This is a genomic window from Virgibacillus salexigens, from assembly GCF_014905415.1.
Lineage (GTDB): Bacteria > Bacillota > Bacilli > Bacillales > Amphibacillaceae > Virgibacillus > Virgibacillus salexigens.
The window spans coordinates 173,014-230,684 of the sequence record NZ_BNEO01000001.1 but is presented as its reverse complement, the minus strand read 5'-3'; the positions used below and the strand labels follow the sequence as shown (position 1 = coordinate 230,684).

The 57,671-nt window shown below is 36.9% G+C and carries 57 protein-coding genes and 1 tRNA gene (1 of these 58 running past the window's edge); 55 read left to right on the top strand and 3 right to left on the bottom strand.

Annotated elements, in window-relative coordinates; genetic code table 11:
- Positions 1-33: 33 nt before the first annotated feature.
- The 42 genes from ftsE (at position 34) to JKP73_RS00970 (ending at position 45,521) form a co-directional block, all read left to right on the top strand.
- Positions 34-720 (top strand): cell division ATP-binding protein FtsE, encoded by a 687-nt coding sequence (ftsE, locus tag JKP73_RS01175; RefSeq protein WP_021289095.1) that lies wholly within the window; start codon positions 34-36, stop codon positions 718-720.
- A complete protein-coding gene (gene ftsX / locus JKP73_RS01170; protein ID WP_021289094.1) occupies positions 710-1,603 on the top strand; it encodes a permease-like cell division protein FtsX in 894 nt (297 codons plus the stop codon). The genes ftsE and ftsX overlap by 11 nt, the downstream gene beginning before the upstream one ends.
- 49 nt (positions 1,604-1,652) lie before the next feature.
- Positions 1,653-3,020: a murein hydrolase activator EnvC family protein gene (locus JKP73_RS01165; protein ID WP_021289093.1), complete on the top strand. Its 1,368-nt coding sequence runs from the start codon at positions 1,653-1,655 to the stop codon at positions 3,018-3,020.
- 166 nt (positions 3,021-3,186) lie between these two features.
- Entirely contained in the window at positions 3,187-4,650 is a 1,464-nt protein-coding gene (locus JKP73_RS01160; protein WP_021289092.1) for a S41 family peptidase, read from the top strand.
- A gap of 205 nt (positions 4,651-4,855) precedes the next feature.
- A complete protein-coding gene (locus JKP73_RS01155; RefSeq protein ID WP_234447033.1) occupies positions 4,856-6,100 on the top strand; it encodes a PDZ domain-containing protein in 1,245 nt (414 codons plus the stop codon).
- A gap of 166 nt (positions 6,101-6,266) precedes the next feature.
- Positions 6,267-8,000 carry a cache domain-containing sensor histidine kinase gene (locus tag JKP73_RS01150; RefSeq protein WP_021289090.1) on the top strand — a complete coding sequence of 578 codons (1,734 nt, stop codon included), beginning with the start codon at positions 6,267-6,269 and terminating at the stop codon, positions 7,998-8,000.
- A 3-nt stretch (positions 8,001-8,003) separates the two neighbouring features.
- Entirely contained in the window at positions 8,004-9,491 is a 1,488-nt protein-coding gene (locus JKP73_RS01145) for a response regulator transcription factor (RefSeq protein ID WP_021289089.1), read from the top strand.
- A 126-nt stretch (positions 9,492-9,617) separates the two neighbouring features.
- Positions 9,618-10,916, top strand: coding sequence for an extracellular solute-binding protein (locus JKP73_RS01140; protein ID WP_038242961.1), 1,299 nt, complete (start codon positions 9,618-9,620; stop codon positions 10,914-10,916).
- Between the two features lie 29 nt (positions 10,917-10,945).
- Positions 10,946-11,821: a carbohydrate ABC transporter permease gene (locus tag JKP73_RS01135; RefSeq protein WP_038242968.1), complete on the top strand. Its 876-nt coding sequence runs from the start codon at positions 10,946-10,948 to the stop codon at positions 11,819-11,821.
- A 72-nt stretch (positions 11,822-11,893) separates the two neighbouring features.
- The gene (locus JKP73_RS01130; RefSeq protein ID WP_081674659.1) at positions 11,894-12,661 is read left to right on the top strand and encodes a carbohydrate ABC transporter permease; all 768 of its coding nucleotides are present in this window, start codon (positions 11,894-11,896) and stop codon (positions 12,659-12,661) included.
- A 23-nt stretch (positions 12,662-12,684) separates the two neighbouring features.
- The gene (locus JKP73_RS01125) at positions 12,685-13,272 is read left to right on the top strand and encodes a DUF624 domain-containing protein (RefSeq protein ID WP_021289085.1); all 588 of its coding nucleotides are present in this window, start codon (positions 12,685-12,687) and stop codon (positions 13,270-13,272) included.
- A gap of 342 nt (positions 13,273-13,614) precedes the next feature.
- Complete coding sequence (locus JKP73_RS01120) at positions 13,615-14,715, top strand: amidohydrolase/deacetylase family metallohydrolase (protein WP_021289084.1); 1,101 nt, start codon at positions 13,615-13,617, stop codon at positions 14,713-14,715.
- The gene (locus tag JKP73_RS01115) at positions 14,693-15,796 is read left to right on the top strand and encodes a DgaE family pyridoxal phosphate-dependent ammonia lyase (RefSeq protein ID WP_200410809.1); all 1,104 of its coding nucleotides are present in this window, start codon (positions 14,693-14,695) and stop codon (positions 15,794-15,796) included. The genes JKP73_RS01120 and JKP73_RS01115 overlap by 23 nt, the downstream gene beginning before the upstream one ends.
- A 2-nt stretch (positions 15,797-15,798) precedes the next feature.
- Positions 15,799-16,554, top strand: a complete 756-nt coding sequence (gene dagF, locus JKP73_RS01110; RefSeq protein ID WP_038242976.1) for a 2-dehydro-3-deoxy-phosphogluconate aldolase — start codon at positions 15,799-15,801, stop codon at positions 16,552-16,554.
- The gene (locus tag JKP73_RS01105; protein WP_031334979.1) at positions 16,547-17,563 is read left to right on the top strand and encodes a sugar kinase; all 1,017 of its coding nucleotides are present in this window, start codon (positions 16,547-16,549) and stop codon (positions 17,561-17,563) included. Before dagF ends, JKP73_RS01105 begins: the two co-directional genes overlap by 8 nt.
- A gap of 89 nt (positions 17,564-17,652) precedes the next feature.
- A complete protein-coding gene (locus JKP73_RS01100; RefSeq protein WP_021289080.1) occupies positions 17,653-18,978 on the top strand; it encodes a GntT/GntP/DsdX family permease in 1,326 nt (441 codons plus the stop codon).
- Between the two features lie 155 nt (positions 18,979-19,133).
- Positions 19,134-19,844 (top strand): GntR family transcriptional regulator, encoded by a 711-nt coding sequence (locus JKP73_RS01095; RefSeq protein ID WP_021289079.1) that lies wholly within the window; start codon positions 19,134-19,136, stop codon positions 19,842-19,844.
- A gap of 137 nt (positions 19,845-19,981) precedes the next feature.
- Positions 19,982-21,451, top strand: a complete 1,470-nt coding sequence (locus JKP73_RS01090; protein WP_200410808.1) for an alkaline phosphatase family protein — start codon at positions 19,982-19,984, stop codon at positions 21,449-21,451.
- 91 nt (positions 21,452-21,542) lie between these two features.
- Positions 21,543-22,094 carry a YkoP family protein gene (locus JKP73_RS01085; protein WP_021289077.1) on the top strand — a complete coding sequence of 184 codons (552 nt, stop codon included), beginning with the start codon at positions 21,543-21,545 and terminating at the stop codon, positions 22,092-22,094.
- Between the two features lie 24 nt (positions 22,095-22,118).
- Entirely contained in the window at positions 22,119-23,222 is a 1,104-nt protein-coding gene (locus JKP73_RS01080) for an MGDG synthase family glycosyltransferase (RefSeq protein ID WP_021289076.1), read from the top strand.
- Between the two features lie 182 nt (positions 23,223-23,404).
- Positions 23,405-25,390 carry an excinuclease ABC subunit UvrB gene (gene uvrB / locus JKP73_RS01075; protein ID WP_188943187.1) on the top strand — a complete coding sequence of 662 codons (1,986 nt, stop codon included), beginning with the start codon at positions 23,405-23,407 and terminating at the stop codon, positions 25,388-25,390.
- A 4-nt stretch (positions 25,391-25,394) separates the two neighbouring features.
- Complete coding sequence (uvrA, locus tag JKP73_RS01070; protein ID WP_200410807.1) at positions 25,395-28,271, top strand: excinuclease ABC subunit UvrA; 2,877 nt, start codon at positions 25,395-25,397, stop codon at positions 28,269-28,271.
- A gap of 167 nt (positions 28,272-28,438) precedes the next feature.
- Complete coding sequence (locus tag JKP73_RS01065; RefSeq protein ID WP_021289073.1) at positions 28,439-28,792, top strand: YojF family protein; 354 nt, start codon at positions 28,439-28,441, stop codon at positions 28,790-28,792.
- Between the two features lie 30 nt (positions 28,793-28,822).
- Complete coding sequence (gene bshB2, locus JKP73_RS01060; protein WP_031334975.1) at positions 28,823-29,494, top strand: bacillithiol biosynthesis deacetylase BshB2; 672 nt, start codon at positions 28,823-28,825, stop codon at positions 29,492-29,494.
- Between the two features lie 114 nt (positions 29,495-29,608).
- On the top strand, positions 29,609-29,803 hold the full coding sequence (locus JKP73_RS01055) for a PspC domain-containing protein (protein ID WP_021289071.1): 195 nt from the start codon (positions 29,609-29,611) through the stop codon (positions 29,801-29,803).
- A 2-nt stretch (positions 29,804-29,805) separates the two neighbouring features.
- Positions 29,806-30,159, top strand: a complete 354-nt coding sequence (locus tag JKP73_RS01050; protein ID WP_200410806.1) for a phage holin family protein — start codon at positions 29,806-29,808, stop codon at positions 30,157-30,159.
- A gap of 207 nt (positions 30,160-30,366) precedes the next feature.
- A complete protein-coding gene (gene hprK / locus JKP73_RS01045; protein ID WP_021289069.1) occupies positions 30,367-31,302 on the top strand; it encodes an HPr(Ser) kinase/phosphatase in 936 nt (311 codons plus the stop codon).
- 12 nt (positions 31,303-31,314) lie between these two features.
- Positions 31,315-32,190 (top strand): prolipoprotein diacylglyceryl transferase, encoded by an 876-nt coding sequence (gene lgt / locus JKP73_RS01040; RefSeq protein WP_021289068.1) that lies wholly within the window; start codon positions 31,315-31,317, stop codon positions 32,188-32,190.
- A gap of 51 nt (positions 32,191-32,241) precedes the next feature.
- Positions 32,242-33,204, top strand: coding sequence for a nucleoside recognition domain-containing protein (locus JKP73_RS01035; protein WP_021289067.1), 963 nt, complete (start codon positions 32,242-32,244; stop codon positions 33,202-33,204).
- Positions 33,179-33,814 carry a pyrophosphatase PpaX gene (gene ppaX, locus JKP73_RS01030; protein WP_021289066.1) on the top strand — a complete coding sequence of 212 codons (636 nt, stop codon included), beginning with the start codon at positions 33,179-33,181 and terminating at the stop codon, positions 33,812-33,814. The genes JKP73_RS01035 and ppaX overlap by 26 nt, the downstream gene beginning before the upstream one ends.
- A gap of 4 nt (positions 33,815-33,818) precedes the next feature.
- Positions 33,819-34,334 (top strand): acyltransferase, encoded by a 516-nt coding sequence (locus JKP73_RS01025; RefSeq protein WP_021289065.1) that lies wholly within the window; start codon positions 33,819-33,821, stop codon positions 34,332-34,334.
- Between the two features lie 14 nt (positions 34,335-34,348).
- On the top strand, positions 34,349-34,897 hold the full coding sequence (locus JKP73_RS01020; RefSeq protein ID WP_038242978.1) for a glycerol-3-phosphate responsive antiterminator: 549 nt from the start codon (positions 34,349-34,351) through the stop codon (positions 34,895-34,897).
- A 143-nt stretch (positions 34,898-35,040) separates the two neighbouring features.
- Positions 35,041-35,838: an MIP/aquaporin family protein gene (locus tag JKP73_RS01015; RefSeq protein ID WP_200410805.1), complete on the top strand. Its 798-nt coding sequence runs from the start codon at positions 35,041-35,043 to the stop codon at positions 35,836-35,838.
- Between the two features lie 40 nt (positions 35,839-35,878).
- On the top strand, positions 35,879-37,369 hold the full coding sequence (gene glpK, locus JKP73_RS01010; protein WP_038242984.1) for a glycerol kinase GlpK: 1,491 nt from the start codon (positions 35,879-35,881) through the stop codon (positions 37,367-37,369).
- Positions 37,370-37,611: 242 nt separating this feature from the next.
- Positions 37,612-39,279 (top strand): glycerol-3-phosphate dehydrogenase/oxidase, encoded by a 1,668-nt coding sequence (locus JKP73_RS01005; RefSeq protein ID WP_021289061.1) that lies wholly within the window; start codon positions 37,612-37,614, stop codon positions 39,277-39,279.
- Positions 39,280-39,441: 162 nt separating this feature from the next.
- Positions 39,442-40,443 carry a tetratricopeptide repeat protein gene (locus JKP73_RS01000; RefSeq protein ID WP_021289060.1) on the top strand — a complete coding sequence of 334 codons (1,002 nt, stop codon included), beginning with the start codon at positions 39,442-39,444 and terminating at the stop codon, positions 40,441-40,443.
- Between the two features lie 77 nt (positions 40,444-40,520).
- A complete protein-coding gene (gene trxB / locus JKP73_RS00995) occupies positions 40,521-41,474 on the top strand; it encodes a thioredoxin-disulfide reductase (protein WP_021289059.1) in 954 nt (317 codons plus the stop codon).
- 289 nt (positions 41,475-41,763) lie between these two features.
- On the top strand, positions 41,764-42,222 hold the full coding sequence (locus tag JKP73_RS00990) for an NUDIX domain-containing protein (RefSeq protein ID WP_021289058.1): 459 nt from the start codon (positions 41,764-41,766) through the stop codon (positions 42,220-42,222).
- A gap of 24 nt (positions 42,223-42,246) precedes the next feature.
- Positions 42,247-43,131 carry an RNase adapter RapZ gene (gene rapZ, locus JKP73_RS00985; protein WP_021289057.1) on the top strand — a complete coding sequence of 295 codons (885 nt, stop codon included), beginning with the start codon at positions 42,247-42,249 and terminating at the stop codon, positions 43,129-43,131.
- Between the two features lie 2 nt (positions 43,132-43,133).
- Entirely contained in the window at positions 43,134-44,105 is a 972-nt protein-coding gene (mgfK, locus tag JKP73_RS00980) for a gluconeogenesis morphogenetic factor MgfK (RefSeq protein WP_021289056.1), read from the top strand.
- A 26-nt stretch (positions 44,106-44,131) separates the two neighbouring features.
- Positions 44,132-45,076: a DNA-binding protein WhiA gene (whiA, locus tag JKP73_RS00975; protein ID WP_021289055.1), complete on the top strand. Its 945-nt coding sequence runs from the start codon at positions 44,132-44,134 to the stop codon at positions 45,074-45,076.
- 190 nt (positions 45,077-45,266) lie between these two features.
- A complete protein-coding gene (locus JKP73_RS00970; RefSeq protein ID WP_021289054.1) occupies positions 45,267-45,521 on the top strand; it encodes an HPr family phosphocarrier protein in 255 nt (84 codons plus the stop codon).
- Positions 45,522-45,562: 41 nt separating this feature from the next.
- On the opposite strand, the gene clpP is transcribed toward JKP73_RS00970, so the two are convergent.
- Positions 45,563-46,150, bottom strand: a complete 588-nt coding sequence (gene clpP / locus JKP73_RS00965) for an ATP-dependent Clp endopeptidase proteolytic subunit ClpP (protein WP_021289053.1) — start codon at positions 46,148-46,150, stop codon at positions 45,563-45,565.
- A 226-nt stretch (positions 46,151-46,376) separates the two neighbouring features.
- Between clpP and JKP73_RS00960 the strand changes: the two genes are divergently transcribed.
- The 5 genes from JKP73_RS00960 (at position 46,377) to JKP73_RS23600 (ending at position 48,296) form a co-directional block, all read left to right on the top strand.
- Positions 46,377-46,449: transfer RNA gene (locus JKP73_RS00960), tRNA-Arg, on the top strand.
- Between the two features lie 263 nt (positions 46,450-46,712).
- Positions 46,713-46,946 carry a phage holin gene (locus tag JKP73_RS00955; protein WP_021289052.1) on the top strand — a complete coding sequence of 78 codons (234 nt, stop codon included), beginning with the start codon at positions 46,713-46,715 and terminating at the stop codon, positions 46,944-46,946.
- Positions 46,947-47,193: 247 nt separating this feature from the next.
- Positions 47,194-47,460: a hypothetical protein gene (locus JKP73_RS00950; RefSeq protein WP_021289051.1), complete on the top strand. Its 267-nt coding sequence runs from the start codon at positions 47,194-47,196 to the stop codon at positions 47,458-47,460.
- Positions 47,461-47,768: 308 nt separating this feature from the next.
- Positions 47,769-48,083, top strand: a complete 315-nt coding sequence (locus JKP73_RS00945) for a YolD-like family protein (protein ID WP_021289049.1) — start codon at positions 47,769-47,771, stop codon at positions 48,081-48,083.
- Between the two features lie 129 nt (positions 48,084-48,212).
- The gene (locus tag JKP73_RS23600; RefSeq protein ID WP_220096165.1) at positions 48,213-48,296 is read left to right on the top strand and encodes a putative holin-like toxin; all 84 of its coding nucleotides are present in this window, start codon (positions 48,213-48,215) and stop codon (positions 48,294-48,296) included.
- Positions 48,297-48,496: 200 nt separating this feature from the next.
- Here JKP73_RS23600 and JKP73_RS00935 read toward each other — a convergent pair whose 3' ends face one another.
- A complete protein-coding gene (locus JKP73_RS00935) occupies positions 48,497-49,054 on the bottom strand; it encodes a shikimate kinase (RefSeq protein ID WP_160806606.1) in 558 nt (185 codons plus the stop codon).
- Between the two features lie 150 nt (positions 49,055-49,204).
- Here JKP73_RS00935 and aroD point away from each other — a divergent pair, with 150 nt between their 5' ends.
- The 7 genes from aroD to JKP73_RS00900 all read left to right on the top strand — a co-directional run bounded on the left by aroD (position 49,205) and on the right by JKP73_RS00900 (position 56,455).
- The gene (gene aroD, locus JKP73_RS00930; RefSeq protein ID WP_160806605.1) at positions 49,205-49,972 is read left to right on the top strand and encodes a type I 3-dehydroquinate dehydratase; all 768 of its coding nucleotides are present in this window, start codon (positions 49,205-49,207) and stop codon (positions 49,970-49,972) included.
- Positions 49,973-50,124: 152 nt separating this feature from the next.
- A complete protein-coding gene (locus JKP73_RS00925) occupies positions 50,125-51,492 on the top strand; it encodes a sigma-54 interaction domain-containing protein (protein ID WP_200410804.1) in 1,368 nt (455 codons plus the stop codon).
- Positions 51,493-51,750: 258 nt separating this feature from the next.
- Positions 51,751-52,446, top strand: a complete 696-nt coding sequence (locus tag JKP73_RS00920; RefSeq protein ID WP_021289045.1) for a CoA transferase subunit A — start codon at positions 51,751-51,753, stop codon at positions 52,444-52,446.
- A gap of 19 nt (positions 52,447-52,465) precedes the next feature.
- Positions 52,466-53,140: a 3-oxoacid CoA-transferase subunit B gene (locus JKP73_RS00915; protein WP_038243036.1), complete on the top strand. Its 675-nt coding sequence runs from the start codon at positions 52,466-52,468 to the stop codon at positions 53,138-53,140.
- Positions 53,141-53,159: 19 nt separating this feature from the next.
- Positions 53,160-53,936 (top strand): 3-hydroxybutyrate dehydrogenase, encoded by a 777-nt coding sequence (locus JKP73_RS00910; RefSeq protein WP_038243037.1) that lies wholly within the window; start codon positions 53,160-53,162, stop codon positions 53,934-53,936.
- A 20-nt stretch (positions 53,937-53,956) separates the two neighbouring features.
- Complete coding sequence (locus JKP73_RS00905; RefSeq protein WP_038243039.1) at positions 53,957-55,135, top strand: thiolase family protein; 1,179 nt, start codon at positions 53,957-53,959, stop codon at positions 55,133-55,135.
- Between the two features lie 36 nt (positions 55,136-55,171).
- Positions 55,172-56,455, top strand: coding sequence for a GntP family permease (locus JKP73_RS00900; protein WP_038243040.1), 1,284 nt, complete (start codon positions 55,172-55,174; stop codon positions 56,453-56,455).
- Between the two features lie 84 nt (positions 56,456-56,539).
- Here the strand turns inward: JKP73_RS00900 and JKP73_RS00895 are convergent, their stop codons facing one another.
- The gene (locus JKP73_RS00895; RefSeq protein ID WP_021289040.1) at positions 56,540-57,187 is read right to left on the bottom strand and encodes a hypothetical protein; all 648 of its coding nucleotides are present in this window, start codon (positions 57,185-57,187) and stop codon (positions 56,540-56,542) included.
- A 153-nt stretch (positions 57,188-57,340) separates the two neighbouring features.
- Between JKP73_RS00895 and JKP73_RS00890 the strand changes: the two genes are divergently transcribed.
- A protein-coding gene (locus JKP73_RS00890; RefSeq protein ID WP_021289039.1) for a fumarylacetoacetate hydrolase family protein crosses the window boundary here: on the top strand, positions 57,341-57,671 show its 5' end (the start). It continues 596 nt past the right edge of the window; 331 of the gene's 927 nt are visible here — the first part of the coding sequence; its start codon is at positions 57,341-57,343; its stop codon lies off the right edge, out of view.

The following is a 57,671-nucleotide window of genomic DNA, read 5'->3' as shown; positions in this document are numbered from 1 at the left end:
GATAAACAACTAAAAGATAAAGGTGAGTTTTATATGATATTGATGAAGGATGTTCATAAAACATATGCCAATGGTGTCGTTGCATTAAGCGGTATAAATGTCGATATAAAACAAGGTGAATTTGTATACATAGTTGGACCAAGTGGTGCAGGGAAATCGACATTTATTCGATTAATGTTTAGAGAAGTAAAACCATCAAATGGTACCATTCGCATAAATGATATAAATGTCAATGATTTAAAGGAAAGAAAAGTACCATATTTAAGGCGGAATATAGGTGTTGTTTATCAAGATTTTAAACTGCTTCCCAAACTATCAGTCTATGAAAATGTAGCTTTTGCATTGGAAGTAATTGAAGAGTCACCTGCTGTCATTCGTAAACGAGTGATGGAAGTATTAGACCTTGTCGGTTTGAAAAACAAAGCACGATTTTTACCGGATGAATTATCTGGTGGTGAACAGCAGCGTGTTTCTATCGCACGAGCAATTGTTAATCATCCTAAGATTGTAATTGCCGATGAACCGACTGGTAACCTTGATCCAGAAACTTCACGAGAAATAATGAAAATATTTGAAGAGATTAATGATCGAGGCACAACGATTCTAATGGCAACACACAGTAAAGAGATTGTTAATACATTTCGAAAACGTGTAATTGCTATTGAAGACGGATTAATTGTTAGAGATGAACACCGAGGTGATTACGGCTATGAAAGTTAGGACATTAATGCGTCATATACGCGAAGGATTTAAGAACATTGGGCGTAATGGTTGGATGACGATTGCTTCAGTTGGTGCCGTTACGACTACATTAATCTTAGTAGGAGCTTTTCTAGCGTTAATGCTCAATCTGAATGAAATGGCGGATAATATTGAAGACGATGTACAAATTGATGCCATGATTGAACAGACTGCTGATGAAGAACAGATACAAAATCTAGGAAATGAAATCGAAAAAATAAATGGCGTACAATCGGCTGTTTTTTCTTCGAAAGATGACCAATTAAATAGTTTAATTGATAGCATGGGAGAAAACGGACAAGCCTGGCAAATGTTTGAGCAGGACAACCCATTGAATCATGTGTTTGTTGTCAAAACTGCAGATCCACAGGATACCGCTCCAGTTGCTAAACAAATCAATGAGTTACAAGGAATACAATCTGTAAACTACGGTCAAGGCGTGGTCGAAAAGCTATTCGAATTTAATAGTTATGCAAGGACTATCGGGTTGGTACTCATTCTAGGATTGGTATTTACAGCGATCTTCCTCATATCCAACACTATTAAAATTACAATAATGGCCAGAAGTAAGGAAATTGGCATTATGAAACTAGTTGGTGCCACTAATGGATTTATTCGTTGGCCATTCTTTATAGAAGGATTGTTGTTAGGTGTATTAGGTTCTATTATACCAGTAGCAATTATTCTTACAGGCTACTATTACTTGGTAAATAACATTAGCCAGCATATCAATTACAGTTTTATTGAAATCTTACCGTTCAACCCATTTGCATTTCAGCTTGCACTAATTATCGTTGCTATAGGTGCTCTAATTGGCGTATGGGGCAGTGTGATGAGTGTACGTAAATTCTTAAAAGTGTAACTGGCTTAAATAAGTTTGATTTTTTACGAGGGAAGGGGAAAAAGGAGCAATGAAAAAGGTAATTCCATCTTTATTAACCGTTTTGTTAGTATCGACATCGGCCACTTTTTATGCTGGGCCGGTGTCAGCTCAATCAACAGATGAACTGGAAAAAAAGATTAATGATTTGGAACAGGAACAAAAAGAACTTGAACAGCAACAGGATAGTTTAGGTGAAGATTCTGCTGAAACAGATAAGAAAATGAATGAAAATCTTGATCAACAAGATTCCGTGGAAAGTGAAATTACTTCATTAAACGAAGACCTGCAAGGGACCATGGAACAAATTAAAACCAAGGAAAATGAAATTACGGAAACAAATACTAAAATTAACGATTTAGAAACGCAAATCGAAGAACTAAAGAACGAAATAGTCATGCTTCAAGAGCGTATTAAAAAGCGTGAAGAGTTATTAAAAGATCGTTTACGTAATCTTCAACTAAATGGTGGAGAAATGAAATACATAGAAGTGATTTTCGGATCACAAAGCTTCGGAGATTTTATCAGCCGATCTACAGCTGTAAATACCATTATGGATCAAGATAAATCGATAATGGAACAACATACTGCTGACAAGATTGCATTAGAAAAAAATAAGGCAGACGTAGAAAGCAAGAAAAGCGAAGTAGAAGATAGAAAACTAGCATTACAGGATCAAAAGGATGATCTAGTTGCACTTAAAGGACAACTTGATGATCAAATGGCAGAAAAAGAAACACTCATGGCTTCTTTAGAAGAAGAACAGCATGAATTAGAAGAACATAAAGTAAGTATTGAAAAAGAACAGGAAATTCTAGCTAATCAAGCTGCCGCAGCTGAGAAGGCTAAGAAACTTGCACAATCTGAAAAAAGCGAGTTAGAACAATTAGCGAAACAGAAAGAACAGCAAAAAGAAAAACAGAGTTCGAATTCATCTTCAAACTCGACTGCAAGTCCAAGCTCTCAAGGGGGCTCCCAATCTAGTGGAAGTGGTATTTTAAGTTATCCAGTTTCTTACGGAGTTACTTCTGGTTATGGACATCGATGGGGCAAATTGCATGCTGGAATTGACTTTGGAACTCCTGTAGGAACAGCAGTAAAAACAGCTGCACCTGGGGTTGTTGTACAAACAAACACAGAAGCAGATGGCGGCATGAGTGGTTATGGTAATGTCGTTTTAGTTGCTCATAACGTTGGTGGTGTATCCTATACAACGCTTTATGCACATCTGAGTAGTATTTCGGTTTCATCTGGGCAAACGATTAGTTCTGGACAAGTTATCGGAAATTCTGGAAACTCTGGTCATTCCACAGGACCACATTTACACTTCGAGGTTCATCGTGGCGGTTGGAATGCTGCTAAGAGTAATTCAATAGATCCAATGGATGTATTAGAATAAAGAAAAACTATAAACAAAGACATCGACCTTATTGGTTTGATGTCTTTTTCTGCTATTACGTGTATAATTACATAAATAGGGAGTTAAAACCATAGTAATAAGAAGAAGTTAGTGATATGCTTTGTTTACTAGGTTCAATGATGATAAAAAGTGTTGGGGTGAAATTATGAAATTAAGAAAGTTACATATTGTATTGCTTTTAGTTGCTGCATTAGTAATTGGACTTGCTGGCGGTTATGCTGGTGTAGAACTAGCAAAGTCTGATGATCCTACAGCAATGGATAATGCAGGAGTAAATCAAGGGGATCAAGATACGAATTCGTCAGGTTCAGGTACCCCACAAAACATGGAAAAGGTAGATCAAGCATTTAAATTAATAAAAGAAAATTATTTAGAGGAAATTGATGATAAGCAGTTAGTAGAAGGTGCAATAGAGGGTATGCTATCTTCATTAGATGATCCCTACAGTTCTTACATGGATGTAGAGACGATGGAGCAATTTAATGAACAAATCGAATCATCTTTTGAAGGAATTGGTGCAGAAGTTAGTATGGTAAATGATACAGTTACCATTGTTGCTCCTATTAAGGATTCACCTGCAGAGCAAGCTGGATTACGACCAAATGATCAAGTGCTGCAAGTAGACGGTGAGAGTTTAGAAGGTTTAAACCTGAATGAGGCTGTAGCTAAGATTCGTGGTGAAAAAGGATCGGAAGTGGAATTGAAAATACAGCGAGCAGGAGTTTCAGATCCTTTTAATGTTACCATAGAAAGAGATACCATACCTGTTGAAACAGTTTATAGTAAAACCGAAGAAGTGGATGGGAAAAAGACGGGTGTCTTGGAAATAACCAATTTCTCTGAACGAACAGCAGATGAATTTAAAAACCAACTTCAAGAATTGGAAGATAATGGAATAGAAGGGTTAGTAATTGATGTTCGTGGAAATCCAGGTGGTTTATTAAATGTTGTAGAGGATGTTCTAAAAGAATTTGTCCCTGAAGATATGCCGTACTTACAAGTAGAAGATCAAAACGGAAAGAAAACACCTTATTACTCTGAGTTAACGGAAAAGAAAGAGTATCCAATAAGTGTCGTTATTGATGAGGGAAGTGCTTCAGCTTCAGAAATTTTAGCAGTTGCTATGAAAGAGATGGGATATGATGTAGTCGGACAAACAAGTTTCGGAAAAGGTACTGTTCAACAGGCGGTTCCATTAGGAGATGAAAGTACAATAAAATTAACATTCTATAAATGGCTATCTCCAGAGGGAAATTGGATTCATGAAAAAGGTGTAAAACCTACTATTGATGTGAAACAACCTGATTATTACTATACGAATCCAGTTCAGATTGAAGAACCTTTAACGAAGGATCAGACTGGAGATCAAGTTAAAAACGTGCAAATTATGTTAAAAGGATTGGGATATGACCCAAGTAGAACCGATGGTTATTTTAATGAACAAACAGAAAAAGCAATAACACAATTCCAATCTGATAATGATTTAAAAGCAACAGGAGAAGTCAATGAACAAACATCTGCTTTAATCGAAACACAAATAGTAGATCAAATCCGTAATGACAAAGATGATCAACAGATGGAAAAAGCATTAAATGAAATATATAAATAATTTGCAAGTGCTGTCTCATGAGGACGTTTAATTTTATCAACTAGTTATAGAATATACGTGGTACTTCCTCTTATTGCCAGAAGTAGCGCTTATCTGGGCAATTTCCATATCGTGTATATTCTTATTATGTTGATAGTGAGCTGACTTTTGAGACAGCTCTTTTTACACTATATAGCAGGAAGTTTTTCATTTCGTGTCGAATTAAATGATGGCATACGAATTTAGCAAAACATCACTGCACAAAGAAGGTGATCGATATATGTTAGAGGCATGGTTCACCGAAATGGTGAAAGGTATAGGGAAATTATTTTTAAATCCACTCTTATACTGGGCAATTTTCTTAATCGTTTTAGCAGGTATGCAAAGAATTAAACGAGAAAGGAAAGACTTCGGTATTAAACTATTCGATGTCTTTTCCGAATGGAAATATACATGGGCTACCTCGATTATTTTAGGTGTTATTATATCTGCGCTTACCATTGGGTTGGGTATTGTTTTTTCTTATTCAACCGTATTATTGCTTTGCCTGGTAACAATTCTTGTTAGTATAACAGGTAAATTTTCCTTTTTATCGGCCAGTTATACCTTTGGAATTACTTATGTATTGTTACTTTTTCTACCATTTTTATTAGAGAAACAAGATTTTATCCCGAATGACTTGTTTTCCTCTGTGGATTATTCTGGATTTACCGTATTATTAGCAATGTTGCTATTTGCTGAAAGTATGTTACTGCTGCAAGCTAGAAAAGGTCCTACATATCCGGAACTTACCTCAGGAAATAGAGGTGGCTGGGTGGGTCAGCATCATATTAGAAAGATGTCGATTATCCCTTTCTTTATTCTTATTCCATCGGGTTCGATAGCTCCATTCGCTGCTTATTGGCCGTACTTTACTGTAGGGGGAGAATCCTATAGTTTATTGCTTGTCCCTTTTATTGTTGGATTTAATCACCTTGTAAGAGGAAGTGACCCGGTACGTGCAGCTGGTAAATTAGCAAATACTACCTTAGCTTTAAGCATAGTTATATGGATTTGTGCGTTTATTAGTATTTATTATCCTTGGTTTTCTGCCGTTGGGATTATTTCTGCAATTGTTGGTAGAGAATTTATAAATTATCGACATCGATCCATGGATCAGCAAAAAACTGGATTCTTCCAAACGTCTGATAAAGGTTTGAAAGTTCTAGCTGTTCTTCCTGGTTCACCTGCCGATCGGCTTGAAATTGTGGCGGGGGAGACCATAACCAAAGTAAATGGAAATAAAATATATAGTTTAACTGCTTTCTATGAAGCGTTACAAGAGAGCGGCGCTTATTTTAAATTAGAGCTTCTTGATAAAGCTGGTGAAAACCGTTTTTTACAAGGAGCGTTGTATGAAGGGGATCATCATGAGCTAGGTATTATTTTTACATCGAACCCACATCGCAAGAAAGAAAAAGAAATTGTATAAGAAAGCACCAGCATCTGCATGAATGAATCATTCTATGCAGATTTTTTTTGCTCCTAGTGAGATCCCATTTGTAGAAAGGAAATGAAGGTGATATAGTAAAAATACGGTTAATTCAGAAAATTTAAATATAGAATTTGGTATTCTTTGATAAAGGATGCAATGCGAAATGAAAAAATGGTTTCATCGTTCACTAAAAAATCAACTCATTGCCTTTATTCTAATCGTGGTTCTTATTCCTATCATCATTTTAGGGCTGATTTCGTATTATTCTACGGTTCAACTATCTAAGGATCGTGCGGAAATTTCTGGTGAAAGTTTTCTAGAACAAATACAAGATTCCATATCATTTATTATCAATGATGTGGAAAATATGTCCGTGTTCTTAATAGGTAATCAGGCAGTTCAAGAATATTTACAGGTGGAGGGAGATCCCATTTATCCTCAACGTGAGATATATGGGTTTTTATCAAATCTAGCTTTTTCCAAACAATATATTGATGATATTATTATTTACCCATCAAACGGGAATTCGCCAATTTCCACGAATTTAGTTATGGATACAGAAGAAATGGGAATTTTTGACCGAATTCCTTCCAACAAATGGTGGTCTTATCGAAAAGAAAATGAGACAGTGGATGGACGACAGGAGAGAATTAGTTTAACCAGACCCATTCGTAGTACAAGTGACTTTGAGCAAATCGGTTATTTAACAATTAACTTAAATGTAAAAGTCATTGAAGCGTATTTAAATGCAGGGGAATTAGAGTGGGATGGTTCTGTATTCATCCTCAATAATGGAAAATTACTATCAGGTAATCAAACAGTCAGTCAACAAGTCGATAGCAGCGAATTACAACAAATTATTGATCAAACAAAGCAGGACCGTTTCACCTATGAATTAGGAGCAGAAAAATTCACGATCTTTACTAAAGAAATCGAAACAGTGGGTTGGGATTTAGTAAGTGTCATACCTTTTCAAGAATATAGCTCGCAGAATAAATATATCTTATGGCTTACCGTTTATTCTGTTATTCTCGCTGGGGTATTAATAACTGCACTGGTTATTTTCTTTATTTCTAAAGTATTGCGCCCACTAATTAAATTAACGGACACGATTCGAACAGCAAATCCAGGGGATAAGTTAAGCGCAGTTGATAGTTTTTCCTATAATGAAATTGGCGATTTGATAAGTAGTTATAATCAGTTGAATGAACGTATTTCGGTGTTAATGCGCCAAGTTCAAAAGAACGAAGCTATCAAAAGGCAAGCAGATTTGCAAGCGCTTCAATCCCAAATAAATCCACATTTTTTATATAACACATTAGCATCCGTTCATTGGATTGCATTACAATCGCAAGCGTATGATATTTCTAGAGTCGTATCTTCTTTAAGTACATTTTTACAGTTTAGTCTGAATAAAGGTAATGAATATTGTACGATTGAACAAGAAGTTGGCCATGTTCGCCATTATGTTGACATTAAAGAAATACGTTTTCCAGACACATTTTCTTTACAACTCGATATTCCAGAAGAGATCAAGCAGGATTGTATACTAAAGCTTATTTTACAGCCGTTAGTTGAGAATAGTATTAAACATGGCTTCTTTTCCCTCCAACAACATTATGGAAGGATTAAGATAACCGCAGAAAAAAAGGATAACCGAATTCATTTTGCAGTGATGGATAATGGTGCTGGGATGTCGGAAGCGAAAAGGAAAGAATTACAATCTCAATTTTTGGAAGATCCATTGTCTAGTGGTGTTATTGGTACAAATTATGGCCTTCGTAATGTCAATTTACGTTTGTGTTTACATTTTGGACAAGCTAGTGGGTTACGAATTTTTAGTGAAAAATTAGCCGGTACGACAATCCAATTCTCTATTCCAAGAAAAGGAAGATGACCGATGAAAGTACTAATTGCGGATGATGAGATTATTATTCGAGAAGGGATAGCAAATGTGATTCCTTGGGAGGAAAATGGTTTCCTATTACTTGATCCTGCGGCTTCAGCGGAAGAAGTGATAGAACGAATAGAAACGGAGAAACCAGATATTTTAATCACTGACATTCAAATGAAAGAGATGAACGGACTTGAACTTGTTTCATATATTGGAAAGAAAAATTATTGTATCGAAAGTATTTTGCTAACAGGGTATGATGACTTTGCCTATATTCAAGAGGCACTCAGGCAGGATGTATGTGATTATTTATTAAAAACTAGCAGTCCAGATGAAATAATCACTGCAGTTAACCGGGCAAAAAAACGATTAGAAAAAGATAAAAAATATCATCGTTGGTCAAACGCGGCATATTCAGAAGAGAAAAATACAATAGTACAAACTCTATTTCATCAACGAGATTCGAAAGATCAAGCAAAATTGGCGGAAGCTCTTCCCGAATTAGCTACTCCCCCTTATCAACTTATTCTGATTGGGACAACCCTTGATACGCAGACATTACATTCTTATGAAAAAATATGGAATGGGTATTTATATGGAACGTGGTTACATGATGACCGGTTTACGTTGATACTTACAAAACGAAATACCTATTTAGAGGACGGTTATTTATTACAAATGGCAATCAAAAAAATACGTCAGATGGTCCAACAGCCAATATTCATGAGTAACGTTATATCAACCTTAAATGAATTGCCGTATAAATATGAACAGCTATCGCAGCTTCACTTATATAAATATATATTCACAGATGCTGTTACCATCAGTGAACAAATGGTTAAAGAAAGAACCGGAATTGCCTATCACGAGAGAAAAGAAGAGTTTCTTCAGCAACTTATAACGTTTCTTCATAATGGAGAATATGACAACTTAATTACTTGGGTGCATGCATTTCATACTTGGTTATTTTCGCATTCTCAAGCTACTCCGGATTCTATCCAGTTTTATGTGCAAAATTTGTACATGGAAACCATAAGATATATGAATCGAATTCAAGATCATGAACGGCGTTACGAATCAATTCCTTCAGCAAGTAGTTGGTTTCAACGACCTACGGAAATATTGCAAGCACGATTTTCCCAATTACAGCAGGATTTCCAAAAGCAAGCACAAAAGAATTCAAATTATGTGGAACAAAGCATTTACTATATAGAGGAGCATCTTGGACAATCACTATCTTTACAAGAAGTGGCCGGATATATTTCAATCCACCCTAATTATTTAAGTGAACTAATTAGAAAGAAAACAGGAAAATCCTATGTTGAACTAGTAACCATACTTCGTGTGCAGAAAGCAGTTGACTTTCTTCTGTATACTTCTTTAACAGTTAAAGAGATTGCAAAAAATATTGGATATAATGATCGAAAGTATTTTACAAAAATTTTTAAAAAACATTATGGTGTCACTCCAACACAATATCGCCGTCGAAATTAACGATAAACATGATATAAGATTATTTAAAATACTTAGAAATTTAACCCCTGATATGATATTCTTCCCCCTTAACGAGGGGGGAAGGTTTTCTTAAACTAAAGCTAAGTACTAATAAGGGGGGATTTTATGAAGAAAGCACTGCTAGGACTTGTCATAGTATTAATGCTGACAGGCTGTATTCCAAATGCGGATAGTGAGACAACAAATGAAGAGACGAGTGGAAAAACAACGATATCTATTTGGCATAACTTTGCTGGTGACGATTTACGAGCAAGAAAAGTTAGAGATATGATTGCATCCTTTGAGGAAAAGAATCCTAACATAGAAGTAGATGAACAAGCGATCCCAGTAGATGGTTATCGGCAACGAATAAGTACTGTTGCTGCTGCTGATGAACTTCCAGATGTTTTCCTTACCTACGCAGGAAGTTTTACCGATGAATTCTATCATGGTGATTTAATTCAACCAATTACTCCGTTGTTTAATGAGCATTCAGATTGGAAGAATGCATTTCTTGACGGTGCATTAGAGCCGTATAACTATGATGGTGAATTGTACTCGGCACCTGTTGCGATGTCAGCTACGTCATTCTTGTATTACAACAAAGATATGTTTGAGGAACATCATTTATCTGTTCCAAAGACATGGAATGAATGGATGGAGGTTATCGAGGCTTTTAATCAGCAAGGTATTACACCAATAGCACTCGGAAATAAAGCTCCTTGGGTAGCGCAATCAACGACATTCGGTGCAATCGCTGATCGGGTTACAGGTACAGAATGGTTTCTAAATGCGGTTGAACAAGATGAGGCTTCCTTTACCGATCCAATTTTTCTTGATGCATTAAATCGTTTTAAACAATTAGTTGATAAAGGTGCGTATGCTGATGGAGCTAATAGTATGGACAATACACAGGCAGAGCAGTATTTTGCTCAAGGAAAAGCAGCAATGATGATAAATGGCGCTTGGTCATTGAGTAGCTTAGGTGCTTCCCAATCAGAAGAAGTATTAAATAATATTGGTGTAACTGTCGTTCCAACAATTGAAGATGGAAAAGGATCTGGGAATACCATTACTGGAGGCCCTGGTGGCGGATTCTTACTTAGTAGTAAGACAGAAGGAAAAGCAAAAGATGCAGCACTCGATCTTATTTATAAGCTGAGTAATGCCGAAGCACAGAAACAAATTGCAGAAAGTAATTCCATGGTAATGTATGATGTTGAAATTGACAAAAAGAATGTAAACCCCCTATTCTATGAGGCCTTTAATTTAATCCGCGAGGTAGAATTTGCTCCTGTCTATGATTTGTACTTAACTTCAGAAGCAGGTGAAGCTGTTAACAATGGGCTTCAGGAAATTATGTTAGGTGGAGATCCTGAAAAGGTAGCAGAAACGATTCAAAAGGCTCAAGCTTCCAATGAATAATATGGCACAGCAAATGGGGAGGAAATGATATGCAAGCTAACTTAAAGCTAAAAGGGTTGTTGGTCATTACGTTGCTCCCAGCCCTTTTGCTTTATTCTTTTTTTGTCATTATTCCAATATTTTGGTCTTCCTACTATGGATTTTTTGAGTGGTCTGGGTTAGGAGAGGCAACATATATTGGATTTCAAAATTACATGGAAGTTATACAAAGTTCTGTTTTTTGGAGATCATTTAAAAATAATATGATTATCGTTGCTGCATCTGTGTTTGGACAGGTTCCAATTGCGTTGGCTTTAGCATTAATGTTACGAAAGCGCAATTGGTTTCAGAAAGTGGTAAGATCAGCGGTTTTCTTACCAATGGTTATTTCCACAGTGGTTGTCGGATTAATTTGGGGGTATATTTATGATCCTGAATTAGGAGTTATCAATGCTGTATTACGAGCAGTTGGGTTAGAATCATGGACGAAATCTTGGCTTTCCGACCCTTCTGTGAATATGTATGCGGTAGCCGTTCCAATTATTTGGAATTATATAGGACCATACTTAATTATTTTTATTGCAGCTATTCAAAATATCCCTTCCGAAATGGAAGAAGCAGCAATGATTGACGGTGCTTCCGGGTGGAAAAAGTTAATTTATATTATCTTACCAAATATGTGGACCACAATTAAAGTTGCAGTCGTGTTGTGTATCTCTGGAAGTTTAAAGGCGTTTGACCAAGTATTTGTAATGACTGGCGGGGGACCAGCCGAATCTACAGAAATATTAGCTACCTATATGTATAATAATACTTTTCTTGTTTATCGTTATGGCTATGGGTCAGCCGTTTCTACAATGATTATTATTTTAAGCTTGATTCTAATAGGGATTAGTCAACTATTGATGCGAAGAAAAAATGGATAGGAGGGGGAATAGATATTGAAAAAACGATGGTTTCATTTAATAAAAGTTACATTTCTAAGCATATTTTCGCTAATGATGATCTATCCCCTATATTGGTTAATTACAAGTTCATTTAAGTCGAATGAGGAATTCTTTGCAGAACCATATGCTTTTCCGACAAGTATTTCCTGGGGGAATTTCACAAGAGCATGGGAAGTGGCTGACTTAGGAACTGCCATGATTAATTCCGTTATTGTAACCGTATCAGCCACTGCGTTAACTGTTTTTCTTGGAGCGTTAACCGCATATGTGTTGTCTCGGTTTACCTTTCGTTTAAAGGCGTTTTTAATGGTGTTCTTTTTGTTAGGAATGCTAATTCCCATTCATAGTACATTAGTGCCTCTGTTTACCATGATGAATCAAGTTGGATTACTGGACACTTATTGGGCGTTGATTTTACCGTATACTGCTTTCGAACTTCCAATCGCGATCTTTTTGACGGTGGCTTATATGAGTTCGATACCAAAAGATTTAGAAGAAGCAGCTGTCATCGATGGAACAGGGTATTGGGGAATTTTCTTTCGAATCATGCTTCCTTTAAGTGTACCTGCATTGTCTACAGTAGCAATACTGTCTTTTTTAAGGTATTGGAATGAGTTTGTATTTGCGCTTGTATTTATTAATGACAATTCGTTAAAAACACTTCCATTAAGTCTTTCCATTTTCTCAGACGGCTTCAGTACCGATTATGCGCTGACAATGGCCGCAATGACCATTGCAGTTATACCTACCATTATTATGTATCTTCTTTTCCAAGAGCAAATAATGAAAGGAATGGTAGCAGGTTCCGTAAAAGGCTAATTCAATAAAGGGCGGTGTCATGAATGCGGGTCATTTTAGAAAAATATACGAATATACTGCAACAATTATATTGGTTTGCATATTTACAACTACTTTGGGTAATTTTCAGTGTTTGCGGGTGTATCATCTTTGGTATTTTCCCAGCCACCTATGCCTTATTTCATATTTGGAAAGATTTTCAGTCGGATACTTCGACGACAAAAGCATTGTTTCAGCAATTTCATCATGTGTACATGACATCGTTTTTCTCATTGAATAAAGCAGGTATGCTTTGGCAAGCAATGGTCCTATTAATTAGTACAAATCTAGTCATTATTCATCCCGATTATGTACTGTTTAAATGGATGGTTTTGGGGATGTTAGGTTTCCTATTGTTAAGTGTGATTCATTTCTTCAGACAAGTTGATTTGAATGGACAAATAATCGGACAAATAAAGAAATCGTTTATGCTTGTTTTATTATATCCCAAAAATAACGCTATTTATATGATCGTTTTCTTAGGTCTTATCCTATCACTATATGTATTACCCGGTGTGACTTTCTTTTTTGGAGTGAGTCTTTCAATCTATTTAATCGTACAGTTTGATCGCAAAACAGATTGTATTTTTTGAAATAACGGGAAGTCGGACAAAAAAATGCCAGTTAAGAGAAAACCGAACGAAATTCGAACTTGTTCCTTTCTATTCGGTTTCGTTCGGTTTTTAATTATTTGATTACAATCTGTATTAGAATAAGCTGATTCGTAGTTTTGGCTAGTATAATAGCAGTTAAGTGAAAATGTGGGGGTTCCTTTGGTAAGCGACTTGCCAACTTAGTTGTGGTCGTACTGTAGGAACAATGTTCAGAATGTAAATCATCTAATTTCATCAAACATTATAACGTTATATTTACTTATGGAGAATTTCATGATATGCTTTTCTTAAATCGATAAATATTAGAAAAGGTGAATGGAGATGAAGGATCGATTTGTAGTACGTAATGTAAAACGTACTGATGAAACGATAATCGACATTGTAGTAGAAAAAGGAAGAATCATAGATATAGCAAAAGCTGGATATGGTCAAGGAGAAAATGTATACGACTATTCCGGATACTATATATCTAGTGGGTGGATTGATCTGCATGTTCATGCTTTTCCAGAATTTGATCCTTATGGAGATGAGGTTGATCAAATTGGAGTTAAACAAGGAGTAACAACTATTGTTGATGCTGGTAGCTGTGGTGCTGATAGAATAGCAGATTTAGCGGCTAGTAAAAGACAAGCAAAAACCAACTTATTTGCTTTTTTAAATGTTTCTCGTATTGGATTAGCGAGAGTAGATGAACTATCCAATTTGAATTGGATTGATCAAGCAAAGGCCATTCATGCTGCACAAACCCATCATGATATTGTCATCGGGTTGAAGGCTAGAATGAGCAAAAGCGTAGTAGGAGAAAGTGGGATGAAACCTCTTAAAATCGCAAGAGAACTTTCGAATAAGACAGCATTACCTTTAATGGTACATATTGGTTCAGCACCACCAAAGGTTGAAGATATTATTCCTTGTTTAAAAGCAGGTGATGTTATCACCCATTTCTTAAACGGTAAATCCAATAATTTATTTCAAGCAAATGGAGAACCGTTAAAGGTCTTGACAGATGCCGTGAATCGAGGGGTTCATTTAGACGTTGGCCATGGGACATCTAGTTTTTCATTTAAGTATGCAGAAGCAGCGAAGCAGCACGGTATAAAATTCAATACGATAAGTACCGATATTTATCGTGGTAATCGAGTAAATGGTCCAGTATACAGTATGGCCCATGTGCTGACAAAGTTCTTATATTTAGGATATTCACTAGAAGATGTAATTGATGCTGTAACGATTCATGCAGCTAACTGGCTTGATAAGCCGGAGCTTGGTCGAATTAAAGTAGGAGACCGAACAAATTTAACGCTATTTACAATTAAAGATAAACAGACAGCACTAACTGATTCTGAAGGGGAACAACGAAGCTATTCTAAACAAATTCAACCTAAAGGAGTGATCATTAATGGGGAAATCATTGAATGCTAAGTATGGAATGAAACGTGTCATTAATGCAAGTGGACGTATGAGTATACTTGGTGTTTCGTCTCCAAGTGATACGGTTATGGAAGCAATGAAATATGGCGGACAAAACTATGTAGAAATAGCAGATTTAGTAGATAAGGCGGGAGATTATGCAGCTAGTATACTTGGTTCGGAAGCTGCGATCGTTGTGAATTCCGCATCCAGTGGGATAGCACTTTCTGTAGCTGCACTTGTTACAGAAGGTAATCAGCGCAAAAGTGAACGACTGCATCAAGATGAACTAAGTAAAAATGAAGTAATTATCTTAAAAGGTCATAACGTTCAGTATGGTGCTCCAATCGAAACAATGGTTTATCTTGGCGGCGGGAAGCTTGTAGAGGTAGGCTACGCAAATGAAGGGAAAGCTGTACATATAGAGGAAGCAGTTTCGGAACGTACGGCAGCTATTCTTTATGTGAAATCGCACCATGCTGTACAAAAAAATATGATCTCTGTAGAGGAAACGTGGAAGATAGCAAAGGATAAACGGGTGCCACTTATTGTAGATGCAGCTGCTGAAGGAGATTTACAAAAATATGTTTGCTATTCGGATTTAGCCATCTATAGTGGTTCAAAAGCAATTGAAGGACCAACTTCTGGAATTGTCGGAGGGAAGCGTAAGTACATTGATTGGTTAAAGGTTCAAATGCATGGCATCGGGCGAAGCATGAAGGTAGGTAAGGAAACAACTTTTGGTTTACTTCAAGCATTAGAAGAGTATGGCAATAAAGAAGATAATTCAGAACAAGAAAAAGAAATGTTGCAAGCTTTAACTCCTTTAGGTGAATTAACTGGAGTAGATGTAACTATTGTTCAAGATGAAGCAGGAAGGAATATCTATCGGGCGCGAATACTAGTGAACCCTGAATTAGCAAAGATAGATGCAAGTAATGTAGTAGATCAATTACGCAATGGGGAAATTGCAATTTATACCCGTGATTATGGGATAAGACAAGGTTTCTTTGATATTGATCCACGACCACTACAAGTTGATGATATTCAGATTATAGCTGCAAGATTAAAAGAAATCATTGGAGGAGAATAAAGATGTCTACAATAAAAAAACGATTCTATAAAGACAGAGTTGCTCTAAATGTTTTGGCAGATGATATAGAGAATGCCAAAGAGGTTTTTGAAGCTGCGTATGGCTACGTATTAATTGGCGTGCTTTCAAAAAATTATGAAACAGTTGAACAAGCCGTGGCGGCTATGAAGGAGTATGGGAAAGCAATTGATGAGGCGGTATCCATTGGTCTTGGGGCAGGTGATAATCGTCAAGCTGCTGTTGTTGCTGAAATAGCCAGCCAATATCCAGGGAGTCATATTAACCAAGTTTTTCCGGCAGTTGGTGCAACGCGAGCTAAGCTAGGAGGAGAGGATAGTTGGATTAATGCATTGGTTTCCCCGACTGGAAAAGTTGGTTATGTGAATATTTCTACAGGCCCAATTAGCGCCTCCCAACATGAACAAGCAATCGTTCCGATTAAGACAGCAATTGGACTAGTACGTGATATGGGAGGGGATGCATTAAAATATTTCCCGATGAAAGGCTTACGTTATGAAGAAGAGTACCGGGCCGTTGCAAACGCATGTGGAGAAGAAGGATTTGCACTAGAGCCAACAGGTGGTATCGATAAAGAAAATTATGAAAGCCTTTTACAAATCGCTCTAGAAGCAAACGTACCTAAGATTATCCCTCATGTTTATTCATCGATTATTGACAAGGCTACAGGGAAGACAAAGGTGGATGATGTAGCAGAGTTAATCCAAATGACAAAGAAATTAGTTGATAGCGATGAGTAAACACATTGCAGCATTTGGGGAAGTCATGATGCGACTTCAGGTTCCGGGGTATGAGTCTTTAGCACAAGGAAGGACATTGAATTATTCCTTCTCCGGGACTGGAGTCAATGTTACTTCAGCAGTAGCACGCCTTGGTCATACAGGTTACATGATATCTACATTGCCGAAAAATCCGATAGGTGATGCTGCAATGTCATTTATTCAAAAACTAGGTATTGTACCTTCGTATATATCGCGTAATGGTGAAAATCTCGGAATGTATTTTTTAGAAAATGGATTTGGAGTACGTCCTAGTCAAGTTACCTACTGTAATCGGCAAGAAAGTAGCTTTAATACAGCGACAACGGATAACTATCATTTTCAGAAGATTGCTGAAGAGATCGATGTCATTCATTTTTGCGGGATAACCTTAGCAATGAATGATCAAGTACGAAGTCAAATGAAATCGCTTGCTAAAGCAGTGAAAGCAAATGGAGGAAAAGTGGTATTTGACTGTAATTATCGACCATCTTTATGGGGAGAAGGTGGGTATAAAAAAGCGAAATCACATTATGAGGAAATGCTCCATTTGTCTGACTTGGTAATGATGAATGAACAAGATGCAAAATATATTCTTGAATTAAAGACAAATAAGCTAGAACGGAAGGAGCAATTGATCGATCTCCTCCCTATCGTTGCACAAACGTATCAAATTCCAGTTATCGCTGGGACGCATCGCGTCATCGACAGTGCAAATTTCCATTCCTTGCAGGGTTTTATGTATAAGGATAATTCACTTACTTTTGCTGAGCCTGTATCTTTTCAAGTACTTGATCGAATTGGAGCAGGAGATGCATACACAAGTGGGATTTTACATGGAGAAATCAACGGATTTTCACCTGAGAAAACCGTTGCGTTTGCAACCGTTGCGGCTATGCTCGCTCATACGGTTGTGGGAGATACACCTACAGCAAGTGAAAATGACATTTTCCAAGCGATGAATCACGCTTCTTTGGATTTAAAAAGATAGGCATCCCTCTTCATTTAGGACGCCTTGTTCAATTGCTTTATGATGTTACATGAAACAACTTTATGACTAACAGCAAAGGGGTAAACTCGATGGATATATATTTGTTAATTATTACATTGCTTTCGATTGTCATTGTTATTTTGGGTGTATCATGGTGGAACTGGCATGCATTTATTAGTTTAACCGTTGCAAGTATGTTCTTGGCAATTATGTCTGGTTTATCCATGGATTCAATTGTTACAGCTTATGAATCGGGTGTTGGAAGCGTATTAGGACATTTAGTCGGAATCCTAGCTTTCGGTACTATTTTAGGAAAGATGATGTCGGATTCTGGTGCGGGCGTACAAATAGCTAATTACTTTGTGCGACTCTTTGGGGAGAAAAAACTGCCCTGGGCGATGCTGTTTTCAGGTTTTATTATCGGGATACCTGTATTTTTTGAGGTAGGAATTGTTATATTATTGCCACTGGTCATTGCGATTCGAAAGAAGACAAATCAAAATATATTGTTGATTGGATTGCCAGTAATTGCTGGTTTATCCATTGTACATGGTATCGTACCTCCTCATCCAGGAGCGATGACCGCAATAAGCATTTATGGTGCGAATTTAGGAAGTGTACTTTTATATTCACTCATCATTGCACTTCCTCCAGCAATTATAGCAGGACCACTCTTTGCAAAGTGGATACATAAGCGTGTTGCTCCAAAAGGGGAGCCAAGCGTTGTTCGTCCAGAATCACCGTCCCAACAATTACCTAGTATTGGAGTTTCATTTTTCATTATTTTAATGCCGATTCTATTAATCTTGCTATCTGTTTTTGCACCTTACTTGGAATTACCTGACGTATTTACAGAATTTCTAGTGTTTATTGGAAGTCCTGTAATAGCATTGTTACTTGCCTGCTTTGCAGCATATTATTTGCTTGGTTTTCGACAAGGGATGGATAAGCAGTTAATCAAGAAATTAACAGATGAATGCATACTGCCTATTGGTTCCATTATATTAATTATTGGCGCAGGTGGTGGATTTAAAGAAATTCTGATTGAAAGTGGCGTTGGGGAGACGATTGCTCAAATGGCACAGCACTTTTCTCTATCTCCAATTGTATTAGCTTTTGTAGTTGCAGGATTAATTCGAGTAGCTACCGGTTCAGCAACCGTAGCACTTACTACTGCTGCAGGAATTGTATCGCCTGTTATTGCAAATATGTCAGGTGTTAATTTAGAATTACTAGTTATAGCAACCGGAGCAGGCTCACTTATGCTGTCTCATGTAAATGATGCCGGCTTTTGGTTAGTAAAAGAGTACCTTGGATTAACAGTAAAAGAGACTTTTAAAACCTGGACAGTCCTGGAAACGTTATTATCGTTTATTGCTTTTGGATTGGTTTTAATTATTGATATATTCATTTAAGTGGTATTCCAATATGGCAAGGCTCACAAGCTCGTAGTGATGCCTTGTCACGCATACATACGAAGAATCAGGCTTATCTTTCTTGTTAAAACGATTATTTATAGTAAAATAGATCTGTGGTAGAAGCGATAAGAAGTCTGATAAGGGATGATTTTATGAAGCTAACATCTAAAAAAGGACCTTTATATTTTCAGGTGAAAGATATTTTAAAGGAGAGAATTATTAGCGGCTATTATCCGAAAAATGAATTAATTCCTTCTGAGCCTGTACTTGAGCAAGAATTTTCTGTAAGCAAAATAACCATTCGCAAAGCTGTTGAACAGTTAGCCAATGAAGGATATGTAGAGAAAAGAAGTGGTATAGGTACCAAGGTTATTGATAATAAAGTTGCCCCGAAACTTTCAAGAGGGCAGAATTTTTCAGAGTTGTTAATAAAGGAAGGATTTGATTTAAAAAAAGAAGCTATAAATATTTCTACTGTACGTACGAAGGATAATCCATTTCTTCAACAGCATATGGGAGAAGCATGTTATTGTTTAGAACGTCTATATTTGTTAAATGACCAGCCGTATATTTATTTAACTCACTATTTTCCGATAACTGCTCATTTAGCCTTAGATTTAGAAGTATTTCAAGGTTCACTCTATGAATTACTTTATGAGAAGGGGTTAGTTATGAATCGTTTTAACGATGAATTCGATGTAGAAATTCCTTCTGATAAAGTAGCATCTAAATTAATGGTCGATCAAAAACCATTACTAAAAAGAATGAGGTATTCCTATAATATAGATGAAACGTTAGTCGAATATTCAACAGCTTATTATCAAACAGAAATCCATCGATATGTGGTGCAGTATAATGTTTGATTGACAGGATAAACCCTATTATTTAATGGGGTTTTTTTCATTTTGTATAGAGTGAAATTGTCCATGTATATTAACGTCTGCGTTGTTCATATTAACAAAGGACAAGCGCGTTATTAACTGTGTAAGGGTGGAAGAACATGGAGAAAAAACCTATTATTTTATTAAATATTGATTCATTAATGGCTCATCCCCTGGAACTTGCCGTTCAAACTGGTCGTGCTCCAGCACTTCAATTTTTAATGGAAAATGGCTTGTATGATCCGGCAATGGTTAGTTCATTTCCTACGATGTCTGTAACGATTGATAGTAGTTTATTAACCGGAACGTATGCTGATCAGCATCATATACCTGGGTTAAGTTGGTTCGATATGGAGAAAAACCAGTTTGTTAATTATGGGACAGGGTTTCGTGAGACATTTCGCTTAGGCATGCGAAGGTCGATACATCAAATGTTATATGCTTTGAATAATGAACATTTAAGTCATCATGTAAGTACGATTTATGAAGAGTTAGCTAAAGAGGGGATATCCTCTGGTTCCATTAATTCGTTTGTCTACAGGGGGAATGTCCCACATCGATTAAAAACACCTCGATTTCTAAGCGCCTTTACATATTTTAAAAACGGAGAATGGTCCACCCAAGCTACCTCGCTTTTTTCTTTAGGGACATTTTCCAAGATCCGACCTACGGCTTTTACCCCACAGATCGCTGCTGGTAATCTTAAATATACCGCTAGAGAACTTCGTTACTTAATACGAAAAAATAAATTACCAGCGTTTACTTTTTGTATCTTTCAAGATATGGATGCACGATTACATTTTAAAGGACCGATGGATATCAAAGGCATAGTTAAGGTGGATCGTCAAATCCAAAAAATCTTAAACATGTACTCGGATTGGAATGAGGCAATTAAACAATCTATTTGGATTGTTATTGGCGATAATGGCCATTCTGCAACAGGGATTAAATATAAAGATGTGGTAATTGATTTACAAAAGGTTTTGACCAAGTACCGCATCGCTAAAATTCAGCGTTCCATACAAAAGAAAGACCAACTGGCTTTTTGTGTTAATCAACGCATGGCTTATATTTATAAATTAGATGATAAGGTGCAGACACATGCGATTATTAAACAATTAAAACATGATCATCGAATTGATGTTATCGCATGGAAGGAAAAAGGGTCTGTCTATGTAGAATCAGGCATGAATAAAGGAAGATTAACCTTTCATCCAAATGGAGAAGATCAAGATGTTTATGGTCAATTTTGGAGTTTAGAAGGGAGGCTTGACCTGTTAGATATATCATGGCAAGGGAATAAGCTGCAATATGGGGATTTTCCTGATGCGCTTGCTCGTTTATATGGAGCTTTGTTTTCGCAACAAGCAAATTGTATTGTCGTAAATGCGAAACCTGGTTGTGAATTTAAAGCGCAATCTACACCATTTCACCTAAGTGGAGCTGCACATGGATCATTGCATAAACAAGAATCGCTTGTACCACTCATCATTGCCGGTACAAAGATGAAGCCACGTTTCTCTCGAATTGTTGATATGAAATCTTTTATTATTGCATTGGTTGAACAGTATAAGGGAAAAGGAAAGTAGGTGTGGACCATTAGGAAGCCAAAAACTTCCTTTTATATTATTAATAAATTCATCCAAAATAATAAAAAGTGATATTTTGGAGTGGAGTAAAATGCCAATGAGAGAGTATTTATTAGGGTTCTGGGGAAGTGTTGATCCAATTTATTTTGCATGTACACGTTTAAGGTATGTTGCGGATACGAATCAGCAAAAAACCCTTCTACGTGTACGCCTTACAAAGTATAAAGGAGCGAGAATTGTACTATCAGACGGTACCATCATCGAAAAAAATGATGTGTTAGTAAAAATCCATCTTCATAATGTAAAATTGATTAAGGAATTGAGCACCATTCCAAACGAAATGAAACGAGCTGTTTTCATTTATCATAGCATAAAACAAGCGATGCCAAATTTAGCCATGTTTTTACAAAGCCATCCAAGCAGCAGACAAATAAAAGGAATCATTGGGATAACAAGTTTATGTCGGGGAGCAGAAAGACTTGGATTTGAAAAATCAGCTCTATGCAATCGTTATTATCGGATGTATAAAAAAGCAACCTTATTACCAATAAACCTATTAGCTTCCAACAAAGGTATAGAACCTGTTTATCTATTTATGTCAAAAAATAAATTATTGAACAAATACGGGACAAATACGAAGTAATTTGTCTATTGGGTGGAGTTTATTATGAATCGATTATCAGATACAGAAGCGTTATTTCTTCCCTTTTTGCAAATTCCAAGTGGACATCATCATGTAGCTGATACGCTCATGACAGAATATAACCAGGTTTATCCTCAAAAAAGATCGATTAAATTGGATTTATTAGCCTATAGCTATGGAAATCTAGAGGCAGTTGTTTCCTCCATTTATACAAATTGGATAAAGTACTTTCCTGATTCTTATGATCGATTATATCAACAACTAGCATTTAAAAAGGCAACAAAGCGTACCCGTCATTTTCATTACGAACTCTTATTTCGACCATTCTTAGATAAACTAATAAAGGATACAAATCCTGAAATTTTATTTTTTACCCATGCTTTACCCTCTAATATGGCTAGTGTATTAAAACAAAAGAAAAAGTTGTCAGCCATTACGGTGAATGTGTACACTGATTTTTTTATTAATCGATTATGGGGGATTAATGGAATTGATTTTCATTTTGTTCCCTCCGTATCCGTAAGGGATTTCTTGATTCGTTTAGGAGTTAGAGAAGATGCTATTTTTGTAACTGGTATACCAGTTCATCCCGTCTTCCGTCAAAGCAGAGTACAGACAGCATTTCGTCAATCCCTCCTTGTTACAGGAGGCAGCCTTGGAACGGGGAGAATGAATGAGTTATTATCTTCTGGTAATTTGCCTACACAATGGCATCTATATATTTTGTGTGGGCAGAATCGCCAATTATATCAACATTTATTACAAAAGCAACTACCGATGATCACTCCTATTCCATATATCGAATCAAAGCAAGAAATGAATGAGCTTTATCAAAAGGTAGACGCTGTCATCACGAAACCCGGCGGGGTAACAATTAGCGAATGTTTAATAAAAAAGAAGCCGATCTTTATTTACAATGCATTACCTGGCCAAGAAAAAATAAATGTGCAGGAATTATCTCAATTAGGTTTAATACATCAATTAGGTGAAGAAGCACTTGAAACACAAATAAATCGTTATTTTATGGAAGGTAATGATAGCTATTTTATGAATCAATTAAAAAGGTACGATGAAGAACGAATAAACCAAACAATTGGAGAACTAATACAACGAATCATGAACAGTTAAAATCATTGGCAATCCTATGCTAATGATTTTTTATTAGAATAGAATGGTTCCTGATTTCGTGTTAAGGGAATGCTAGAAGAAGAAGGAAAAGCAAAATAATCGAATATCTGTTCGTTTTTGTGTTAAAATGTATGGAAAGTGTGATATTATAGCTGTAGTTATTAGGATCGGAGGAGTTTCTAGTGGAAAATAAGTTTGAACTGGTGGCAAATTATGAACCACGTGGCGATCAGCCAAATGCAATTAAAGAGATAGTCGAGAAAGTAAAGGCTGGTCAGCGTCATCAAACATTATTGGGAGCAACAGGCACTGGAAAAACATTTACAATGTCTAATGTTGTTAAAGAAATAAATCGACCAACTTTAGTGATTGCCCACAATAAAACATTAGCTGGGCAACTATATAGTGAATTTAAAGAATTCTTTCCTAATAATGCTGTCGAATACTTTGTCAGCTATTATGATTATTATCAGCCAGAGGCTTATGTCCCTTCTACAGACACATTTATAGAAAAAGACGCAAGTATTAATGATGAGATAGATAAATTACGACACTCCGCAACCTCAGCGCTTTTTGAACGGAATGATGTATTAATTGTTGCGAGTGTATCTTGTATATACGGGTTAGGTTCTCCAGAAGAATATAAGAGTCAGGTTCTATCCATACGTACAGGCATGGAAAAAGATAGAGATCAACTTTTGCGTGAACTTGTTGATATTCAATATGCGCGAAATGACATTAACTTCCAACGTGGTACGTTTCGGGTACGTGGCGATTCTGTTGAAGTAATCCCTGCCTCAAAGGAAGAGCATTGTATTCGTATCGAATTCTTTGGAGATGAAATTGACAGAATTCGTGAAGTCGATGCCTTGACTGGGGAAATTATTGGCGATCGGGAACATATTGCAATCTTCCCTGCTTCTCACTTCGTTACAAGAGAAGAAAAGATGAAAGTAGCCATTAAAAATATCGAGCAGGAATTAGAGGAACGGTTAAAGGAATTACGAGAACAAGATAAATTATTGGAAGCGCAGCGGTTGGAACAACGTACACATTATGATCTGGAAATGATGAATGAAATGGGTTTTTGTTCAGGGATTGAGAATTATTCACGCCATTTGACGCTTCGTGAAAGCGGAGCAACACCTTATACCTTACTTGATTTCTTCCCTGAAGATTATTTAGTGGTTGTTGATGAATCACATGTTACCTTACCGCAAATTCGTGGAATGTATAATGGTGACCAAGCAAGAAAACAAGTTTTAGTAGATCACGGATTTAGACTCCCTTCTGCATTGGACAATCGGCCATTGAAATTTGAAGAATTTGAGAAAGCTACCAATCAGCTTGTCTATGTATCTGCTACGCCTGGTCCATATGAAGAAGAGCATTCACCAGAGATGACAGAACAAATTATCAGACCAACTGGATTATTAGATCCAGTTGTAGATGTGCGTCCAATAGAAGGACAAATTGATGATTTAATCGGAGAAATTAATAACCGTACCAAACGAAATGAACGTGTTCTTGTGACGACGTTAACGAAAAAAATGTCAGAGGACCTTACGGATTATTTGAAAGAGATCGGCATTAAAGTTGCTTATCTACATTCTGAAATAAAAACATTAGAGCGAATAGAAGTAATTCGAGATCTAAGGGTTGGTAAATACGATGTTCTTGTTGGGATTAATTTACTTAGGGAAGGCCTGGATATTCCGGAAGTATCACTTGTAACTATCTTAGATGCAGACAAGGAAGGATTTTTACGTTCTGAGCGCTCTCTTATTCAAACGATGGGACGCGCAGCTCGTAATGAAAATGGGATGGTTATTATGTATGCTGATAAAATAACGAACTCGATGCAAATAGCAATAGAAGAAACCAACCGCCGTCGTCAGAAACAAATGGCCTATAATGAAGCGCATGATATTACACCAATGACGATTAAAAAAGATGTTCGTGATGTTATAAAAGCAACCGTTGCTGCAGAAGAGCAGGCAGACTATGATGATGGAAAAACCAAAAGTATTAGTAAGTTAGCATCTGAAGATAAAGATAAGGTAATCGAACAAATGGAAAAAGAAATGAAAGACGCTGCAAAAGCTCTAGATTTCGAAAAGGCTGCAGAGCTTCGTGATATTCTACTTGAACTAAAAGCAGGAAGGTGATGAAATGCCTAGTAAATCAATTAATATTCAAGGTGCCAGGGCTCATAATTTAAAGAATGTCGATGTTACAATTCCTAAAAATAAATTAGTTGTACTCACAGGTCTTTCCGGTTCAGGGAAATCTTCGTTAGCATTTGATACGATCTATGCAGAGGGACAACGGAGATATGTAGAATCTCTTTCTGCGTATGCAAGACAATTCCTTGGCCAAATGGATAAGCCAGATGTTGATGCCATTGACGGGTTGTCACCTGCAATTTCAATTGACCAAAAAACAACTAGTAAAAACCCTAGATCAACTGTAGGGACCGTTACGGAAATATATGATTATTTGCGCTTGCTTTACGCAAGGGTCGGGCATCCGACTTGTCCTAAACATGGCATTGAAATATCTTCACAGACGGTTCAGCAAATGGTTGATCGAATTATGGAATACCCGGAACGGACAAAAATGCAAATCCTTGCTCCAGTTGTTTCAGGGAGAAAGGGAGAACATGTAAAGGTATTCGAAAGATTGAAGCAAGAAGGGTATGTTCGGATTCGTGTTGATAAGGAAATGCGTGAAGTTACGGAAGATATAAGATTAGAAAAGAATAAAAAACATTCCATTGAAGTAGTCATCGATCGAATTGTTGTAAAAGAGGGGATAGCAGGCCGCCTCAGTGACTCCATTGAAACAGCCTTGTCTTTAGGAGAAGGGAATATCATTGTTGATATCATAGGAGATGAAGAAATAACCTTTAGTGAGAACCATGCATGTCCTATTTGTGGTTTTTCAATTGGAGAATTGGAGCCGCGGTTGTTTTCGTTTAACAGCCCATTCGGTGCATGTCCGACTTGTGATGGATTAGGTACCAATTTAGAAGTAGATTTAGATTTAATTATTCCCGATTGGACGAAATCATTAACAGAACATGCTATTGCTCCATGGGAGCCAATTAGCTCCCAATATTATCCACAGCTTTTGAAGAGTGTTTGTGAACATTATGATATTGATATGAATAAGGCTGTGAAGGATATACCGAAAGAGAAAATGGAAAAAATCTTATATGGAAGTGGAAAGGAAAAAATACATTTTCATTATGTGAATGATTTTGGTAGTGTTCGTGATAGTCATGTTGTATTTGAAGGAGTTATCAATAATGTCGAACGGAGATACCGAGAGACCTCTTCTGATTTCATTCGTGAAACACTAGAAAAATATATGTCACAAAAAAATTGTCCGACATGTAAAGGACACCGTTTAAAAGAAGGTGCACTAGCTGTACTTATCAATGGAAAGCATATTAGTCAAGTAACAGATAATTCGATTGTAGAAGCAAAACAGTTTTTTAATACGGTAGACTTTTCTGAGAAGGAAGCTAAAATAGCTAAAATGATTTTAAAGGAAATCGATAATCGCTTGGATTTCTTGAATAATGTAGGATTGGATTATTTAACATTGTCACGTGCATCAGGAACTTTATCGGGTGGTGAAGCACAGCGTATACGGTTAGCGACTCAAATAGGTTCTGCATTAACAGGAGTCTTGTATGTGTTAGATGAACCCTCGATTGGTTTACATCAGCGTGATAATGATCGATTAATTGCATCATTGAAGCGAATGCGTGATTTAGATAATACGTTGATCGTGGTAGAACATGACGAGGATACGATGCTAGCAGCCGATTGGCTAATAGATATTGGGCCAGGTGCTGGTGAGCATGGTGGAGAGATTGTTGCTAGCGGCACACCAGAAAACGTAATGAAACAGAAGCAATCCTTAACTGGTCAGTATTTAGCTGGTGAGAAATTTATTCCTTTACCTACCAAGCGCCGAAAAAAAGATAAGCGTGCGATTGAAGTAGTCGGAGCAGAGGAAAATAATTTGCAGAAAGTTACAGCGAAATTTCCGATCGGCTTAATGACTGTTGTAACAGGCGTATCTGGGTCTGGAAAAAGTACACTCGTCAATGAAGTATTATACAAGTCATTAGCCAAAGAATTGCATCGTGCGAAGGTTAAGCCTGGAAAACATAAGAAAATCAAAGGGATAGAGAATATTGATAAAGTCATTGATATTGATCAATCGCCAATTGGAAGAACTCCAAGATCTAATCCAGCAACATATACAGGCGTATTTGATGATATTCGAGATGTATTTGCTCAAACAAATGAAGCAAAGGTTCGTGGTTACAAAAAAGGACGTTTCAGTTTTAATGTGAAAGGCGGCCGTTGTGAAGCTTGTCGTGGAGATGGCATTATAAAGATTGGGATGCATTTCCTTCCTGATGTATATGTACCTTGTGAGGTATGCCATGGCAGTCGTTATAATCGAGAAACATTGGAAGTAAAATATAAGGGAAAAAACATTTCAGAAGTATTAGAGTTAACAGTGGAAGAAGCGCTAGAATTCTTTGCAAATATCCCTAAAATTAAACGTAAACTGCAGACAATCTACGATGTAGGATTAGGTTATGTTAAACTTGGTCAACCTGCCACTACGTTATCAGGTGGGGAAGCGCAACGAGTGAAATTAGCTAGCGAGCTGCATCGCAGGTCGAACGGGAAGTCATTTTATATTTTAGACGAGCCAACGACTGGTTTACATGCAGATGATATTGATCGATTACTCAGGGTATTACATCGACTGGTTGACAATGGAGATAGTGTATTAATCATTGAGCATAATTTAGATGTTATAAAAACAGCCGATCATTTAATTGATCTAGGACCTGAGGGAGGGGCCCGCGGTGGACAAATCATTGCCTCTGGCACTCCTGAACAAATTTCAAAAGAAGAAGCATCCTATACCGGTAACTATTTAAAGCCGGTATTAGAGCGTGACCAACAGCGGATGAAAGAAACGATGGAGTCCAAAGAAAAAGTAGCCTCTAAATAAAAGAAACAGCGTGTAGAAAAACTTATTTGTTTTTCTACACTTATTTTTTATAGTGTGAAACAGGTTGAAGGTTCAAACCCATGTTAATGTCATCATGGTTCAATCTTTTGACGGTTTTCAGTTCTTTCGATAAGCTAAAAGAAGAGTGTAAATTGGGAGGACATGAAATGAAACCAATCGAAATGGAAAACGTACAAAACTGGTTAGATGCGTTTACAAATAAGCAAGTCTATATACATGTTGAAACGACGAACGGAGCTTACGCAAGTCACTTTGATGACAAAGCCTATAATGTTGGGGCCTACGTTAGAAATGTACAAATTACCTTTCAACAAGCGAAAATTGTCGGTGATGGTAACGCACATCGTGTTGGCTTAAAAACAGATAATGGCTGGATTTATGCCGAGGGACTAACGGATTGGGTGATTCATGAGGAGTCAAAATTATTACTTGCTGGCCATGATCGTGATGGCAAGTTAATGGTTGCACTACAAATTAGTGAAACCCCATTTGATTATTAAGAAAATGAGAAGGAGAGATAGGTGATGAGCGTGGAGAAACATGTTGTTGTTATTTTACCGCATCCAGATGACGAGTCTTTTGGATCAGCGGGTTCAATCGCAAACTTTCGTAGTCAAGGCATACCGGTAACATACTTATGTGGAACATTGGGAGAAATGGGACGAAATATGGGAACGCCCCCATTTGCAAATCGTGAAACATTACCGTTAATTCGAAAACAAGAATTACAAAATGCTTGCCAGGTGCTTGATATGAAGTTACAAATGCTTGGATACCGTGATAAAACCATTGAATTTGAAGATCGCATGGAGATTGCTAAACATTTAAAAGGAATATTAGATGAGATTGAACCGAGTCTGGTAATTACACATTATCCGGGATATGCTGTACATCCAGATCACAATGCATTAGGTGCAGCAGCTATCAAAGCAGTTGAATTAATGGAAGTAGAAAAACGTCCGGTTGTCTGGACGCAAGCATTTGCACGTGGATTTAAAGATGATCTTGGTGAGCCGGATGTCGTAAATGATGTGCTTGATCTATTTGAGAAGAAAATGGAAGCCATATTATGTCATGATTCCCAAGCTGGTGGGATTATTGGTCAATTAAAAGACTATAAAAAACTTGGTAATGACGTTCTACAACAAGCGAAAGAACAATTTGGAACAGAAACGTTTTATACGTGGAACTTTGATAACTAACCGTATGAATAAAAGTGAAGAAGAAAACGAAAACCTTTTGCCCCTTTAATTCGTATAATGTTTAAAGATAACAAGAAAAGGTTACTATTCATAATGATTAAAGGAGGATATTGTATGAAAAAATTATATCGTTCCAACACGCAGCGGATGATAGCTGGGGTACTTGGGGGATTAGCTGAGTATTTTAATATCGATGCGACCATATTAAGGCTTGTATTCGTTGTTCTATTATTTATGAGTGCATTTACCTTTGCTTTGGTTTACTTAGTGGCTATTTTTATTATTCCAAATGAAAGAGAGATTCACTAACGATGTTACAATGGCTAGTCTCCATTCTTTTAAATGCAGTTGCGCTTATTGCGGTTGCGCAATTATTCGAATCCTTCCACATGGATGAATTTGTGACTGCATTGTTAGCGAGTTTCATTTTAGCTATTTTAAATATTATTGTTAAGCCAATTTTGGTTATATTAACCCTACCAATTACTGTTATATCACTAGGTTTATTTCTTTTTATTATAAACGCGGTTACATTAATGATCACACAAGCGCTAATGGATCATTCATTCGTAATAGATGGATTTGGGACGGCCATTATCGCTGCTATTATTATTTCGGTGATAAACTTACTTTTAAATCGTTTGGTGAGAGATTCCGTGAGGTAAGATCGTGGGCAATTTGCCTACGATTTTTTATTGGGATATGCTACAATGAAGAAAACTTGTCCCCTTTTAGGACAAGTTCATAACCGTATGTACAAAGCAGGTAGCATTTCAATGACATATCGATGTCACAATCAGAAAATTCACCTTAATAAGGCTGGTTTTTATAAAAGGTAGTATGGTTATGCTTACTACAAGGAGGATAAACAAATGTCAACCGTACGCACCAAGGATTTATTAGATAATTTTAATCTAACACTTGTAGCTGGTGAAGATGGATTACATAGAGAGATTACGACAAGTGATATATCAAGACCTGGTATTGAAATGACAGGGTATTTTAAGTATTATCCGAAAGAACGTCTGCAACTCATTGGTCGAACGGAAATGGCTTATTTCTTAGATTTGACCGAGAGAGAAATGCTGGACCGAGTCGATCACTTATGTACGGATATTACGCCAGGTATTGTCGTTACACGAAATATGGAAATTCCCCAAGTAATGATAGATGCAGCAAATGAATCTGGTGTGCCGATTCTTCATTCACCAAGAAAAACAACACGAGTGATTAGTCGTTTGACGAACTATCTAGAAGCAAAATTTGCTCCTTTTACTGCGATTCATGGTGTACTTGTGGATATTTACGGGGTCGGTGTACTCATAATGGGACAAAGTGGTGTTGGTAAGAGTGAAACTGCGCTTGAATTAGTGAAAAGAGGTCATCGTCTAGTAGCAGATGATAGTGTCGAAATCAGACAGGAGGACTACGACAGCCTAATTGGTAATCCTCCTCCATTAATTGAACATTTATTAGAAATAAGAGGTCTTGGAATTATTAATGTGATGACACTTTTTGGAGCGGGTTCCGTACGTAGTAATAAAAAAATCTCCTTAATTATTAACTTAGAGATCTGGGATCAAAAGAAACAATATGATCGGTTGGGCCTTGATGAAGATAAAATGAAGATTATGGATGTAGAATTACCAAAAGCTACAATTCCAGTGCGACCTGGACGCAACTTAGCAGTCATTATTGAAGTAGCTGCGATGAATTTTCGTTTAAAACGAATGGGAGTTAATGCAGCAGAAGAATTCTCCGAGCGTTTAACGAATATGATTGATCAGGAAAATGAAGATAAAGTATAGGAGGTACATCGAATGAGTTGTTCAGCACCTGCTCTGGATCGCGTGTTCTTACAAATTGGCGGTTTGCCAATTTATTGGTATGGAGTCATCATTGCTGCCGGGGCTTTTTTAGGTTTATTTTTAGCAAATAGGGAAGCGAATAAACTAGGCATGCAGAAAGATATTATGGTTGACTTAGTTGTTTTTGCTATACCTATTGCCATAATATCTGCTCGGATTTATTACGTTATTTTTGAATGGGATCGTTATGTAGGTGGACCATGGACAGACATATTTGCAATATGGGAAGGCGGCATAGCAATACATGGAGCATTAATTGGCTCAGTCATTACTGCGATTATTTATGCAAAAGTAAAAGATGTATCGTTTTGGCAATTGGCTGATATTGCAGCACCTAGTATCATACTCGGTCAAGCAATTGGTAGATGGGGAAATTTTATGAATCAAGAAGCACATGGGGGCCCCATTGCGGAATCTACATATACCAATTTTCATCAATATCTACCTGATTTTATTATGAATCAAATGTGTATTGACGGTGTTATGTATCATCCAACCTTTTTATATGAATCCGTTTGGAATATTTTGGTGTTTGTCCTTCTGTTAATGATTCGGAGATTTAATCCAATTCGTGGTGAATTATTCCTTGGTTATGCAATTGCTTATTCCGTTGGAAGATTCTTTATTGAAGGAATGAGAACGGACAGTCTTTATTTAATAGGCTCACTTCGACAAGCACAATTGATTTCTATTGTCATCATTGTTGTAGCGATTATCTTAATTATTTATCGCCGCAAAACAGTTCAAGCAAGATACAAAGACAATAGTATGAAAGCTAATGGCAGCAAAGGAAAGAAAACAACGAAGCAAAAGAAGAAGAAAAAATAAGGTCTGGTAACTCAAATAAACGAAAGTTTCATATGAAAGAGGGAATATGGAATGTATGGGATCTTACATCGAGGACTACAGCAAGGGTTACATACTACGTGGACATTGGGCAAGGTTATTTTTCCCATTACGTTAATTGTGACTATTCTACAATTTACACCAGTATTACCATGGGTTATTGAACAGTTAACCCCTCTAATGGGGCTGATTGGTCTATCTGGAGAGGCGGCAGTACCATTAGTTTTAGGAAATAGTTTAAATTTATATGCAGGTATAGCAGCCATTGTATCCTTTGATTTTACAGTTAAAGAAGTATTTATCATGGCAGTAATGCTATCCTTTTCCCATAACTTGTTTATTGAATCTGCGGTAGCATCAAAAGTCGGGGTTAGTTGGTGGCTAATTGCAGGAATACGAATAGCTTTAGCGATTGTATCCGCAGTTATTATCAATCTTGTTTGGAATGGCGGTTCAGAACAAGCGGCTTATGGATTTATTTCTAATGGGGATCCCGCTTTAGATGGTTGGGGAGAAATCGTATTACAAGGAATTCAAACTGCAATTATTGCAGTTGGTCAATTAGCGTTAATCGTCATTCCGTTGATGGTGGTCATGCAATTCTTACGTGAAAAAGGATGGCTAACAATATTGTCAAACAAGTTCGCTCCGTTTACAAAAGTACTTGGAATGAAAGAAAACACATCAATGACTATGGTTGCTGGACTTACAATTGGTTTAGCATATGGAGCTGGAGTAATGATTCAAGCTGTAAAAGAAGATGGTGTAGAAAAAAAGGATATGATACTTGCGCTTATCTTCCTCGTATCCTGTCATGCTGTTGTAGAAGATACGTTAGTATTTATTCCATTGGGGATTCCTGTTTGGCCACTATTATTAATTCGATTAATTACTGCTATTGTATTAACAATGACTATCGCTTTTGTATGGAAAAATATGGATAAAAAGAAACATAGAAGGGAAACAACGAATGAGCATACGTACAATACTCTTTGATTTAGACGGAACATTAATTGATACAAATGAATTGATAATTGCTTCATTTATTCATACGTTTCATTTCTATAACTTAGACTTCTCAAGGGAAGAAATTATTGAATTTAATGGCCCTCCACTTGTCGATACTTTTAAGAAAATCAATCCAATACAAGCTGATGCCATGGTTCAAACGTACCGTGAACATAATTTACAGGAACATGATAATTATGTAAAAGCTTTTCCTAATGTAGTTGAAACAGTATCGCAGCTGAAGGATAAAGGTATTCAACTTGCGATTGTGACAACAAAAATGAGAAAAAGTGTAAATAAAGGGCTGGTGCTCACTGGACTAGATTCATTTTTCAGTACCGTAATTACGATAGATGATGTTAATCACCCTAAACCAGATGCCGAACCTGTTCTAAAAGCAATGAGAACGTTACAGGCAAATCCTGAAACAACCCTTATGGTTGGAGATAATTCGCATGATATAGAATCTGGAAAAAACGCAGGTGTACAAACCGCTGGTGTAGCTTGGTCGTTCAAAGGGAAACAACGATTAATGGAATATGAACCAACTTATATGTTAGAAGATATTCGTGATCTTTTAGTATTAACTGGAGTGTAGTTAAATGCGTAAAACGAAACGATTTCCTGTAAAAGATACAAATGCTTTATGGCAAATCTATAATACGGTACCTTTTTGGAAAGTAATGAAAAATTTTATCGTCATCCAATTAGCAAGGTATACCCCAATCATCGAAATAAAAAATTGGTTCTATCGTAAATGGTTATTCATGGAAGTAGGAGAGTATACTGCTTTTGCTTTAATGGTGATGCCAGATATTATGTTTCCAGAAAAGATTAAAGTGGGTAGAAATAGTGTGATTGGTTATAATACAACAATCTTAGCCCATGAGTATTTGATAAAAGAGTACCGGATTGGAGAAGTTATGATTGGTGACGAAGTCATGATTGGAGCAAATTCTACGATCTTACCAGGAGTGACTATTGGCGATCATGCAATCGTCTCAGCAGGTACCCTTGTGCATAAAGATGTACCTGCAGGTGCATTTGTTGGCGGCAACCCAATGAAAGTGATTTACACAAAAGAAGAAATGGAACAGCGAGAAGAAAAAAGAAATTAGAGTAGGTGATTGGAGTGGATGTGCCAACTGGTATATTACCGGCGATCCGAAAGATGAAAGATTTTGATAAAGCATTAGAAACTCCTCATGATTCTATTGTTATTTTAGAAACACGGTTATCTCAGATTAAAAGCTTGGTAAACTATTCGAAGCGTGCAAACAAGCAAATTTTAATTCATTTTGATCTAATTCAGGGGCTGAAATCTGATGATTATGGGATGGAATTTTTAATTCGTGAAATCAAACCCGATGGAATTCTGTCAACACGAGCTAATGTTATTAGTATGGCAAAGAAGCACCAATTACTAGCCATCCAGCGTGTATTTCTATTGGATAGTTTGGCATTGGAACAAAATATAAAATTAATTAATCGAGTTCGTCCAGATTGTATTGAAGTATTACCTGGTTTAATACCAACGATGATTCAATACATACATGAACAAACAGAATTACCGGTGATAGCAGGAGGTTTAATAACAAAGGAAGAGGAAGTAAAGGCAGCATTAACTGCTGGAGCTATTGGTGTTTCAACTTCAAATACCGCGCTTTGGAATGTGAAGTGATCGGGTCAAAAGCCATTTACAAAAAATGGCTTTTTTTTGTGGGAATCTAGGCAACCAAATTGGTTAAGCACATACCTGTTATAAGTTTGCTCAATTTGTGGAATAACAAAAGAGCGGCTATCTTAGATAAATGAGGTGTGGATATGTCTGAATTCATAGGTGAATTAATTGGTACCATGATTTTAATTATTTTCGGGGGCGGTGTAGTTGCAGGGGTAAATTTGAAGAAAACATTATCGGAAGGCTCAGGATGGGTACTTATCTCTTTTGCTTGGGGATTAGGAGTTGCCATGGGGGTCTATGCAGTAGGTAGTATTACCGGTGCCCATTTGAATCCCGCTGTTACATTAGGTTTTGCTTCGATTGGTGAATTCCCTTGGGCGAAAGTGCCTATCTATATTTGTGCACAAATGTTAGGTGGAATGATAGGTGCAGTCATTGTGTTTTTTCATTATTTGCCGCATTGGAAAGAAACGAACGATCCTGCTGTCAAACTTGGTGTCTTTTCTACGGGACCTGCGATTCCTAGTACGATGGCAAATTTAATTAGCGAAATGATCGGGACATTCGTATTAGTCATGGGACTGCTGTTTATTGGGGCGAATACTTTTACCGAAGGACTGAATCCATTAATTGTCGGCTTATTAATTGTGGTTATTGGTATGTCACTTGGGGGCACAACTGGTTATGCTATTAATCCGGCTCGTGATTTAGGACCACGAATTGCACATTGGTTTTTACCAATTCCTGGAAAGGGACATTCCAATTGGAGTTATGCGTGGATACCAGTAATTGGGCCGGCCCTTGGTGGAATCTATGGCGGGCTTTTTTATGAGGCAATTTTTAAAACAAATGGTACAATAATATTTTGGGTCTTTAGCATAGGAATTTTATTATTATTTGTTACTGCATTAGTACAAGAGTTGAAGAAAGCGTCATAGTGGTGGTAAATTAGTAGTTGATTGTTGGGGAGGAATAGAATTGAAAAATTATATACTAGCTTTAGATCAAGGAACAACAAGTTCTCGAGCGATCATTTTTAATCATGAAGGAGAAGTAGTAGAATCGGCTCAAAAGGAATTCCAACAGTATTTCCCGAAACCAGGATGGGTAGAACATGATGCCAATGAGATTTGGACATCCATGTTGGCATGTATTTCTGATGCGTTACGTAAAGCAGATATAGAGCCTTCGGATCTTGCGGCGATTGGTATCACTAACCAACGAGAAACAACCGTTGTGTGGGATAGACATACTGGTAAGCCAATTTATCAGGCGATTGTTTGGCAATCAAGACAAACAAAAGATATCTGCGAACAATTGATTCATGATGGCTATAGCGATACATTTCGTGATAAAACAGGATTACTTATAGACCCATATTTTGCGGGTACAAAGGTAAAATGGATACTTGATCATGTGGAAGGTGCAAGAGAGAAAGCAGAAAACGGTGATCTTTTGTTTGGTACGATTGATACCTGGCTTGTCTATAAACTATCAGGAGGAAAGCAACATATTACGGATTATTCCAATGCTTCAAGAACATTAATGTATAATATTTATGATCTAAAATGGGATGAAGGATTATTAGAAATTCTTGGCATTCCTACATCTATGCTACCAGAAGTAAAACAATCATCAGAGGTATATGGCAATACAGTGGATTATCATTTCTTCGGTTATGAGGTTCCAATTGCTGGTATGGCAGGTGATCAACAAGCAGCCTTATTCGGCCAAGCTTGTTTTGATAAAGGAATGGCCAAAAACACTTATGGTACTGGTTGTTTCATGCTTATGAACACTGGAGAAAAAGGTATGAAGTCTGAAAACGGATTATTGACTACCATAGCATGGGGTGTAGATGGGAAAGTAGAATATGCATTAGAAGGAAGTATATTTGTTGCAGGTTCAGCAATCCAATGGCTGCGTGATGGCTTAGAACTTATTCATACATTTTCGGAAACTGAAAGCTTAGCGAATGCTGTCTCTTCAACAGAAGGAGTTTATCTTGTGCCTGCTTTCGTCGGTCTAGGCACACCCTATTGGGATAGTGATGTAAAAGGTTCACTATTCGGATTAACGAGAGGTACATCTAAAGAACATTTTGTTCGGGCTACGTTAGAGGCATTAGCTTACCAAACTAAAGACGTTGTTGATGTAATGGTACAAGAAGCAGGAATGCAGGTGAAGAAATTTAGAGTGGATGGTGGAGTAGTCCAAAATAATTTCCTTATGCAGTTTCAAAGTGATATGTTGAATGTTGATGTTGAACGTCCTGTTATTAATGAGACGACGGCTTTAGGTGCAGCTTATCTTGCTGGACTTGCGGTCGGCTTCTGGGAAAGCAAAGAGGAAATCGCGAATCAATGGAAGATTGATCGAACCTTTACTTCTACCATTTCAAAAGGAGAACGAGAAGAGTTGTACAATGGATGGAAGCAAGCGGTGAAAGCAGCGCAATCATTTAAATAAGCCTGTACAGACCAAAATACTTACCACTTTACCTTTCATAATTTATATGCTATACTTCTAATTAAGTTAATATGTGGACGGAGAAAAGGAGAAGCCGCAATCAACAAATATACCTTGTATATTTGTTTGTTTTGCGGCTTCTTTTTTGATTAATTGAATATTTTCCGTCTGCCCATACATGACTATCCATAAATTTGGGTATTTATATGTATAGACATTAGTGGAAATTGGGGAGTGATCATGTGAATAACTTTTCTAGTTATAAACGAACAGAACGATTAAAGGAAATGGAAAATACAAAACTGGACTTACTTGTCATTGGTGGAGGAATAACTGGTTCAGGAATCGCACTAGATGCCACAGTAAGAGGATTAAAAACAGGTCTTTTAGAAATGCAGGATTTTGCTGCTGGAACATCTAGTAGATCAACCAAGTTAGTACATGGAGGCCTTCGTTACTTAAAGCAATTTGAAGTGAAAATGGTAGCTGAAGTCGGAAAGGAAAGAGCGATTGTTTATGAAAATGGTCCCCATGTAACCACTCCAGAGTGGATGATGCTTCCATTCCACAAAGGTGGAACATTTGGGCCGTTTACAACAAATATTGGTCTTCGTGTTTATGATTTTCTTGCAGGGGTTAAAAAAAATGAACGGCGTAAAATGTTTAATCCTGAAGAAGCTTTAAATCGCGAACCACTGGTCAAAAGAGATAATTTAAAAGGCGCAGGCTATTATGTTGAATATAAAACAGATGATGCTCGTCTGACAATTGAAGTATTAAAGAAAGCTGTACAAAAGGGAGTACAAGCTGCTAATTATATGAAAGTCACTGATTTTATCTATAATGATAACAACAAGGTTGAAGGAGTTGTCGTTGAGGATCAAATCAATGGTGAAGAATATCGTATTTTTGCTAAAAAAATTATCAATGCTGGTGGTCCTTGGGTTGATGAGTTAAGAGAAAAAGATGGATCTAAAAAAGGAAAGGCACTTCATCTAACCAAAGGAATCCATTTGGTATTTCCGAAAGAAATCTTCCCGCTGCAACAAGCCGTTTACTTTGATACGCCGGATGGTCGGATGATCTTTGCTATTCCTAGAGAAAATATTACCTATGTAGGTACTACGGATACAAGCTATAAGGGAGACATTGCCAATCCAAAAATGACAGTTGAAGATCGTGATTATTTAATTAATGCAATCCATTATATGTTCCCTTCATTAAATATTACTGCTGACCATGTAGAATCAAGCTGGGCTGGCTTACGTCCGTTAATTGCTGAAGAAGGAACAGACAATCCTAGTGAGATCTCTAGAAAAGATGAAATTTTCGTATCTGATTCTGGCTTAATTTCAATGGCTGGTGGTAAGTTAACGGGGTATCGTAAGATGGCTGAACAAGCAGTAAATACGGTAACAAAACAGCTTCAAGAAGAAGAAGGTATTATGTATTCTAAATCGGATACGATACATCTACCTATATCTGGTGGAGAAGTTGGTGGATCGCAAGGGTTTAAAAAATTCATGGAAAGAAAGTCTGCTGAAGCAGTGGCAGAAGGTATAGATGAATCAACAGCGCGTAATTTAATTCAAAAATATGGCGCTAACTTTGAGACTGTTCTTGAGCTTTATCGTACAAAACAAGGAGAAGCCAAACAAGCAGATATCGATCCAGTAGTCTTTGCACAACTTCTATATGCTATTAAACACGAAGCGGCTTATAAACCAGTAGACTTCTTTATTCGACGTACAGGAGCATTATTCTTCGACATTGAATGGGTAAGATCACATAAAGATAATGTCATTGACTATATGGCTCAAACACTGAACTGGACGGATGACCAAAAAGAAGTATTTACAAAACAGTTGGACGACTTAATGTATGATGCCACACATCCGGTTGCTAACTAATATGCCTTTAAAGGAATACCTACGAAGACTTTCCAGACAACTTGAGGAATTCGCGTAGGTGTTCCTTTTTGCTTTTGAAAATGGTTCGATTTTACTACTATATAATTCCCCGCCTATTTATGATATACTTTGTTCGTATGTTTACAAACTAGGGGGATACACATGCAACAGGTTACAAGTAAATCAAGTGGAAAACAAAACAATGTTCTCCCTTTCATTCCTGAAGGTGATTTTTATTTCACAAAAGGTGTAGAAGCTTTTCAAAAAAGAAAATTCGACATAGCAATTAAATGGATGAAAAAAGCGATCGAACAAAAGCCAGCGGATCCATTATATAAATGCCAACTATCGATTATATATACAGAAATTGGTGCTTATCATGCTGCCAATCAATTATTAACGAAGGTATTACAATCATCTGAGTATGTAGATTGCTATTATTTAATGGCTAACAACTATGCGCATCTTGGTTTATTAAATGATGCTAAAAAATATGCCGATCTTTATTTGGAAAAACAGCCTGAAGGTGACTTTAAAGATGATACGCTTCGTTTATTAGATTTAATTGATATTGAAGATGATGAAGACGATTGGGAAATGGAAGATGAAGATGAATTGCTCATTTATCAAGAAACCGTCTTTTATCATATGGAGAATTTAGAATGGGATAAAGCGATCCCTTTGTTAGAAGAAATGATGTATTTATTTCCTGAACATAAAATCACCAAGCATGATTATACACAAGCTCTATTCTTTTCCGGTTATCAAGCTAAAGCAATTGAATTAGAAATAAATGAGCTTAAAGAAGACCCTACTTCTTTATACAGTCATACAAATTTAGCTTTGTTTTATTATACAATGGATAATCATAAAGAATATGATTTTCATATTCAGACATTACTAAATGTATATCCTATTCATGAACAGCAAAAATTACGGATTGCTGTTACGCTGTCAAGAACAAGACAACATGTCGAAGCTTATCGTCGGTTTGTGTTACTTGCAAAACCAAAAGTAGCTGGTCATCCATCCTACTTTAGATGGTATGCTTTATCAGCTTATTATATCGGTGAAACAGCCAAGGCTGAACTGATCTGGCAAGAAGGAACAAAGAAACATTCTAATTTAACCAATGAGTTAGCTCCTTGGGAAATGGATACTTGAGCATAATAATAGACGAATCCAGTTGATTTTAATAAGCTAAGTATGGCTGAATTATAATAGAAAAAGGGGCGATAGTGATGTCCGAAAACCAAATGTATGATGTTATTATTGCAGGGGCTGGCCCTGCTGGTATGACTGCCGCTGTGTATGCTTCTCGTGCAAACCTAAACACGCTAATGATTGAGCGAGGCATTCCCGGAGGTCAAATGGCAAATACCGAAGATGTGGAAAATTATCCAGGTTACGACCATATTTTAGGACCTGATTTATCAAATAAAATGTTCGAACATGCAAAAAAGTTTGGTGCAGAATATGCTTATGGTGATATTAAAGAAGTAATTGATCACGGTGAGTACAAAACAGTTGTTGCTGGTAAAAAAGAATATAACACCAGAGCACTAATTATAACAACTGGTGCACAATATAAAAAACTCGGCATCCCTGGAGAAGAAGAATTAGGTGGGCGTGGCGTTTCATATTGCGCTGTTTGTGATGGTGCCTTCTTTAAAGAGAAAAATCTTATTGTAATCGGCGGAGGAGACTCAGCTGTAGAAGAAGGGATTTATTTAACGCGCTTTGCAGATAAAGTAACTGTCGTGCATCGTCGTGATGCTTTACGTGCACAACGAATCCTTCAGGATCGAGCATTTGATAATGATAAAATTGATTTTATTTGGGATACAGTAGTTGAAGAAATTAACGAATCTGGCGGAAAAGTCGGAAGCGTAACTTTAAAGAACAATAAAACTGGGGAAAAATACGATCATGCAATCGATGGAGTATTTGTTTATATTGGCATGGTGCCATTAAGTGAACCATTTAAGTCTCTCGGAATAACAAATGATGAAGGCTACATTCCTACAAATGAGCATATGGAAACCAATATTTCTGGAATTTTTGCTGCTGGCGATATTCGTGATAAAACCTTACGTCAAATTGTGACTGCAACCGGAGATGGAAGTATTGCAGCAGAAGCTGCCATAAAATATGTAGAAGACCTTAACGAAGAATTAAAAACAGCGAACTCTTAATAACAAAATACCGTTTTTAAGAAAAATTTACCAATAGTAATTGGTTTTTAATGGCGTTGTAATATATTCGCAATAATTATGGGGTATAATAAGAAGTAACTAATTGACCCCCTTTTAATAGATAGATTAGTTTTTTGGCACAGGTGTTGTAACCTGTGCTCTTTTTTTTTGCTTGAAATAAGTTGTTGGTAAATAACTACAGGACAGGCTTATGGAAGTTTTTTGTCGGAACTAGTATAATTAAATTTGGAATGAACGAAATTCCGTTTTTGTATTGAGGTGAATTGGAATGCAACGTGTGACCAATTGCATAGTAATAGATAATAACCATATATTAGTAATAAAAAAACCAAAACATGGCTGGTATGCTATTCCTGGGGGTAAAATGGAGCAGGGAGAAACAATCCGGGAATCGGTAATTCGAGAATATCAGGAAGAAACAGAGCTGTCTCTCCACCATCCAAGATTAGCTGGAGTCTTTACTTTCAGTATTTTGGAAGACACAACTTCTACACGTGAATGGATGATGTATACATTCGTGTGTGAGCATTATGAGGGGCAGCTAACGGACTTTTGTAGAGAAGGAGAACTTGAGTGGGTTGAAATAGACCGAATAAAATCTCTACCTATGGCTGAAGGTGACCGAATGATATATGAACATGTACTGCAACATGAAACGGTAGTAACTGGAGCTTTTTCTTATACAGAGGAAGATGAACTAATTAATTATCGGATAGATCCATTATAGGACGAGGTAAAGGGGAGTCACAGAATGAGAAGCGGAAAACTTGAAACAAAACTGGTAATCATTACGGGAATGTCCGGCGCAGGGAAAACGGTAGCTGTACAAAGTTTTGAAGACCTGGGGTATTATTGTGTGGATAACCTTCCTCCTACATTATTGCCTAAATTCATTGAACTAATGAAAGACTCTACAAATAATATTCAACAAGTTGCACTTGTAATGGATTTACGCGCTAGGGAATTTTTTGATACATTATCCGATGCATTAGATGTACTGGCCACAGAAGATTGGCTCGATGAACATATTCTTTTTTTGGATGCAAAAGACGAAAAGCTTGTTAGTAGATATAAGGAAACAAGGCGCTCACATCCATTAGCAGTTGGTGGCCTCCCGCTAAAAGGAATACGTCAAGAAAGAGAGATACTAGATGAACTTAGAGGAAGAGCTCAACGTATTATTGATACGACAAATCTGAAGCCAAAAGAACTTCGTGAAAAAATTGTTCAAAAATATGCAGAGGAAGAACAAGAAGTATTTTCTGTACACATGGTCTCTTTCGGATTCAAGTATGGATTGCCGATTGATGCTGATCTTGTATTTGATGTGCGTTTTCTGCCAAATCCCCACTATGTTGGAAATTTACAACCGTTAACGGGGCTTAACAGTGATGTATCTTCTTATGTATTTAAATGGACAGATACACAGAAATTTATTGCAAAGGTCCTCGACCTTCTTCAATTTATGCTTCCACAATATAAAAAAGAAGGCAAGTCACAACTGGTTGTGGCAATCGGCTGTACTGGAGGACAACATCGGTCTGTTGCTCTTGCAGAACACTTCTCTAAAGAGTTAGCTCCGAATTACATTACTCATGTTAGTCATCGTGATATTGACAAAAGAAAGGGACGTTAAATATGACTAAAGAAAACCTCCCACATGTCGTCGTTGTAGGGGGTGGTACAGGTATGCCTGTATTGCTTCGAGGATTAAAGGATCTTCCAATCCAACTGACTGCATTAGTGACAGTAGCTGATGATGGTGGAAGTACAGGAAGATTGCGTAATGAAATGGCTATCCCTGCACCTGGGGACATTCGTAATGTTATTGCTGCACTTTCCGACGCAGAACCGATGTTAATTGAATTATTTCAGCATCGGTTTGATGTTGGAAATGGATTATCAGGGCATTCGATGGGTAATTTACTATTAGCAGCGATGACATCTATCACTGGAAATTTTAATATGGGAATTCGGGAAATATCACGTGTATTAAATGTAAAAGGGAAGATATATCCGATATCTAATGATAATATGTCGCTACATGCCAGAATGACAGATGGTACCGTAGTCTCCGGAGAATCAAATATCCCTTTATCGAATAAAAAAATTGAACGTGTTTTTCTTAGTCCGCAGCCCGTACAACCCTTACCTAATGCTGTTCGAGCTTTAAAAAAAGCCGACCTTATTGTTATTGCACCTGGCAGTCTTTATACTAGCATTATGCCAACAATTATTATGCCGCAAATTGATGAAGCAATTCGTGAGACGTCAGGAAAGGTTGTTTATGTCTGTAATGTAATGACGCAAGCAGGTGAAACTACTGGATATACAGCAGCTGATCATGTTCAAGCTATTCGCGACCATATTGGGGATTCAAGTGTGGATGCGATTGTTGTTCACAATGAACCAATTGAACAAGCGGTTCGTGCTATTTACGCTGAAGAAAATGCAGCTCCGGTAATCTATGATACGGACCGGTTATTAGATATGGGATTACAAATTATTGAAGGGGATATCATTGATCCAACCAGATCAACATTACGACATGATAATACGAAAGTTTCATCTTTGTTATATTCCTTATTAAAAACAACAACTGATTTTTAAGTAGAGTCAATAAAGGGAGGGATTCGATGTCCTTCGCGTCGGAGATAAAAAAAGAACTAACCGCTATGGAAGTAGAGGATTGTTGTAAATATGCTGAGTTAGCTGCATTGATTCGAATGAATGGAGCGATCTCATTATCGAAACAAAATTATACATTAGATGTTCAAACAGAGAATGCAGCAATTGCGAGACGTATTTACACACTAATCAAAGCTGTTTATGATATGCCTGTGGAATTGCTTGTTCGAAAAAAGATGAAGCTTAAGAAAAATAATGTATATATTGTTCGTTTGAAAGAGCAAGTACGTTCGTTATTAGTTGACTTAAATATATTACAAGAAGCTTATGCTTTTAAGCGAACGATTTCTGAGAAGTTTATGGATAAATCCTGTTGTAAGAAGGCATATATGCGCGGAGCATTTCTTGCAGGTGGTTCAATTAATAATCCAGAAACGTCTTCGTACCATCTCGAAATCTTTAATTTCTACCAAGAGCATAATGATTCTTTATGCCATCTTCTAAATGATTTTGAGCTTCATGCACGTAAGCATGAGCGGAAGAATGGATACATTGTTTATATAAAAGAAGCAGAGAAAATAACTGAATTTCTTGGACTTATTGGCGCGCATAATGCGTTATTTAAATTTGAAGATGTACGTATTGTGCGAGATATGCGTAATTCTGTTAACCGCATAGTAAACTGTGAAACAGCAAATTTAAACAAAACCATTGGTGCTGCATTCAGACAGATTGAAAATATTCAATTAATTGAACGGACAGTCGGTCTTGACCAATTGCCAGAAAAATTAAGAGAGATAGCGATACTCCGAGTGAAACATCAGGACGTTTCATTAAAGGAATTAGGAGAATTAGTCTCTAGCGGTAAAATTTCAAAATCTGGTGTTAACCATCGACTGAAGAAAATCGATGCATTTGCTGAAAAAATAAAAAGTGGAGAAGGTATACAGTAAATTTATTTTCTTTACTTCCTATTCATGCTATAATACGTGTAATCATTGAATGCAAGAATTTTCCAAACACACGATCTCGATTTATATAAAATCGTGGATTAGTAGGGAATACTTACTGATTCACGAGAATAATATAGATCGAAGATACATTATAATTTGTTAGCGCTTACAAAAAGGGGGGAGTGAGGTTTTGGTTGAGAAGATAATTAAAGTGGAATTACCATCAGGATTACAGGCGAGACCGGCAGCTGAATTTGTTCAGGAGGCAAACCGATATACGGCTCATATTTTTTTAGAGAAGAATGGAAAAAAGGTGAACGCGAAAAGTATTATGGGTTTAATGAGTTTAGCGGTTACTGCTGGTGAAGAAATAACGCTTATTGCTGATGGGATGGATGAAGAAACAGCGATGACCGAATTGGTTTCTTTTGTTTCGAAGAAGTAAAAAAATCCCCTTCAGTCCAAAGACTGAAAGGGATTTTTTTACTATTCTGGCTTACGTTCTAAAACTTTATCAATCAAGCCGTATTCTACGGATTTCTCAGCTGTCATAAAGTTATCGCGATCTGTATCACGTTCAATTACTTCAATTGGCTGTCCCGAGCGTTCAGAAAGAATTTGATTGATTTTTTCCCGCATCTGAATGATTCGGCGAGCATGGATTTCAATATCTGTTGCTTGACCTTGAGTACCACCTAAAGGCTGATGAATCATTACTTCACTATTAGGTAAAGCGAAACGTTTACCTTTTTCACCAGCTGTCAGTAAGAATGCTCCCATAGATGCAGCCATTCCGGTACAAATTGTAGATACGTCCGATTTAATAAATTGCATCGTATCATAAATTGCCATTCCAGCTGTAATCGATCCACCTGGTGAATTGATGTATAGGGAAATATCTTTTTCTGGATCTTCTGCTTCTAAGAATAGTAGTTGTGCTACAATTGAGTTAGCAACATTGTCATCAATTGCACTACCAAGCATAATGATACGATCTTTTAATAACCGTGAATAAATGTCATAGGCGCGCTCTCCGCGGTTTGTTTGTTCAATAACTGTAGGAATTAAATTCATGAAAAATCCTCCTTATCTATTCAAGTATCCATATGATCGGATATACTTATCATAACTAATAGGTCAAAAAAGGTCAAACGAAAACTTTCAATGATAGCAAAGGAAAATACACATACATTCATTCCCATCTGAATAAAAAATAAACCTATCTTAGAGAAAAAATACTTGTGTAACAGCTGAGTTGACGTTATAATATTCTATGTGTCTCATTTACATAATAGTACATGCGCCCGTAGCTCAGGGGATAGAGCAACGGTTTCCGGTACCGTGAGTCGGGGGTTCGAATCCCTCCGGGCGCGTTAGTTAATCCTTTAAAAGCACGTATAAACAAAGGTTTTGTTTATACGTGCTTTTATATTGAGCATTAATTTTTCGTTAATTTTGATAGAAGTAAGCAGGAATGAAAGCGATATTTGTCGTATTTATTGATAAACGTAGAACTCTATTGGTAATGGTGCAAAAATGTTACGAATGTTTTTACCATAAAGTCACACCTTCTTGGCATATATATAAGTACAAGCAATTCGCTTACCTTTATTTTTACAAGATGGAGGTGAACAACATGGACCGAGGCACGCTTATTCGTACGATTGTTTTGGTATTAGCATTAATTAATCAATTTCTTATTGCAGCAGGAAAAAATCCGATTCCTGGCTCCCAAGAACTTTGGGGTGAAATTCTTTCCTTGTTATTTACAGCTTTTGCTAGTATTTGGGCTTGGTTTAAAAATAATTACATTACTGAACGGGGAAGACAACAAAAAGAAGTACTGCAAGCAAATCATTTAATTAAATAGTGAAAGACTAAGATGTTACGAATCGTTTTGTCCATCGAGGGGATGCTCGATGGATTTTTTTTATACAGAGAATGGTACAGTACATTTCTCAAAGGCCTGGTCTTACGTGGGTTCGAACCCTTACTTCTAACATCTCCATTCCATGCGGTTGCCATGTGAATAAGCTTGTATTAAAAAGCAGCGTTCTTTCATATGTTGAGGTGATTTCTATAATGATATTTGGTTATCCTAATACTGGGTGATAAATATGAAGGCTAATGATATGGAAAGCAAACGGTTTGATAAGGCTTTGGATGAATTTATCGATCTTTTTAATAATTTAGAAACGGATGTTCCAATTATTCAATTTGGAGAGGATGTAATAAAAAACATCGAACTTGCTAAGCAAAAATATGGGGAGGCAGTGATCGACAAAAAAATTAACATAGTGGTTCGTGAAATGCTTTCCTTGCTTGATTTAGAAAATATGAAGATAGAAGAAACAACAGCTGATGATACAGAAAAAAATAAATAAACAGATATGAAAAAATTACTAGTTAAAAACACGCATATATGTTCTGTTTTTGTGATACAATAAGAACAAACGTTCTTGAAGAGGTGTCATATTGTGATAGGATTACTTCAACGTTCAAAAGAAAAAAAGCAAAAACTCGTTTTAGTTTATATTGATCACGACAATCAGATAACACAACGATTAATAAGGGTGGTAGAAATAAACCGAAATTCCATATTGGCATATTGTTTTTATCGTCAACAACTGCGAAGGTTTACCTTTAAAAACATTCTTTCATGTGGACCAGTTAAAAGAAAGGAAAGTGCTTAATGAGTATGAATGATCGTGGATCCATTAAATGGACATCAATGATGTTACCTGAACATGTGGAATTATTGAATAGAATGTGGGCGGAACAGGAATATAAGGAAAAACCTGTCCTGGATGAACAGCGGCTTGTGGAAATGGATGCTCAACTGCAATTAGCTATATGTAATGATTTGACAATTGAAATTAAGCATTATAATGGTCGAGATTATTTAACCCATAGAGGAAAATTAAAAAATATTAATAAAAATAGATTAACCTTAGACAATGAGACGGCGATTGAACGGATAAATATTCTAGATATCTGGGTTGATTAAATAATGATGTAGATGGGCATTACATCCAAAAATAGGAATTAAGCATAATTTTTGTTACAATATAGTTGTACAATATGGCTTTCGTGGGTGGCGGTTTCACTCCCTGACTGAATTGCAGGAGAGGGGGTGATGCCTATGACAGTGTTTGAAGCGCTTGTGCTGATGATCTCGTTTGGTTCATTAGTTGTTGCATTGCTGTCACAAAAAAAATAACCACCCATAAGCCTGGCAAGCATAGTGGGTAGTTATTTTCTATAAACTGTGTGAGCCGCCCCCTTGAAGGGCTATTGTACATGGCCGATGGTGTACCAGCACCATCGGTCTTTACATTCTTCAAAAGTAAGACCATTCTTATCTTATGATTAACTAATTATATTATACCCCACTAAAAAGAAAAAGAAAACTCCAAGTTATTATTTTTGTGGTTCATATATGTCCCAAGCTGTTTTTAAAGAATCCACAATATAAGAGGCTGCTTCATCAATCATTAATTGGTCAGTGGGAACGGTTGAATGATGGTCTTGATAAATGGATTTCCTTTCTTCGAATAATGCTTTTATTTCGTCAAGACTTTTCCCTTGTAGGACAGGTCGGCTGTCAATAAGTAAACTAATTCGATCTTGCCAAGATTCCCAAGATAAATCTAAGTAAAAGACAATGCACTTGTCTAGACACATTTTCCTTATATCCTTTTGAAGAAATGCTCCGCCACCTAGAGAAATAATTTTTAGCTTTTGATTACAAAGTCCTTGGATAATTTCTTTTTCTTTCTGTCTAAATACATGCTCGCCATAGGTTTGAAAAATCTCAGAAGCAGGTAAACCAAATGTTGCCTCAATCTCTTGATCTGCATCAATAAAATCTCGAAACAGCTTTTTGGCTATTTCTTTGCCAATAGTTGTTTTTCCAACTCCCATAAATCCAATCAAAACAATACTTTTTTGTCGTAATGGTATATCTTGTCCGTTCATACGTTACCTCTTTCTTTCCAATCATTTTTTCCAATTATAGACCAAATTGAATATCTATGCACGAGGCAAAAAAGGATGTTCTGTATTTGTTGGCAACATATTATGTAACGATTATAATAAATAGTTAATACGTTAATGGGGGAGAAAAAGTTGAATATTGTATCTGTAAAAAATGTACAAATTGGTACAGGTATCCCGAAAGTCATTATACCTTTGATGGCGGCTACAACACATGAATTAAAGATAGAAATCCAAGAAGTGAAAAAAGAAAATCCGGATATGGTTGAATGGCGAGCAGATGCTTTAATAGAAGGGGATAAGCTAGAAACGGTAATCCATGTGCTCTCAGAAATAAAAGAAGCGTTGGGTGAAATTCCGTTGCTGTTTACCTTTCGCTCGTACAAAGAAGGAGGGCAGAAGGAAACTAGTTCTTCCTATTATATGAACTTGCTGACAGCGGTAATTGAATCTAAATATCCTGATTTGGTTGATATTGAATTATTTATTGGATCTTCTATCGTTAAGAGACTGGTGAAAAAGGCAAAAGAGCAGCAAATAATGGTCATTATGTCTAATCATGATTTTCAAGCAACACCTGCGAATGAGGAAATAATAAATCGATTAGTTACCATGCAAGAAGCTGGTGCAGATATCCTAAAGATTGCGGTAATGCCAACGTGTATAATGGATGTTTTGCGGCTATTAGCCGTTGCAGAAACGATGAAGACGACTTATGCGAAGCAGCCATTTATTACAATAGCAATGGGTCAAATGGGGTTACTAAGCAGAATTGCTGGAGAAATGGTAGGATCAGCAGCAACATTTGGTTCAGGTAAACAAGCTTCTGCTCCAGGTCAGATTGAAGCTGAAGAATTAAAATATTTACTCGGCAGACTTCACTATCATTCAAAGAATTGAAATGAAAGCAAGCTCCTATAGGTGGATCTTGCTTTTTTACTAGCAACATATTCGCCAAGAGGATTTTACAGAAAATAGCTGTTATTTAGAAATGAATTTCGTTGACATTCCAATTATAATATAACTAATAACATGGAAATGAGGAGTGTGTCATGACAACCTTAACATCCCATTATAAAGATGAGATTTTTGAAACCGTTTTCGAGAATGATTACCATTGCTTTGTGGTTGTTGATGAGGATGGTATAGTAACTTACATGAATAAAAGCTATTGCCGTTTTCTTGAGATGGATAAGCAGGAAGTTATTGGTAAGCATGTCACAAACGTGATCGAAAATACGCGGATGCATATCGTAGTCCAAACAGGTAAGGAAGAAATAGCAGATCTTCAGTACATTCGCGGTAACCATATGATTGCCAATCGAATTCCAGTTCGTTCCAATGGAAATGTAGTAGGTGCAGTAGGAACGGTTCTGTATCGAGATACAAAAGAATGGATGCTTATGAATAGTCATATTAAAGATTTGTTGCTGGAAATAGAACATTATCGCAATCAATTAAAGGAACAACATGGTATTACGTATTCGCTTCATGATATAGCTGGAAGCTCTAAGCAAATGAGTGATTTAAAAGAAAAAATAAAGAAAGTTTCCCCTGGAGATGTCTCGATACTTCTCAGAGGAGAAAGCGGTACGGGAAAGGAATTGTTTGCTCATAGTATCCATCATTTAAGTGAACGAAATACAAAGCCATTTGTAAAAGTGAATTGTGCAGCAATTCCTGAACACCTAATTGAATCGGAACTATTTGGTTATAAAGAAGGAGCGTTTACTGGAGCAAAAAGAGGCGGAAAACTAGGTAAGTTCCAATTAGCGGATGGAGGAACATTGTTTTTAGATGAAATTGGTGATATGCCATTGAGTGCACAAGTGAAAATCTTACGAGTCCTGCAAGAAGGAGAGATAGAATCAATTGGTTCAGAAACGCCTCAGAAGATTGATGTGAGGATTATCGCTGCAACCAATCAGCCATTAGAGGAGTTAATGGAGACCCAACGATTTAGAGAGGACTTGTTCTATCGAATCAATGTCGTTCAACTATTTATTCCACCATTACGTGAAAGACCGGATGACATTCGTTTGATTTCAAAGTTTATTCTCCACAAAGTGAGAAAACGTACAGGCAAGCGCATAATGGATATTGATTCAGCAGCTATGAGTCAACTTACTCATTACAGCTGGCCAGGAAATATTCGTGAATTGGAAAATGTAATTGAATCAGCCATACATTTAACCAATCAGGAGAGAATTAGTGTAGATGATCTACCAGATCGATTGCGTTCACAAATCAACACAGTGAAACAAACTGGTAACTTAAAAGAAATATTGGAGAACGCAGAAAAAGCAGCAATTCAATATGCAATTGAAAAAGCAAAAGGAAATAAAGAAGCCGCGATGAAAACCTTAGGAATAAAGAAATCCAGTCTATATGAAAAACTAAAAAAGTATGTTATATCCTAGTTCCGATTTTCCGGAAAAGATTCCACCTTTTCGGAATCATTGGTAGGATACTGAAAACAGTAAGTGCTTACATTATTTATATAACTGATATGAACCAATTTTCCATTCTTGTGGAAGATTGGTTTTTTTATTAATCAAATTGTAAAAAAGGAATTATCCTTTGTTATGCAGATCCATTTCAAATGGAAGACAGTGGTTAAGCAATAAAAATTATTTGGCATAATTTTTGCTATATATGAGGGAAAGGGGTGTTAAGGGATGAAGGAAATATATCAAACCTTTACAGAAGCTATAGAAAAAATGGAAGATGGAGCAACAATTATGGTAGGAGGCTTTGGCTTGGTAGGAATTCCGGAAAATCTTATCTTGGCTTTAGTTGAATCCAATGTAAAGCATTTAACGGTTGTTTCGAATAATTGTGGAGTCGATGACTGGGGGTTAGGTTTATTATTAAAAAATCATCAAATTGATCGAATGATTGGATCATATGTAGGGGAAAACAAAGCATTTGAACGCCAAGTATTATCGGGAGAATTAAAGGTGGAACTTGTCCCTCAAGGAACGCTATCAGAAAGAATTAGAGCAGGTGGAGCCGGGATTCCAGGATTTTATACGCCTGCAGGTGTTGGCACACCTTTAGCTGAAGGAAAGGAAATTCGGAGTTTTGAAGGAAAAGACTATTTGCTTGAGACTGCGCTCAAATCCGATTTTAGTCTTATTAGAGCAGCGATAGGGGATAAACACGGGAATTTACAGTATGCAAAAACAGCACAAAATTTCAATCCAATGATGGCTGCAGCTGGTAAGGTAACAATTGCTGAAGTCGAGCAGGTAGTGGAAACAGGTAGAATAGATCCAGCATATATCCATACACCAGGAATATATGTAGATGGCATAATTGAAGGGAAACAGGAGAAAAGAATTGAAAGATTAACGGTACAACAAGAAGATTAGTAATAGGGAGGTAATCATGATGTTAAAACAATTTGATAAGGTATCCACAAGAGAAAAAATCGCAATAAGAGCTGAGCGTGAAATTGTAAGCGGTTCCTATGTTAATCTAGGAATTGGCATGCCAACAAAGGTAGCCAATTATATTCAAGCTGATAAAAAAGTTATTCTTCAATCAGAAAATGGTTTGCTTGGAATAGGAAGGTTTCCGGATAAACATGAAGTTGATCCAGACTTAATTAATGCGGGGAAGGAAACGGTGACAGCTGTTACTGGCGCAGCTTATTTTAGCAGTGCAGAGTCTTTTGCAATGATTCGTGGAGAACATTTAGATCTTGCCATTTTAGGTGGTATGGAAGTTTCTGAATCGGGTGATTTAGCAAATTGGATGATCCCAGGAAAAATGATTAAAGGAATGGGAGGGGCTATGGATATTGTTCACGGTGCAAAAAAAATAGTTATTATTATGGATCATTTGACAAGGCATGGGGAACCCAAAATCTTAAAAGAATGCCAGTTGCCATTAACCGGAAAAAATGTAGTGGATCGAATTATTACAGATCGAGCGGTTATTGACGTCACCAAGGATGGCTTTGTTTTACAAGAAACGGCGCAAGGATGGACAATAGATGAAGTAAAGGAATCAACAGGTGCTAAGCTCCATGTAAGCAAACAGCTAATTGAAGAAGCGTTTTAAAAAATGGGAGGAACTAAAAATGGTAGAGAATCAAGTAGTATTTATTACTGGTGCAGCAAGTGGAATTGGTTATGAAATTGGTGTCGCGTTTTTAACAAGTAATGCTTCCGTTGTTTTTACAGATATAAATGAAACAAAGGTTAATGAAGTAGTAAATAAATTGAAGGAACAAGGCTATGATTGTCTCGGATTAACATGTGATGTAACAAATGAGAATCAACTAAAACAGGCAATAGATCAAACAGTTAAGCATTATGGAAGACTTGATGTTCTCATTAATAATGCTGGTTTGCAGCATGTATCTCCCATCGAGGAATTTCCGACAGAGAAGTTCGAGTTTATGACTAAGGTAATGCTAGTAGCACCGTTTGCTGCAACGAAGCATGTCTTCCCAATCATGAAGCAACAAGGAAGTGGACGGATTATAAATATATCTTCGATTAATGGGGTTATTGGATTTGCGGGTAAAGCTGCTTATAACAGTTCCAAACATGGAATAATTGGACTAACAAAAGTTGCAGCTTTAGAAGGTGCTTCAGATGGCATAACGGTGAATGCTGTTTGTCCAGGTTATGTGGATACACCATTGGTTCGTAATCAACTGGAGGATCTGGCAAAAACGCGAGATGTTTCTCTGGAGAAAGTGTTGGAAGAAGTTATTTATCCTCTGGTTCCACAAAAGCGGTTATTGTCCGTGGCAGAAATTGCGGACTATACCATCTTCCTAGCAAGTGATAAGGCGAAAGGTGTCACTGGGCAGGCGATCGTTATTGATGGCGGCTATACAGCACAATAATTAAGAGAGGAGTAACAGACATGGAAAATGTTTATCTATTAGAAGGCGCAAGAACTCCATTTGGTACTTTTGGTGGAGCTCTTAAAGATATTGATCCAACGGAGCTTGGAGTGATAGCAAGCAAAGAAGCACTCAATCGAAGTAAAATGGATGCTAGTTCAATTGATTTCACTGTTATGGGAAATGTGATTCACTCAGCTAAAAACGCCCCTTATTTAACGAGACATTTGTCGTTGCAAACGGGCATTCCATTAGAAAGTCCATCCCTAACTGTGAATCGATTATGCGGTTCTGGGCTACAAGCGGTTATCAATGCTGCGCAATCAATTCAATTACAAGAAGGACAGGCAGCACTGGCTGGTGGAGTTGAAAATATGAGTTTAGCCCCATATGCATTGAGAGGCAGCAGGTTTGGTTCAAAATTAGGAACACCCAAAATGGATGACATGCTTTGGGCGGCTCTTACCGATGAATATATTGGAGCAGGGATGGGGGTAACTGCAGAAAATTTAGCGAAAAAATATGATATTTCCCGAGAAGCTCAAGATGCGTATGCATACGAAAGTCATCGTCGTGCAGCTGAAGCAAGGAATCGAGGGATATTTACCGATGAAATTGTCCCCGTTGAGGTGAAAACAAGAAAAGGAATGTCCCTAATGGATACCGATGAACATATTCGAGAAGATACAACGATGGAGCGATTAGCAAAACTAAAGCCTTCTTTTACATCAGATGGTACGGTAACTGGGGGAAATGCAAGTGGTATTAATGATGGAGCAGCAGCTGTTGTGTTAGCAGGAGAGCAATTTGTTCAGGAAAACAGTTTAAAACCAATAGCTAAAATTATTTCATGGGGGATAGCTGGAGTAGATCCTTCTATTATGGGAATAGGCCCTGTTCCTGCTATGAAAAAAGCATTGGCGAATGCAGGATTATCGTTGTCAGACATTGATCTCTTCGAAGTGAATGAAGCTTTTGCAGCACAGTATTTAGCCGTAGAAAAAGAACTGGGGCTAGATCGAGATAAAGTCAATGTAAATGGCGGTGCAATTGCTTTAGGGCATCCAATTGGTGCTAGTGGAACGCGTGTATTATATACACTTATTAAAGAACTGCATCGTAAAAACAAAACGCATGGCATGGCGTCATTGTGCATTGGCGGAGGTCAAGGAATAGCCATGATAGTAGAAGTTATGTAATCAGTTAACAAGAAGAAAATAGGGGGGGGATTGTTCATGATCGGTATCATTCTGGGGTTGATTGTATTAATGCTGTTAGCCTACTTAGGGTGGTCAATTATTTGGGTAGCACCCATTGCAGCAGGAGTGGTTGCATTAACAGGAGGATTAGACTTGCTCGATGCATACAAAGATACATACATGGGGGGATTTGTATCTTTTGCTAAGCAATGGTTTCCTGTGTTTATGTTAGGTGCGATATTTGGAAAGCTAATGGAAGATACAGGGATGGCTAGATCCGTTGCAGTTGCTTTAACGAAAATTATTGGTACAAGGCGTGCGATCTTGGGGGTATTAGTATCATCAGCAGTTTTGACTTATGGAGGGGTTAGTTTATTTGTAGTGGTGTTTGCCGTTTATCCACTAGCTTTAACATTATTTCGTGAAGCGAATATAAGCAGAAGGCTAATTCCTGCAACAGTTGCATTAGGTGCATTTACATTTACGATGACTGCATTGCCAGGAACACCTCAAATTCAAAATTTAATTCCTATGGATTACTTTCAGACAAGTGCCACAGCTGCACCAATAATGGGGATTATTGCAGCTTTAATAATGGCTGGCGGTGGTTATTTTTATCTAAGCTGGCGAGAGAAAAAATTAACAAAGAATGGAGAAACCTATACAGAGCCGAAAGAGAATAATATCGAAAATAAGGAAGCACCCACACCGAATTTTATATTATCTCTTTTACCATTATTAGCCGTTCTCATTACCTTAAATGTTTTCAAATGGGATATTGTTATTGCCTTAATTTCGGGTATTACCCTGCTATTATTTTTAAATCTACACAAAGCAAAAAGTTTTGTTAAAGCGATTAATAATGGTGCTACAGGGTCAGTGATTGCTATTATAAATACAAGTGCGGCAGTTGGATTCGGAACTGTGGTAAAAGTTGTACCAGGATTTGAGAAACTAACCGAAATCCTAATGGGCATCAAAGGAAACCCGTTAATTTCAGAAGCAGTTGCTGTCAATGTGCTGGCTGGAGCAACTGGGTCAGCCTCAGGAGGGATGGGAATTGCCCTTGAAGCATTGGGGTCAAAATACTACGAAATTGCTATGAATACCGGTATTTCACCGGAAGCATTTCATCGTATCGCTTCATTGTCATCCGGTGGTCTAGATGCGCTGCCACATAATGGAGCTGTTTTAACCTTGCTGACCATTACTGGTATGTCCCATAAAGATAGTTATAAAGATATTTTTGTAGTAGCTGTTTTGATTCCAGTAATATCTGTAATTGTAGCCATTATTTTAGCTTCGCTAGGTATATTTTAATAAATAGCAGGTACAGGAAAAACCCTGTACCTGCTATTTATGTCACCTGCAAAAAAGAAAAACCATTTCGATAGAAGTTTTTTGTTATTTATTGTCAGTCCTTTTCAATCTTATTAGCGGAACTTGTATTACTTTTTTCTTATATAAATACGCAATCCCATTTAATATAAACGCAGGTACTTTTTTAGGGCTGTATTTCCTAAAATACATACGTGAGAACATAAATTTAATATCATCCCATTGATGATCGTGTGAGAGCTGTCGAAAACGAGCAACATCAATTAATTTTATATTTCCTTCTGGGGTTAAAATAATATTTCGTAAATGAATGTCCGAGGGATTTAACCCTTGCTGTTTAGCGAGTTTTAAAGCAAAGTCTGCCTCTTTTATATTTTCTTCTGTTAATGGAATGCCAAGTGTTAAACAGTCATATAATGTGTATCCATTAATATAATCGATTAGTAGATAATTTTTTCCGGATTGATATAATTTAGGGAAAAAAGAGTTTTCATTTAATAATTGATAAATTTCTGCTTCCTCTGATGCAATGTGTTCGTATTCTGGTGGAAAGACTTTGAGGGCCTTGGAAGTAGACTTGATTTTAAAGACAACCGCACTACGTCCTACACCAATAACTTCTAATGATGGATGTTTCTCAGCAACGGTTAATGATTGTTTTTCATTCTGTATGTTAACACTCTCTGCTAACTCAATAATCGTATTGGTGTCCAAGTTTTTACCCTCCTTGTACAATATCTTATATAACATTATATAAAAAAAGAACGATAATTTCCTGTTTAAACTATACCTAGACAATAGGAGGAATTCCCTGTATTTTTAAAATATTACAATGGTTTGCCTTAAAAAGGAAAGGAGTGTAAGGAAATGAAGTTAGTGAATTATCAGTTGAAAGAATTGGATGAGTCGAGAGTTGGCTGCCTAATTAATGATCAAGTATTGGATTTACAAGATGCATACAAACAGTATCTGATCTCCGTACATGAGGAGAAGTCAGTAGACCAATTAGAACAAGAACTTCCATCTAATCCGCAACATTTTTTTACAAGAGGTATCCCAGCAATTGAGAAAGCGCAAAAGGCATTAAACTATAACTTAGAGCAAGAAGCAATAGAGTTACGAATGAACCGAGAAGAACTACGGTTAGAAACTCCAGTTCCTTCTCCTTCAAAAATTATATGTATTGGAAAAAACTATG

Excerpts from the sequence above, each read along its gene's own strand:
- ftsE (WP_021289095.1), top strand. The coding sequence starts at position 34 with ATGATATTGATGAAGGATGTTCATAAAACATATGCCAATGGTGTCGTT.
- ftsX (WP_021289094.1), top strand. The coding sequence starts at position 710 with ATGAAAGTTAGGACATTAATGCGTCATATACGCGAAGGATTTAAGAAC.
- JKP73_RS01165 (WP_021289093.1), top strand. The coding sequence starts at position 1,653 with ATGAAAAAGGTAATTCCATCTTTATTAACCGTTTTGTTAGTATCGACA.
- JKP73_RS01160 (WP_021289092.1), top strand. The coding sequence starts at position 3,187 with ATGAAATTAAGAAAGTTACATATTGTATTGCTTTTAGTTGCTGCATTA.
- JKP73_RS01155 (WP_234447033.1), top strand. The coding sequence starts at position 4,856 with ATGATGGCATACGAATTTAGCAAAACATCACTGCACAAAGAAGGTGAT.
- JKP73_RS01150 (WP_021289090.1), top strand. The coding sequence starts at position 6,267 with ATGAAAAAATGGTTTCATCGTTCACTAAAAAATCAACTCATTGCCTTT.
- JKP73_RS01145 (WP_021289089.1), top strand. The coding sequence starts at position 8,004 with ATGAAAGTACTAATTGCGGATGATGAGATTATTATTCGAGAAGGGATA.
- JKP73_RS01140 (WP_038242961.1), top strand. The coding sequence starts at position 9,618 with ATGAAGAAAGCACTGCTAGGACTTGTCATAGTATTAATGCTGACAGGC.
- JKP73_RS01135 (WP_038242968.1), top strand. The coding sequence starts at position 10,946 with ATGCAAGCTAACTTAAAGCTAAAAGGGTTGTTGGTCATTACGTTGCTC.
- JKP73_RS01130 (WP_081674659.1), top strand. The coding sequence starts at position 11,894 with ATGATGATCTATCCCCTATATTGGTTAATTACAAGTTCATTTAAGTCG.
- JKP73_RS01125 (WP_021289085.1), top strand. The coding sequence starts at position 12,685 with ATGCGGGTCATTTTAGAAAAATATACGAATATACTGCAACAATTATAT.
- JKP73_RS01120 (WP_021289084.1), top strand. The coding sequence starts at position 13,615 with ATGAAGGATCGATTTGTAGTACGTAATGTAAAACGTACTGATGAAACG.
- JKP73_RS01115 (WP_200410809.1), top strand. The coding sequence starts at position 14,693 with ATGGGGAAATCATTGAATGCTAAGTATGGAATGAAACGTGTCATTAAT.
- dagF (WP_038242976.1), top strand. The coding sequence starts at position 15,799 with ATGTCTACAATAAAAAAACGATTCTATAAAGACAGAGTTGCTCTAAAT.
- JKP73_RS01105 (WP_031334979.1), top strand. The coding sequence starts at position 16,547 with ATGAGTAAACACATTGCAGCATTTGGGGAAGTCATGATGCGACTTCAG.
- JKP73_RS01100 (WP_021289080.1), top strand. The coding sequence starts at position 17,653 with ATGGATATATATTTGTTAATTATTACATTGCTTTCGATTGTCATTGTT.
- JKP73_RS01095 (WP_021289079.1), top strand. The coding sequence starts at position 19,134 with ATGAAGCTAACATCTAAAAAAGGACCTTTATATTTTCAGGTGAAAGAT.
- JKP73_RS01090 (WP_200410808.1), top strand. The coding sequence starts at position 19,982 with ATGGAGAAAAAACCTATTATTTTATTAAATATTGATTCATTAATGGCT.
- JKP73_RS01085 (WP_021289077.1), top strand. The coding sequence starts at position 21,543 with ATGCCAATGAGAGAGTATTTATTAGGGTTCTGGGGAAGTGTTGATCCA.
- JKP73_RS01080 (WP_021289076.1), top strand. The coding sequence starts at position 22,119 with ATGAATCGATTATCAGATACAGAAGCGTTATTTCTTCCCTTTTTGCAA.
- uvrA (WP_200410807.1), top strand. The coding sequence starts at position 25,395 with ATGCCTAGTAAATCAATTAATATTCAAGGTGCCAGGGCTCATAATTTA.
- JKP73_RS01065 (WP_021289073.1), top strand. The coding sequence starts at position 28,439 with ATGAAACCAATCGAAATGGAAAACGTACAAAACTGGTTAGATGCGTTT.
- JKP73_RS01055 (WP_021289071.1), top strand. The coding sequence starts at position 29,609 with ATGAAAAAATTATATCGTTCCAACACGCAGCGGATGATAGCTGGGGTA.
- JKP73_RS01050 (WP_200410806.1), top strand. The coding sequence starts at position 29,806 with ATGTTACAATGGCTAGTCTCCATTCTTTTAAATGCAGTTGCGCTTATT.
- hprK (WP_021289069.1), top strand. The coding sequence starts at position 30,367 with ATGTCAACCGTACGCACCAAGGATTTATTAGATAATTTTAATCTAACA.
- lgt (WP_021289068.1), top strand. The coding sequence starts at position 31,315 with ATGAGTTGTTCAGCACCTGCTCTGGATCGCGTGTTCTTACAAATTGGC.
- JKP73_RS01035 (WP_021289067.1), top strand. The coding sequence starts at position 32,242 with ATGTATGGGATCTTACATCGAGGACTACAGCAAGGGTTACATACTACG.
- ppaX (WP_021289066.1), top strand. The coding sequence starts at position 33,179 with ATGAGCATACGTACAATACTCTTTGATTTAGACGGAACATTAATTGAT.
- JKP73_RS01025 (WP_021289065.1), top strand. The coding sequence starts at position 33,819 with ATGCGTAAAACGAAACGATTTCCTGTAAAAGATACAAATGCTTTATGG.
- JKP73_RS01015 (WP_200410805.1), top strand. The coding sequence starts at position 35,041 with ATGTCTGAATTCATAGGTGAATTAATTGGTACCATGATTTTAATTATT.
- JKP73_RS01000 (WP_021289060.1), top strand. The coding sequence starts at position 39,442 with ATGCAACAGGTTACAAGTAAATCAAGTGGAAAACAAAACAATGTTCTC.
- trxB (WP_021289059.1), top strand. The coding sequence starts at position 40,521 with ATGTCCGAAAACCAAATGTATGATGTTATTATTGCAGGGGCTGGCCCT.
- JKP73_RS00990 (WP_021289058.1), top strand. The coding sequence starts at position 41,764 with ATGCAACGTGTGACCAATTGCATAGTAATAGATAATAACCATATATTA.
- rapZ (WP_021289057.1), top strand. The coding sequence starts at position 42,247 with ATGAGAAGCGGAAAACTTGAAACAAAACTGGTAATCATTACGGGAATG.
- mgfK (WP_021289056.1), top strand. The coding sequence starts at position 43,134 with ATGACTAAAGAAAACCTCCCACATGTCGTCGTTGTAGGGGGTGGTACA.
- whiA (WP_021289055.1), top strand. The coding sequence starts at position 44,132 with ATGTCCTTCGCGTCGGAGATAAAAAAAGAACTAACCGCTATGGAAGTA.
- clpP (WP_021289053.1), bottom strand. The coding sequence starts at position 46,150 with ATGAATTTAATTCCTACAGTTATTGAACAAACAAACCGCGGAGAGCGC.
- JKP73_RS00955 (WP_021289052.1), top strand. The coding sequence starts at position 46,713 with ATGGACCGAGGCACGCTTATTCGTACGATTGTTTTGGTATTAGCATTA.
- JKP73_RS00950 (WP_021289051.1), top strand. The coding sequence starts at position 47,194 with ATGAAGGCTAATGATATGGAAAGCAAACGGTTTGATAAGGCTTTGGAT.
- JKP73_RS00945 (WP_021289049.1), top strand. The coding sequence starts at position 47,769 with ATGAGTATGAATGATCGTGGATCCATTAAATGGACATCAATGATGTTA.
- JKP73_RS23600 (WP_220096165.1), top strand. The coding sequence starts at position 48,213 with ATGCCTATGACAGTGTTTGAAGCGCTTGTGCTGATGATCTCGTTTGGT.
- JKP73_RS00935 (WP_160806606.1), bottom strand. The coding sequence starts at position 49,054 with ATGAACGGACAAGATATACCATTACGACAAAAAAGTATTGTTTTGATT.
- JKP73_RS00925 (WP_200410804.1), top strand. The coding sequence starts at position 50,125 with ATGACAACCTTAACATCCCATTATAAAGATGAGATTTTTGAAACCGTT.
- JKP73_RS00920 (WP_021289045.1), top strand. The coding sequence starts at position 51,751 with ATGAAGGAAATATATCAAACCTTTACAGAAGCTATAGAAAAAATGGAA.
- JKP73_RS00915 (WP_038243036.1), top strand. The coding sequence starts at position 52,466 with ATGTTAAAACAATTTGATAAGGTATCCACAAGAGAAAAAATCGCAATA.
- JKP73_RS00910 (WP_038243037.1), top strand. The coding sequence starts at position 53,160 with ATGGTAGAGAATCAAGTAGTATTTATTACTGGTGCAGCAAGTGGAATT.
- JKP73_RS00905 (WP_038243039.1), top strand. The coding sequence starts at position 53,957 with ATGGAAAATGTTTATCTATTAGAAGGCGCAAGAACTCCATTTGGTACT.
- JKP73_RS00900 (WP_038243040.1), top strand. The coding sequence starts at position 55,172 with ATGATCGGTATCATTCTGGGGTTGATTGTATTAATGCTGTTAGCCTAC.